The 40,844-nt window shown below is 63.3% G+C and carries 34 protein-coding genes, 1 tRNA gene and 1 other RNA gene; 27 read left to right on the top strand and 9 right to left on the bottom strand.

What is annotated here, in order from left to right:
* The first annotated feature begins 191 nt into the window (after nt 1-191).
* The 4 genes from jag to AB1384_14580 all read left to right on the top strand — a co-directional run bounded on the left by jag (nt 192) and on the right by AB1384_14580 (nt 4,349).
* The gene (gene jag, locus AB1384_14595; GenBank protein ID MEW6555501.1) at nt 192-647 is read left to right on the top strand and encodes an RNA-binding cell elongation regulator Jag/EloR; all 456 of its coding nucleotides are present in this window, start codon (nt 192-194) and stop codon (nt 645-647) included.
* A gap of 1,153 nt (nt 648-1,800) precedes the next feature.
* Nucleotides 1,801-2,496 carry a 16S rRNA (guanine(527)-N(7))-methyltransferase RsmG gene (gene rsmG / locus AB1384_14590; GenBank protein ID MEW6555500.1) on the top strand — a complete coding sequence of 232 codons (696 nt, stop codon included), beginning with the start codon at nt 1,801-1,803 and terminating at the stop codon, nt 2,494-2,496.
* A gap of 64 nt (nt 2,497-2,560) precedes the next feature.
* A complete protein-coding gene (locus AB1384_14585) occupies nt 2,561-3,496 on the top strand; it encodes an AAA family ATPase (GenBank protein MEW6555499.1) in 936 nt (311 codons plus the stop codon).
* Complete coding sequence (locus tag AB1384_14580; protein MEW6555498.1) at nt 3,489-4,349, top strand: ParB/RepB/Spo0J family partition protein; 861 nt, start codon at nt 3,489-3,491, stop codon at nt 4,347-4,349. The genes AB1384_14585 and AB1384_14580 overlap by 8 nt, the downstream gene beginning before the upstream one ends.
* Nucleotides 4,350-4,353: 4 nt before the next feature.
* On the opposite strand, the gene AB1384_14575 is transcribed toward AB1384_14580, so the two are convergent.
* Nucleotides 4,354-5,304 (bottom strand): D-alanine--D-alanine ligase, encoded by a 951-nt coding sequence (locus AB1384_14575; protein MEW6555497.1) that lies wholly within the window; start codon nt 5,302-5,304, stop codon nt 4,354-4,356.
* A gap of 12 nt (nt 5,305-5,316) precedes the next feature.
* The gene (locus tag AB1384_14570; protein ID MEW6555496.1) at nt 5,317-6,600 is read right to left on the bottom strand and encodes a PLP-dependent aminotransferase family protein; all 1,284 of its coding nucleotides are present in this window, start codon (nt 6,598-6,600) and stop codon (nt 5,317-5,319) included.
* Nucleotides 6,601-6,906: 306 nt separating this feature from the next.
* Here AB1384_14570 and AB1384_14565 point away from each other — a divergent pair, with 306 nt between their 5' ends.
* The 10 genes from AB1384_14565 to AB1384_14520 all read left to right on the top strand — a co-directional run bounded on the left by AB1384_14565 (nt 6,907) and on the right by AB1384_14520 (nt 16,615).
* Nucleotides 6,907-7,803: a protein-glutamate O-methyltransferase CheR gene (locus AB1384_14565; protein ID MEW6555495.1), complete on the top strand. Its 897-nt coding sequence runs from the start codon at nt 6,907-6,909 to the stop codon at nt 7,801-7,803.
* A 286-nt stretch (nt 7,804-8,089) separates the two neighbouring features.
* Nucleotides 8,090-9,472, top strand: a complete 1,383-nt coding sequence (locus AB1384_14560; protein ID MEW6555494.1) for a HAMP domain-containing methyl-accepting chemotaxis protein — start codon at nt 8,090-8,092, stop codon at nt 9,470-9,472.
* A gap of 13 nt (nt 9,473-9,485) precedes the next feature.
* Nucleotides 9,486-10,772 (top strand): methyl-accepting chemotaxis protein, encoded by a 1,287-nt coding sequence (locus AB1384_14555; GenBank protein MEW6555493.1) that lies wholly within the window; start codon nt 9,486-9,488, stop codon nt 10,770-10,772.
* Nucleotides 10,773-10,862: 90 nt separating this feature from the next.
* Entirely contained in the window at nt 10,863-11,330 is a 468-nt protein-coding gene (locus AB1384_14550) for a chemotaxis protein CheW (protein MEW6555492.1), read from the top strand.
* A gap of 46 nt (nt 11,331-11,376) precedes the next feature.
* On the top strand, nt 11,377-11,742 hold the full coding sequence (locus AB1384_14545) for a response regulator (GenBank protein ID MEW6555491.1): 366 nt from the start codon (nt 11,377-11,379) through the stop codon (nt 11,740-11,742).
* Nucleotides 11,743-11,767: 25 nt separating this feature from the next.
* Complete coding sequence (locus AB1384_14540) at nt 11,768-12,820, top strand: chemotaxis response regulator protein-glutamate methylesterase (GenBank protein ID MEW6555490.1); 1,053 nt, start codon at nt 11,768-11,770, stop codon at nt 12,818-12,820.
* A gap of 41 nt (nt 12,821-12,861) precedes the next feature.
* Nucleotides 12,862-14,970 (top strand): chemotaxis protein CheA, encoded by a 2,109-nt coding sequence (locus AB1384_14535; protein MEW6555489.1) that lies wholly within the window; start codon nt 12,862-12,864, stop codon nt 14,968-14,970.
* Nucleotides 14,971-15,009: 39 nt separating this feature from the next.
* On the top strand, nt 15,010-15,621 hold the full coding sequence (locus AB1384_14530) for a chemotaxis protein CheC (GenBank protein MEW6555488.1): 612 nt from the start codon (nt 15,010-15,012) through the stop codon (nt 15,619-15,621).
* A 134-nt stretch (nt 15,622-15,755) separates the two neighbouring features.
* Nucleotides 15,756-16,271 carry a chemotaxis protein CheD gene (locus AB1384_14525; GenBank protein MEW6555487.1) on the top strand — a complete coding sequence of 172 codons (516 nt, stop codon included), beginning with the start codon at nt 15,756-15,758 and terminating at the stop codon, nt 16,269-16,271.
* Nucleotides 16,268-16,615, top strand: coding sequence for an Asp23/Gls24 family envelope stress response protein (locus AB1384_14520; protein MEW6555486.1), 348 nt, complete (start codon nt 16,268-16,270; stop codon nt 16,613-16,615). The genes AB1384_14525 and AB1384_14520 overlap by 4 nt, the downstream gene beginning before the upstream one ends.
* Before the next feature lie 257 nt (nt 16,616-16,872).
* Here the strand turns inward: AB1384_14520 and AB1384_14515 are convergent, their stop codons facing one another.
* Genes AB1384_14515 through AB1384_14490 form a run of 6 tightly spaced genes read right to left on the bottom strand, consistent with a single transcriptional unit; the run spans nt 16,873 to nt 21,877 of the window.
* Nucleotides 16,873-17,859 (bottom strand): peptidoglycan-binding protein, encoded by a 987-nt coding sequence (locus AB1384_14515; GenBank protein MEW6555485.1) that lies wholly within the window; start codon nt 17,857-17,859, stop codon nt 16,873-16,875.
* A gap of 2 nt (nt 17,860-17,861) precedes the next feature.
* Nucleotides 17,862-19,961, bottom strand: a complete 2,100-nt coding sequence (locus tag AB1384_14510; protein MEW6555484.1) for a PAS domain-containing protein — start codon at nt 19,959-19,961, stop codon at nt 17,862-17,864.
* The gene (locus tag AB1384_14505) at nt 19,951-20,322 is read right to left on the bottom strand and encodes a hypothetical protein (GenBank protein ID MEW6555483.1); all 372 of its coding nucleotides are present in this window, start codon (nt 20,320-20,322) and stop codon (nt 19,951-19,953) included. Before AB1384_14505 ends, AB1384_14510 begins: the two co-directional genes overlap by 11 nt.
* Nucleotides 20,319-20,624: a hypothetical protein gene (locus AB1384_14500; protein ID MEW6555482.1), complete on the bottom strand. Its 306-nt coding sequence runs from the start codon at nt 20,622-20,624 to the stop codon at nt 20,319-20,321. The genes AB1384_14505 and AB1384_14500 overlap by 4 nt, the downstream gene beginning before the upstream one ends.
* A 47-nt stretch (nt 20,625-20,671) precedes the next feature.
* Nucleotides 20,672-21,067 carry a response regulator gene (locus AB1384_14495; GenBank protein ID MEW6555481.1) on the bottom strand — a complete coding sequence of 132 codons (396 nt, stop codon included), beginning with the start codon at nt 21,065-21,067 and terminating at the stop codon, nt 20,672-20,674.
* Nucleotides 21,068-21,877, bottom strand: a complete 810-nt coding sequence (locus tag AB1384_14490; GenBank protein ID MEW6555480.1) for an ATPase domain-containing protein — start codon at nt 21,875-21,877, stop codon at nt 21,068-21,070.
* 131 nt (nt 21,878-22,008) lie between these two features.
* On the opposite strand from AB1384_14490, the gene ffs reads away from it, so the two are divergent.
* The 12 genes from ffs to AB1384_14430 all read left to right on the top strand — a co-directional run bounded on the left by ffs (nt 22,009) and on the right by AB1384_14430 (nt 37,163).
* Nucleotides 22,009-22,274, top strand: an RNA gene (gene ffs, locus AB1384_14485) — signal recognition particle sRNA large type.
* A gap of 56 nt (nt 22,275-22,330) precedes the next feature.
* A complete protein-coding gene (dnaX, locus tag AB1384_14480; protein MEW6555479.1) occupies nt 22,331-24,283 on the top strand; it encodes a DNA polymerase III subunit gamma/tau in 1,953 nt (650 codons plus the stop codon).
* A 43-nt stretch (nt 24,284-24,326) separates the two neighbouring features.
* Nucleotides 24,327-24,638, top strand: a complete 312-nt coding sequence (locus tag AB1384_14475) for a YbaB/EbfC family nucleoid-associated protein (protein ID MEW6555478.1) — start codon at nt 24,327-24,329, stop codon at nt 24,636-24,638.
* Nucleotides 24,639-24,650: 12 nt separating this feature from the next.
* Entirely contained in the window at nt 24,651-25,247 is a 597-nt protein-coding gene (recR, locus tag AB1384_14470) for a recombination mediator RecR (protein ID MEW6555477.1), read from the top strand.
* A 469-nt stretch (nt 25,248-25,716) separates the two neighbouring features.
* Nucleotides 25,717-26,949 carry an aspartate kinase gene (locus tag AB1384_14465; GenBank protein ID MEW6555476.1) on the top strand — a complete coding sequence of 411 codons (1,233 nt, stop codon included), beginning with the start codon at nt 25,717-25,719 and terminating at the stop codon, nt 26,947-26,949.
* A 7-nt stretch (nt 26,950-26,956) separates the two neighbouring features.
* On the top strand, nt 26,957-27,964 hold the full coding sequence (locus AB1384_14460) for an aspartate-semialdehyde dehydrogenase (protein ID MEW6555475.1): 1,008 nt from the start codon (nt 26,957-26,959) through the stop codon (nt 27,962-27,964).
* The gene (locus AB1384_14455) at nt 27,965-28,963 is read left to right on the top strand and encodes a CPBP family glutamic-type intramembrane protease (GenBank protein MEW6555474.1); all 999 of its coding nucleotides are present in this window, start codon (nt 27,965-27,967) and stop codon (nt 28,961-28,963) included. It begins immediately after the preceding gene.
* A gap of 49 nt (nt 28,964-29,012) precedes the next feature.
* Nucleotides 29,013-30,164: a CPBP family glutamic-type intramembrane protease gene (locus AB1384_14450; protein ID MEW6555473.1), complete on the top strand. Its 1,152-nt coding sequence runs from the start codon at nt 29,013-29,015 to the stop codon at nt 30,162-30,164.
* A gap of 195 nt (nt 30,165-30,359) precedes the next feature.
* Complete coding sequence (locus AB1384_14445; protein MEW6555472.1) at nt 30,360-32,258, top strand: zinc-ribbon domain-containing protein; 1,899 nt, start codon at nt 30,360-30,362, stop codon at nt 32,256-32,258.
* Nucleotides 32,259-32,386: 128 nt separating this feature from the next.
* Entirely contained in the window at nt 32,387-33,769 is a 1,383-nt protein-coding gene (locus AB1384_14440; protein MEW6555471.1) for an efflux RND transporter periplasmic adaptor subunit, read from the top strand.
* Nucleotides 33,770-34,061: 292 nt separating this feature from the next.
* Complete coding sequence (locus AB1384_14435; protein ID MEW6555470.1) at nt 34,062-36,365, top strand: DEAD/DEAH box helicase; 2,304 nt, start codon at nt 34,062-34,064, stop codon at nt 36,363-36,365.
* 709 nt (nt 36,366-37,074) lie between these two features.
* Nucleotides 37,075-37,163 (top strand) — tRNA-Cys (locus tag AB1384_14430).
* 62 nt (nt 37,164-37,225) lie between these two features.
* Here AB1384_14430 and AB1384_14425 read toward each other — a convergent pair.
* Complete coding sequence (locus AB1384_14425; protein MEW6555469.1) at nt 37,226-38,155, bottom strand: LysR family transcriptional regulator; 930 nt, start codon at nt 38,153-38,155, stop codon at nt 37,226-37,228.
* 510 nt (nt 38,156-38,665) lie between these two features.
* Here AB1384_14425 and AB1384_14420 point away from each other — a divergent pair.
* Nucleotides 38,666-40,844 (top strand): molybdopterin-dependent oxidoreductase (locus AB1384_14420; protein MEW6555468.1); only part of this gene is annotated, 2,179 nt, incomplete at its 3' end.

Raw genomic sequence — 40,844 nt, 5'->3', positions numbered from 1 at the left:
AGAGACCGGCCGGACAGAAACCAAAGCAGGGAGGAGCTGCCGGCAAGGGCGCGACTCCGGCCAAAGGGAAGTCGTCGTCCCAGGTGAGGAGGCCCAAGGGGCCGCCACCGCAGCAGAAAAAGCCGCCCCAGAAGGGCCCCTCTGGGGGCAAGGGCGGCTCAAAGAAACGATAGCAGAAGGAGAATGTCGCCATGGAAACGGTCGAGCGGGAGTTGACGCCGAAGAGCGTCGTCGTGGATATCGTGAACCTAATGGACCTTCGCACCAGGGTGACAAGCTGGGAGGACGAAGAGGAGATCCACGTTGACGTGTGGGGAGACGATCTGGGTATCCTCATCGGCAGAGGGGGGTCCACCCTGCAGGCGCTTCAGGATATCGTTACAACCATCGTGCGGCGTTCATGCCCCGAGGTGCGGAGGATCGTCATAGACGTGGAGAGGTACAAGGAAAGGCGGCGCCAGAAGCTGAGGGAATATGCGGAAAGGATGGCCGACAAAGCCATAACGACCAGGAAACCGGTGAAACTGGAGCCCATGACGCCGCGAGAGAGAAAGATCATTCACGATGCCTTAAAGGATTTCGCCGGCGTGGAAAGCAAGAGCGAGGGCGAGGATCCCCAGAGGAGGATCATAATATCGCCGGCCTGAACCCCCGCACAACCCCAGCCTGCGTTTCACGTGAAACGCAGGCGATTTTTATAAAAAACCTGCTTATGAGCCCGCTAAATGATAACGACGGCACGATTTACGCTGAAATAAGGGCACATGGTGTAGGTGATTGCACATGCGGACATGGCGAGCAGCATGTCGATCATGGGCAAGGCACCGGAGTGGCTGTGCAGATATGCGCAATGGGAGGTCCGCAGCGGGGACAGACGAGAGACACCAGCGCCGCGCCGCAAGCACGAGCCCCTTTCACCCCAATCCCCTCGGCGCGACGCAGGGTTACGAGCTAAAAACCACCACGAGATAAACCGTTTCTCGCTGCCAGAAAGAAAAACGCGTTGTTTTACTGCTTTTTCGGCTCCGAACTATATGTTTTTAAGCCGGTTTCATCCCTGTATGGCGGGTTAAGAAGGACGGCCATACCCGTAGAGCGGCGTTTATCCTCTCTGGGAAGCGGGAGCGAAGAAACAAGAAAACCCGGACCTTAAAGGGAAAAAGGGCAGAGCACAGGTGAAAGTATCAACCGTTACCTCAGGTAGAGCCTTGCCATAAGTATCCTGACGGGCTCATCCGGCAAAATTGCATGAATAGATATATGGCAAAAGGGCCCTCGGGGGATTGAATGTCGGACCACGAACCAGGGCCGCATCCCCAAGAGCGCACAAAAGCGCATTTCCGGGAATGTCGCGGCATAAAAGCCCACATTTATTAAAGGAAGCAAAAAGGTACCTGGGAAGAGCCTATCAAGATAAAGGGGGTGGTATGCAGGATATATAGGGACAGAAAGACGAAGAACAGGGTCAAACCGGGCGAAATCGCACGGGAGACCTGGAAAACAGGGTCGAGATATGCGCGTTTCACGTGAAACAAAAAACAGGCGATTGTAGTGGCAGGACTTTTATGGAGTGCTATAATGAAACGCATCAACAAAGAAAACGCCTAAAACGCAAGAGCAGGGCATGAGCGGGCACAAGGCGAGAGCATTGTTTCACGTGAAACAATGCTAGATAGCCCTGGAGGAAGGGACGCTCGACCAATAGACCCCAGAATAAAAAAGGAAAGCAAAGACAAACAAAGAAACTTAAATAAAAAGGCGAACGGCGAAAGAAAAACGAAAGAACAAGAAAGAACGGGCATGATGGTGGTCGAGAGAGACGAGCTTTCCGAAAAACTGATGGAGGCGGTGCTCAAGACTGCAGACAGAATAGGTTGCGAGATCAGCGAAGAAAACGCAAAAAAGATGATTACGTACGCCAACGAGCTGCGAAAATGGAATAAAGCATACAATCTCGTCGGAAGAAAAGTGGGGGTAGAGGGGCTGATAGAGCTGATAAAGGATGCCCTGACCCCCTTGAGTGTACGGGGGCTGCTAGAGGGAGGAAAGGAGGTGTTGGATATAGGCAGCGGAGCAGGACTGCCAGGAATCCCGTTGTACCTGGCAGTCGGGGGATTTCCGCTGGCCCTGATGGAAGCCCAGAGGAAAAAGGTAACGTTTATGAGGCATATCTGCCGCATACTCGAACTGGATGACGTGAGGGTGTATGCGGCTCGCATGGAGGAGATGGTCAAGGAAGAAGACCAGCTCAATGCCTATGAGATAGGGATAGCCCGCGCCGTGATGGACCCATCGCGCATGTACAGGATGGCGCGGCCGCTATTGTGCGAGGGCGGCAGGCTGGTGCTCTTCGTGGGGAAAACAGAGGCTGAAAGGATAAGAAGAGAATCGTTGGCACTGGAAGATAAGGGATATGGACTGCAGACCATTAAATCAACGCAGCGCTTGGTGGGAAGGGATAACTACCTGGTGGTTTTGGAAAAGACAGGCCGCTGAGTACGCGGCAAAAACCCAGCTGGTGATGGTGCCACGGGAGATTCCAGTCGCGAGGTGAGGACCTATGGAGATGGAAGAGACCGGAATGGCGGCGGTGACGGGGGAAACGTCAACGGCGGGCGAGCCGGGGGAAGAGATGGCGGAGAAAGTCGGAGAGACCACGCGGGAAGCGGCCGCGGAGATGGTGCCCGGCGCCGAGAGCGGGGCGGAAGAGGCCGAGAATGAGGGCGTACCGGATCATGCAAGGATAGTGGCTATAGCCAACCAGAAGGGCGGGGTGGGGAAGAGCACGACTGCGATAAACCTGGGGGCCTATCTTGCCATGGAGGGGCAGCGCGTCCTGGTGGTGGACCTCGACCCGCAGAGCAATGCCACCAGCGGCCTCGGAGCGAGCACCCTCTCGAGCGACGGACAGATCTACGATGTGCTGGTCAACGAGATCCCTTTGGAGGACATCATAGTCCAGACCTCTACTGAGGGTTTAGACTTGGCCCCGTCCTCGCTCCGCCTAGCGGGCGCCGAGGTGGAGCTGGTATCGGTATACTCTCGCGAGGGGCGCCTGAAGAAGGGCCTGGAACCAGTACGGAAAAACTACGATATCATACTCATCGACTGCCCGCCGTCACTCGGACTCCTCACCGTGAATGCCCTGGCGGCAGCGGACGAAGTGATGATCCCCATCCAGTGCGAATATTATGCCCTGGAGGGACTGGTGCTGCTGCTGCGCACCATAGAGAAGATAAGGGTTTACCTCAATCCCGACCTGCGTATCGGTGGGATCCTGCTGACCATGCACGACGCGCGCACCAACATATCCAAGCAGGTCATGGAGGAAGTGAGAAAACAGTACCCGAACGAGACGTTTATAACCGTAATACCTCGCAATGTACGCCTCAGCGAGGCCCCCAGCTACGGACAGCCCATTTCGCAGTACGATCCGCTGTCCCGAGGGGCGCTGGCATATCAGGACTTGGCAAAGGAAGTGATATCCCATGGCTAAGAAAGGTTTGGGCAAAGGTCTTGGAGCCCTCATCACCACGAGCACCGCCGCGGAGCAGCCCCGGCACGAGATGATCCCGATAGACAGCATCTCCCCCAATCCGGCGCAGCCGCGAAGGAGGTTCAACGAGGAGAGCCTCGAGGAGCTCGCCGCTTCCCTCAAGGAGCACGGCCTGGTGCAGCCGATCATCGTCAGGCCCGCTGGGACGGGATACGAGATCCTGGTGGGCGAGAGGAGGTGGAGGGCCGCCAAGCTTGCCGGCGCAAAATCCATCCCGGCGGTGATAAGGGATGCGGAAACGCCCGAGTGCCTGCAGCTGGCGCTGGTCGAGAACCTCCATCGCGACGACCTCAACGGCATCGAGGAGGCCACGGCCTACCGCCAGCTCATGGAGGAATTCGGGATGTCCCAGGACGAGGTCGCGCAGAAAGTCGGCAAGAGCCGGTCCACGGTGGCCAACGCCCTGCGCCTCCTTCAACTTCCAGTTGAGGTTCAAGCCACCGTGGTCGCGGAGGAGATAACCCCCGGCCATGCAAGGACGCTCCTTGCCCTGCAGGGCGATCCATACCAGGCGGTGCTGCTGCAGCGCATCATCGAGGAGGACCTCTCGGTGAGACAGACGGAAGAGATAGCGCGCAAGCGCCTGGGCGGGGGAGAGGAACAGCCCCCGAGGGAGAGGCCCCAGTCTTTGGTCGAGTATGCGGAGCTGATATCCGCGAGCCTGAAGGCAAAGGTCCGGGTCATGCAGGGAAAACGCAAAGGAAAGATAATCATAGAGTTCAAGGGGGAGAAGGACTTGCAGCGCCTCCTGGCGGAGATAGGGATCGCGGCCGGGGAGCCGGAACAGCTGTAATATACTACCAGTCGACCTGCTCGTACTTCTCCATCGCGAGCCGCACCAGCTCCCGCACCAGCTCGTTGAAGTCGAGCCCGGCGCTCTCGGCGGCCATGGGCAGCAGGCTGGTCTCGGTCATCCCCGGGCTGATGTTGAGCTCAAGCACCTGGGGCGTCCCCGCCTCGTCGATGATGATGTCCACGCGTGAGACGTTGAGGCACCCAAGTGCGCGGTGGGTGAGGAGCGCCATCTCCACGGCCCTCTCCGCGACGGCTTCGTCGAGGCGGGCGGGGCAGTAGTATTCCGTCATGCCCGGTGTGTAGCGGGAATCGAAATCGAAGAAGCTGCCGTGGGGCACCGTCTCGACCGGGGGAAGCGCTCGCAGCTCGTCATTGCCCAGGATGCTGACGGCGACCTCGGTCCCCTTAACATATTTTTCCAACAATACACGCTCGTCGTAATGCAGTGCCGTGCGCACGGCTTCCGGGAGGTCCTCCCGCGAGGCCGCTATCCTGATCCCCAGGGCGGACCCCTGGGCGGCGGGCTTGACCACTAGCGGAAACCCCAGCTTGTCGCCCACGGAGGAGAGGGCGTGCACGGCCCCCATCTCCTGGAAGGTGGCCTCGCTCAGCACGAAGAAGGGAGGAGTAGGGATGCCCTCGCGCATGAATATCTCCTTGGAGAGCGCCTTGTTGAAGCCGATGGCGCTGGAGAACACCCCGGGACCCGTATAGGGGATATCGAGTATCTCCAGCAGCTCCTGCACGGTGCCGTCCTCGCCGAACTTGCCGTGGAGCGCGATATACACAAGGTCCAGGCGCTCCCTCTGCAGAATGGGTACGAGGTTCTCGTCGACGTCCAGGTCGAGGACCTCATGGCCCAATGCGGCAAGGGCGTTGGATACCCTGCGCCCAGTCCGCAACGAGACGTCGCGCTCCAGAGATCTGCCACCCATGAGAACGCATATGCGCATGATACTGACCCCCTAACGGTCACCGCGAGACGGTTCCTCCGGGAAGCCCCGCACTTCGTGGCCCAGGGCCCTGGCGAGGGAGATCTCCCGCCTGGTAACTTTTGCCAGTCGCTTGATACCCTCGTGGATCGTCTCTTCATCCGAATAACTGAAGTTGAGCCTCATGCAGTTTTCTCCGCCCCCGTAGGGGAAGAAACCGCCACCCGGGACGTACGCGACCTTGGCATCGATTGCCGCCGCGAGCATCTCGGAGGTCTTGATGAAACCGGGTAAGGTGACCCATACGAACAGGCCCCCCTCCGGACGCGTCCACCCGGCGATACCGGAGAGGTGCTCCCGCAAGGCTCCCAGCATGGCGTCGCGCCGGCTGCGGTAGATCTCGTTGAGCTGGTGCACCTGGCCCTTCCAGTCCTCGCCGGTGAAATAGCTGTGCGCCACCATCTGGGTGAAGGAGGAGCTGCAGAGGTCGGCCGACTGCTTGGCCAGCAACAGTTTGTCCAGGATGGGGTGGGGCGCGGCCGCCCAGCCGATGCGCATGCCGGCGGAGAAGATCTTCGACAGCGTCCCCAGGTAGATCACCCTGCTCTCGTCAAGGCTGCGCAGGGTAGGGCACCGGGTGCCCTCGAAACGCAACATGCCGTAGGGATTGTCCTCGACCACCAGGCAATCGTACTCGTGGGCCAGCTCCAGCAGCCCGAAGCGGCGCTCGGCGCTCATGGTGATTCCTGCCGGATTCTGGAAATTCGGTATGGTGTAGATGAACTTAACCGCCTCCCCCGCTGCGGCCAGCTCCCGCAGCACGTCGCGGAGGGCACCCAGGACCATTCCCTCCCCGTCCATGGGCACGGCATGGATCCTGGGCTGGTAGCTGAGGAAACTGTTGAGAGCGCCCACGTAACTGGGGGCCTCTGTGATTATATGGTCACCTGGGTTGACGAAGATCTTGGCGATCATCTCCAGCGCCTGCTGGGCGCCGTTGGTGATGATGATGTCCTCGGGAAAGCAGGGCGTGCCCTCCTCGCGCATCACCTCGACGAGGCAGTGCTTGAGGGGAGCGAAGCCGTCGGTAGGGCCGTATTGCAGGGCCGTGGCGTGGTCCTCCGCGAGCACCCTGCGCACCGACCTCGCGATGGTCTCGGGGTCCATGGCCTGGGTGTACGGGAGCCCGCCGGCCAGGGAGATGATGTCGGGGCGCGCGGTGACCGCGAGCATGTCCCGTATCTCCGAGGTGTACATGCTCTGGGTGCGGTGTGCATATATGTCGCTGAAGGGATCGAGGGTAAACCTCTGGGACATGTCTATACACCTCTTCAGTACGGAAAACCCCGGCAAGCTCCGTCTTTATGAGAAGTAGTATAAAGCATTCCCCGGGGGCTTGACAGCGAACCGCCGGGATATCGCTGCACTTCCAGAGCTTTCCGTGGCGGTTAAGAAAGGGGCTGGCTGGGTCGATAACTGCATTGCAGGAAGCGGGTTGTCCTGTGCTGAGCCTGGGCTTGCCCTTGCCGGGTCACGATATACGGGGGATGCTGCGATGGGCCGTGTTGCCCACCCGGGAAGACCCGCGGGCGATTCATGTCGTTGGTGGAACATGGAGAAGAGATGAACGGGTCTGATCTCGAGGATGCGAGAGAGAAGGCGAGGGAAAGCGAAGCTGGGCTGGACATGCTCCTTCGCCAACTACAGGAGGACATGGGCCTCAACCTGAGGCAGTACAAGCCGAACTACCTGAAACGGCGCATAGGCGTGCGCATGAGGGCCACCGGGTGCAGCGATTACCTGCAATACCGCCAGTACGTGAAGAAGGACCGCGACGAATGCAAGCGCCTTATCAACGACCTGACCATAAACGTGACCGAGTTCTTCCGCGACCCGGACGTATACGCGGTGATAAGGAAGCAGGTCATCCCGGAACTGTTGCATTATAAAAGAGAGAACCGCGCGTTCAGCCTGCGCGCCTGGAGCGCGGGCTGCGCCACCGGCGAAGAGCCGTATTCCATGTCCATCCTCTTCCGGGAGGCCCTGGCCAGGGAGAAGGGGCCAGAGTCCTGGATGCTGCGCATAACGGCTACCGATCTCGACGACAAAGCGCTGGAGAAGGCCCGGGCGGGCAGCTACGAGGAGGCCAAACTGCTTCCCGGCATGGTCCTGGACGACTACTTCGAAAGGGATGGGGAGCGGTACGTAATCAAAGAGGAGATAAAACGGCCTGTACGGTTTCTGCTCCTGGACATCATGCAACACCCGCCCCTGCGCCACCTCGACCTCATTCTCTGCCGCAACGTGCTCATATATTTCGAGAGGGAGAAGCAGCACCACATCCTGGAGACGTTCCACAAGTGCCTGCGCCCTGGCGGCTTTCTGGTGCTGGGCAAGAGCGAGGCCATCCTGGGCATGACCGAGAGCGGACTGACCCCCTTCAGCAGGAGGGAGAGGGTCTACCGCAAGGATGGCGCGACCTTCAAGGCCGAGCCCGAGCGGCGGTCAGCGGCACGGTGAGGCAAGGCCTTCCTGGAGGCCCAGGGAGCCGGGCACGGAAACCATTCAGCAGAAAGGCATGGAAGTCGAAACAATAGGGAGAGTGTTGCGGAAGACAAGAAACCTCGGACCATGAGAGAAAGAAAAACGGCAGCACGAACCCCGGAGAAGGGAGAACGGGCAGCCAGGGAAAAACTATTAGGTAGTGGTGCCGGAGAGAGCGGCGGCGTTTCACGCCCTGGAGACAACGGGGACCGGACCGGAGGGCCGCCAGCGGAACGGTTTAAAGATAGTGGAGGTATGGTCCATGAAAAAGAGTGACGAAGCGGTCGAGAGGGACCCCGGGGCCAAGCTGAGCATCCGTACCCTGGCCCTGGCGGCGGCGGCTTTCTTTCTGGTCCTAGTTCTTGCTTCTGGCGTGGTGGGCATAGCCCTGCTGGCTACGGGGGCATCCAGGGCTGGAGATGCCGCCGTAGCGAGGGACAGCGGGGAGCAGCAGGAGCTGATCGAATCCACGGACGGACTCTTGAGTGGCGCCCTTGTCGCGGCCATCATCCTCTTCGCCCTGGAACTGGTCCTTGCGGCCTTGGCGGCCCTGCTCTTCTTCCGCTGGCTTTCAGGCTCGATGAAGGAGATGACGTGGCAGGTCCAGCAGGTCGCAGCCGGAGACGGAGACCTTACCCGCCAGATAGTGGTCAAAGACCGCCAGACCTTCGGGGGGCTGGCGGATTCCATCAACGTCATGATCAGCGCCCTGCGGGGATCGGTGGCCGAGATCGGCAAAATAGCCAGCGAGCTCAACAGCAGCGCGGAGCAGATGTCGGCCGTCATCCAGCAGATGAACGCCTCCAGCCAGGACATCTCGAGCACCATCTCGCATATCGCCAAGGGTGGAGAAGAACAGGCCCGACGCGTGCTGGACACCTCGCACACCATGGAGATGATGAGTTCCTCCATGCAGGAGATGGCCGAGAAGGCCGACCTGTCCAACCAGGCGGCGATGGAGGCGATAGAGACCGCCCAGAGGGGGGCAGAGGCTGCCGTGGACACGGCGAGCGCCATGGACGTGATCCGCGGCGCGGCCGAGGCGGTGGTGGAAGCGAGCACCGGCCTGGAGGAGCGCTTCATGCAGATCGGGATCATCGTCGACGTCATCACCAGCGTGGCCGACCAGACCAACCTGCTGGCCCTCAACGCCGCCATCGAAGCGGCGCGCGCGGGCGAGCAGGGCAGAGGCTTCGCCGTGGTGGCGGAGGAGGTCAGGAGCCTGGCGGAGAACTCACGCAAGTCCGCGGAGCAGATATCCAACCTCATCCGCGAGATACAGGCCGGGGTCAACAAGATGCGGGGGAGCATCGATTCGGCCATAGACCAGGTCAAGGGGGGCACCGAGGTAGTGGAGAAGGCCGGGAGGGCCCTGCAGGAGATCGCCGTCTCCATCCAGAGCACCTCGCGCTATGCCAGCGAGATCGCCGAGACCACGCGGGAGCAGGTGCTGGGCAACGACGAGGCGCTGAAGGCCATCACCGAGATCGCCAGCATCGCCGACGAGACCGCCGCTTCCTCCGAGGAGGCTTCGGCGACGGTACAGGAGCAGACGGCGTCCATGCAGGAGATGGCCGCCGCGGCGGCGGAGCTGGCGGCCATGGCGGAAAAGCTGAACCAGCTGGTACGAGGGTTCCGGGTATAGGCGGGGGGTGGGGATGGAAGACGAGGAGGCGAAGTTCCGCAGGGAGGCCATGAAGATATTCCTGCTGGCCGCGGCGATCGCGTTCCCGCTGGGAGTGGGCGGGATCATCGGCATATGCTATGCGGCGGTGGAGTTGTCCTGGAGCCCGGCCCTGACGGGACTGCTGTTCGGCGCGGTCCTGGTTGCGCTGATCGTCGCGTCCGCCGTCTTTTACCTGACGCGCGTATATGTCCGGCCCCTGGGTGGCATGGAGATGACCATCAGAAGGATGAACCAGAGGGACTTCACGGCCCACGTGGAGACGCCGTTCAAGGAAGGCATGTTCAGGGACCTCTTCGACGGCCTGAACGATCTCGCGGAGTCCATGCGAAGCATGCTCAGGAAGCAGGCAGAAACTGCCGACCACCTCACCGCGGCCAGCGAGATGATGTCGAGCGTCTCCCGCGAGACCACCGAGACGGCGCAGGACACGGCCAACACCATCTCTCAGCTGGCCCGCGGTTCCGAGGAGCAGGTGCACGCCATCATGCAGGCCCAGGGAACGGTGACCGAGATCGTGGAAGAGATACAGAACGCCTCCGACCGCAGCCAGGAGGCCAGCCAGTTCAGCGCCCAGGCCAGGGAGACGGTGGAGAAGGGCGTAATAGCCGTGCAGAGGGCGACCAAGAAGATGCAGCAGATAAAGGACACCGTGGACTCATCCGCAAACGCCGTCAGGGAACTGGGCGAACACTCCGCTCAGATCGGACTGATAGTGGACGTCATCACCTCCATCGCCGACCAGACCAACCTGCTGGCGCTCAACGCGGCCATCGAGGCGGCGCGTGCGGGCGAACAGGGCAGGGGTTTCGCGGTGGTCGCCGGCGAGGTGAGGACGCTGGCGGAGGGCTCGGCCAAGGCGGCGTCGCAGATCGCCAACCTGGTGCGGGAGATACAGCGCGGCATCGATCATACCATCGAAGGCATGGAGGGCGGAACGCTGGAGGCCGAGGAGGGGAACCTCGTGGTCGCGGAAGCCCAGTTCATGCTGCGGGAGATCGACGACGCCTCTCAGAGCATCGCCGAGAGGGTCTCGGCCATATTCGAGGCGACGCAGCAGATAGCCGAGAAGAGCGGTAAGGTGGTCGAGGTGATGAACTCCATCGCCGGCATCTCGCAAGAGTCGGCCGCCTCCACCGAGGAGGTCTCGGCTTCCATCGAGGAGCAGACGGCGGCCATGCAGGAGGTCACGGCCGCGGCGCAGGAGCTGGACGAGATAGCCAACCGCCTGCGCGAGATACAGCGGGAATACAGGGTGTGACCCCGGCCGGCCGTTCGTTGTGAGCGGCTGGGAGTTGGGATATATTGAGCTTATGGCGAGGCGGCGCGCATAGCGCGGGAGGAGATGATCATGGCGGACGATGCCAGGGCGGCGGACGAGCTCCAGCTGGTCGTTTTCAGCCTGGGGCGGGAGGAATTCGCCGTAGAGGTGACCCAGGTGCGCGAGATCATGCGCATGGAGGAGATAACGCGCATGCCGAAGAGCCCCCATTTCGTGGAGGGCATCATCAACCTGCGCGGACAGATCATCGCCGTGGTGGAGCTGTCGAAGCGCCTCAACCTGGAGGTTGGGGAGAGGGACAGCGACACCCGCATCATCGTGGTAGAGGCTGAAGACATCAAGGTGGGCATGATCGTGGATGCGGTGTCCGAGGTGCTGCGCATCAGCGCCGATGAGGTGGAGCCGAGCCCGACCCTGGCCACGGACATCTCAGCCGCTTACCTGCAGGGAGTGGTGAAGCAGGACAACCGCCTGATAATCCTGCTCGACCTGACCAAGGTGCTCTCGCTGCAGGAGATGGCGGGACTCGGGTTTTAACCACAAGAAGCGTGGAATAGCGAAGGGTAGATGAAAGGAGGAAAGGATGGCGCCGACCGTGCTGATCGTCGATGATGCCCTCTTTATGCGCATGATGATCAGGGACATCCTGTCCAAAGACGGCTTCGATGTGGTTGGCGAGGCCGAGAACGGCGTTGAAGCGGTGGAGCGCTTCAAGGAGATGAGGCCGGACCTGGTGACCATGGACATCGTCATGCCGGAGATGGACGGCATCGAGGCGGTCAAGCAGATAATGAAGATAGACCCCGATGCTAAGATCCTGATGTGCAGCGCCATGGGGCAGCAACCTCTGGTGGTGGAAGCCTTGGAGGCAGGGGCTAAGGACTTTATCATCAAGCCTTTTCAACCGTCTAAGGTCATAGAGGCTGTGGAGAAAGCCCTCAAGGAATGATCTGCTCTCCCCGTGCGGGGAGGAGGTGAATCTTTTGCCCCAGAAAATCCGGGTACTTGTCGTTGACGATTCCGCCCTGGTACGCAAGCTCCTGATGGACGTCATCAACGGGGACTCCGAGACGGAAGTGATCGGCACCGCATCCAATGGCGTAGAAGCCATCCGCGCCGTGGCCGAGCTCGAGCCCGATGTGGTGACCATGGACATACACATGCCGGAGATGGACGGCATCACCGCGCTGGAGTACATCATGCGCAAGCACCCCCTGCCGGTGGTGATGCTCAGCGCGCTGGCCCAGAAAGGAGCCACGGCCACCCTGAAGGCCCTGGAGCTGGGGGCCGTGGATTTCATCACCAAGCCCTCGCACTACCCCTCCGCGGTCAAGGAGGTGCGGGAGGAGGTCTTGCTCAAAGTAAAGACCGCGGCACAGGCGCGCGACTACATCATGGGGAGGCAGGCGCGCCGCAGGGCGGGCAAGAAACCCGCCGTCTCCAGGGCTGTGGCGGGAGGAGAGAAGGTCGTGGTCATAGGCGCCTCGGCGGGCGGGCCGAAAGCCCTGGCGGAGATAATGCCTCGGTTCCCCGCGGACACCCCAGCCTCCATCATCATCGTGCAGCACATGCCGGGTGTTTTCACGCGTTCCTTTGCCGGCAGGCTCAACAACATCTGCGCGCTGCAGGTGAAAGAGGCCGAGGAGAACGAGGAGCTGGTCCCCGGACGCGTCCTGGTGGCGCCGGGGGGAAAGGACCTAATGGTGGTGTCGGACACATCGCGGTCGGGCAGGGTCGAACTGATGGACTCGAAGTACCGTGTGGGCGCCTCGCCCCATATCGATACGACCATGGTCACCGCCTCCGAAGTATACGGCGGTGCGGCGGTGGGCGTGATCATGACCGGCATGGGCTCGGACGGCGCCAAGGGCATGGAAAAGATAAAGAACGGCAAAGGGTCAACGGTGGCCCAGGACGAAGAGACGTGCCTGGTGTTCGGGATGCCCAAGGTGGCCATAGAGAAGGGCTGTGTCGACTGGGTCGTTGCCCTGGAGATGATACCGGACAAGGTGATGGAGCTGTTGTAACAGCAACTGTGATGATCTCAGCCTGAAAGGGATGCCGCCGCATGGATATGGACATCTCTCAATATAAAGAGCTCTTCATCAACGAAGCCCAGGAACACCTGGAAACCCTCAACCAGTCCATGGTGGACCTGGAAAAGGACCCGGGAAACCCGGACGTCCTCACCGAGATATTCCGCTCCGCCCACACCCTGAAGGGCATGTCCGCGACCATGGGTTTCGACCAGCTCACGGAACTGTCGCACGAGATGGAGAACGTACTGGACGGCCTGCGCAGTGGGGATATCGAGGTGGACACGGACATCGTCGACCTGCTCTTCGGGTGCTTCGACATGCTGGGCGCGATGGTCGCGAACATCGCCCAGGAGGGCGGCAAGGCGCTGGACACCAGGGCGCTGATAGAGGCCCTGCGGGCTGTTTATGCGGGGGAGAAAGGCAGCCTTACGGGGCTGGAGAAACCCCCGGAACCCGCCAAGAAGAAGCCCGGCCGGAAGGCCAAGGCCGCGGCCGCGCAGCGGGAGGAAGAGGAGGGGGCGCAGGTCGAGCCGGCGGAAGAAGAAGCGGTGGCGGCGCAAGAGGCGGGAGTGGCCGCGGAGGAGGGGCCGGAGGCCATAGCCGGGGAAGGGGCGGAGGAAAAGAGCCTTCGCCTGCGCATCACCCTGGACAAGGACTGCGTCCTGAAATCGGTCAGGGTCTTCATGATCTTTAAGAAACTCGCTCAGATAGGACGGGTGGCGACCTCGCGCCCCTCCGTCGAGGACCTGGAGGACGAAAAATTCGACCGCTCCTTCGAGGTGCTTTTCGTGACCGAGGAGGGAACGGAGGCGGTGCGCAGGGCGTTGTTGACCATAGCGGAGGTGCAAGAGGTAGAGTTGCTGCCCCCGGACGGCATGGAGCAACCCATCAAGGAGGAAGAAGAAGCGGGAGAGGCGTACGAGGAAGAGGCCGAAAGGGCAGAGGCCGTCGAGACCAGGCCGTTTGACAGCGCCGCCACGGCGCCGCCGGTGCGCACCCAGAGCGTGCGCGTGAACATCTCGCGCCTGGACAACCTGATGAACCTCATCGGCGAGCTGGTCATAAACCGCACCAGGCTGCAGGAGATCGCCTCCTCGCTCAACAGCCCGGAGCTGAAGGAAGCGCTGGCCCAGATGGCTCGCCTGACGGCGGACCTCCAGGACGAGGTGATGAAGACCCGCATGGTGCCGGTGGAACACATATTCAACCGCTTCCCCCGCATGGTCAGGGACCTGGCCAAGAGCCGGGGCAAGGACGTGGACTTCGTGGTCGAAGGCAAGGACATCGAGCTGGACCGCACCATCCTCGACGAGATCAGCGACCCCCTCATGCACCTGTTGCGCAACGCCGTCGACCACGGCATAGACTCCCCGGACGAGCGCGAGGCGAGAGGCAAGCCGCGTCGGGGGAGCATAAAGCTGGTGGCGAGGCGCGACCGCAACTACGTCTCCATCGAGGTCTCCGACGACGGCCAGGGGGTCGATACGCAGAAGATCTTCGATATCGCCGAGAAGATGGGATTGATAGCGCAGGAGGACAGGAAAGCCCTCGGGCCCGAAGACGTCCTCCGCTTTCTGGCCATGCCCGGTTTCTCCTCGGCGGAGGAGGTAAGCGGCGTGTCCGGAAGGGGAGTGGGGCTGGACGTGGTCAAGAACCGGGTGGAGTCCCTGGGCGGCATGCTGATCATGCAGAGCGTCAGGGGCGAGGGCACCAGCTTCGCCTTGAAACTGCCCCTGACCCTGGCCATAATCCAGGCACTTCTTGTGAAGGTGTCGGGGGAGATATACGCCATTCCCCTCGGGGTCGTGGCCGAGACGGCCGTGATCTCGTCCCACGAGGTGAAATACGTGTCCAGCCAGGAAGTCATCTTCCTGCGGGACGAGACCATCCCCATGATGCGCCTGGGCCGTTACCTGGGCCTGCATGACGAGGACGGACAGGGGAGTTTCCCCGTGGTCGTGGTAGAAGTAGCCCTCAAGAGCGTGGCCATCGCGGTTGACGAGTTATTGGGCCAGCAGGAGATCGTCATTACCAGCCTGGACCGCTACCTGAAGCGGATACGCGGCTTCGGCGGCGCCACTATTTTGGGAACGGGCGATGTAGCGCTTATACTTGATATCCCTACTCTGTTATCCTGATAGGGATCTAAAGCGGTTAAACCCCCGAAAGGAGGAGTTATGGCAGAGAGGAAAGGGCTCACCCCCTTACAGCTCGATGCCCTGCGGGAGGTGGGCAATATCGGCTCCGGGAACGCCGCCGTGGCCTTATCCACCATGGTGGACAAGAAGGTGCTGCTCAGCGTGCCGCGCGCCTCCTTGGTGCCGCTGGTGAGGGTCTCGGATCTCGTCGGAGGGGCGGAAACGCCGGTGGTCGGGATATACCTGCATATCAGCGGCGACGCGTCCGGCAGCATGCTGCTTCTGCTGGCGGAGACCAGCGCCAACGAACTGGCCCACCTCATGGTGGAGGGGGAGGAGCGGCCGGACCTGACCACGGTCGAGCAGTCCGCCCTGCAGGAGACGGGGAGCATCCTGGCGGGGTCCTACCTGAACGCGCTGTCGCAGATGACCGGGATCCTGTTGCGTCCGTCCGTCCCCGGTTTCGCCATGGACATGGCCGGGGCGATCATCGACTTCATCCTGGTGGAGATAAGCCAGTCCGACGACTACGTCCTGGTGATCGAGACGGAATTCGATATCCTTGAGCACGTGATCAAGGGTCATCTCATTCTCTTCCCCGACCTGGGGTCTCTGGATATCATACTGGGGAGGCTGGGGGTGAGCGATTGAGGCGGGCAGGGACCTGGGATTGAGCAGTTGATCGGGGAACGGGTCATATGCAGGTTAAAAAAGGACCGTCTATCATGCTCGGTGGGGCAGACGAAGATCTGGCGGAACAAGGGATTACGCGGGGTGAGGGACCGGTGTCGGAAGAGGTAGTGAACGTAGGGGTAGCGGAATACTTCGTGACCCACAACCCGCACCTGCTGGCCAGCTTCGGGCTTGGCAGCTGCGTGGGGGTTGCGCTCTACGACGAAAAGCGGAAGATCGGCGGTCTGGCCCACATCATGCTCCCCGATTCCCAGTCCATGAGCAAGAAAGGGAACCCCGGCAAGTTCGCCGATACCGCCATCAGCTCCATGGTGGAGGAGATGGAGAGGCTCGGCTCCAGGCGCTCGGACATCAAAGCCAGGATCGCCGGAGGAGCGTGCATGTTCACCATACCTGGCGCCGTGAACCCCCGCAACGTCCCGGGTCCCTGCCTGGGGATGCAAATCGGCGAGCGCAACATCGAGGCGACCAAGGCTGTCCTGAAGGAGCTGAAGATACAGCTGATAGCGGAGGACACGGGCGGGAGTTACGGACGGACGATGCGTTTCGACGTCTCCAACGGCAAGGTGACCATCAGCTCGATAAACCACGGAGCGAAGGAGCTGTGAAAGAGGAACCGAGAAGCGAGAGCATCGAGGTCTCGAACGAGGCCATCGCCACCCTGGCCGCCCAGGCCGCGAACGAGGTGGAGGGGGCGACGGTGTTCCAGCAGAAGTCCTCGGGCGGCCTGACATCCCGGGTGAAGCGGGAGTTCCTGCAGAAGGGGATCAAGGTGGTGCGCGAAGACTCGTCATGCCGCCTCGGGGTCTATCTTAAGGTGGATTACGGCACGAACATCCCGGACCTTGCCGCCGAGGTCAAGCGCAAGGTCAAGGAGTACGTCGAGGGCCTCACCGATATAACCGTCGAGGACATCGAGGTAGTCGTCGAGGACATCGAGCCTCCGGCTTGAGGCCGGGGTCAGCCCTTAGCATTCATCATCTCTTTTCCGGACGTACACGTGCCGGGCATGGAGCGGGTTCTGCGAAGCCTATCCAAACAGACAGCCGCAGGCCCGAACATGTCAAGGCGCCCAGGCACCGTCGCCGGAATGACCTGACCGGGGTCAGGCCGCGACACCTTCGGCGTGGAGACCCTCACCCACAGGGAGACAAAAGCGCTGTCGTTTACGCGATCCAACCCACCGAAGCCTTTGCGCGGACTGGCGGGTTACGGAGCGGGGGTGAAGTAAGCGATGACCGACCTGGCGAGGGCGACGAAGAGGTCGTGGCCGATGCCCGTCTCCCAACCTGTCTCCACGATCACGCACGGCATACGCGTCTCCCGCAGCAGGGGGAAGTTCCTGGCCTCGGGGGGCGGCACCTCCACCCCGGCACCCTGCTCCATCTCGCCGTGGATCAGTTCCGCCAGGCGCTTGCCGCGTGGCGAGGAGTAGTCCCTGCTGCCGAAGAAAAAGACGCGAAACCCTGGCTCGTCCGTCATCCTGAGGCTGAGCACCAGGTCGGCGCCGCGGTCGTTGGCCAGGCGGGCCCGCTGGCTCTCCGGCATGGGGCCGTACACACCGCCGGTAAGCAAGGCCGTAAGGCCGCGCGCCACCAGCTCCGCCGACACCTGGCGCAGCACGTTCTCGGCGCCGCTGTCCCCCTCCGCCGCGTCCAGGACCACGCTCTTTCCCTCCAGCCCCCTGGCCTGCAGGTCCTGCAGCGCTTCGTGTACCTCGGCCACGCTGGTGTCCTTGAGCGCGTGCCTGAGGCGCTGCAGGCACGCGATGGTCGAAGCACCGGCTATGCCGTCCACCGGCAAGGCCATGTTGTGCTGAAAGGCGCGCAGCGCGCGGTCGGTGTCCTGCCCGAAGATGCCGTCCTCGCGGCCGGCGTTGAAGCCCAGGCGGTTGAGGTATCTCTGCACCTCGCGCACGTCGTCGCCGCGGAAGGGCGGGACGCGCAGATAGAGGAACCTGTCCCCCAGCTTGAAGGAGGCTTCTACCAGCTCCTGCCAGGTGGTCTCGTCGACACTGCCCTGGACGCGCAGGCCGCGCTCCTCCTGGAAGAGACGGACGGCCTGTGAAGTAATGTCCCCGAAAAACGATTCACGCATCTCCGCCTCGAAGCCGGGGGGCGCAAAACCGCGGTCGAGCAGCCTTTTCTGCACGTCGCTCACGGCCAGGCCGCGGTCTCCGGGCACGACGGTTTTCACCGCTATGCCTCCCTGCTGACTGGCAGGGTGAACTTGAACGAGGAGCCGAGGCCCGCATCGCTCTCCACCCAGATGCGCCCTCCGTGTCCCTCGACGATGCCCTTGGATATGACCAGGCCCAGGCCCAGGCCGCCCGCGGAGCGCGAGGAGTCCGTCTCTATTTGGTAAAACATAGTAAATAGTTTTTCCTGCTCCTTAGCCGGTATCCCCGGCCCCGTGTCCCTGACCTCTATCTCCACCATGCCCGGCTCGCTGGAGCTGCGCGCCGTAACCTCGATGGACCCCCCCTCCGGGGTGAACTTCATGGCGTTGCCGATAAGGTTCTCCATCACCTGGTGCACGCGCCACACGTCGACGCTCACCGGCGGCAGGTTGTCCTCCACGGTGTAATGCAGCTCCTGCCCGCCCTGGGCGGCCCGGCCCTTGTATTCCGATACGGCGTTTACTATAAGCCCTTCCACGGGAGCGGGCCACTTCTCGCCCACCAGGCGGCCCTCTTCCAGGCGGGTCACGTCCAGGAGGTCGTTGATGATCTTGGTCATCTGGTCCGCGCGGGCGTTTATTATCTTCATCTTGTCCATCTGGAACGTAGAGAGGTCTCCGAGTTCACCGAACTGGAAGGCGTCGGCATAGCCCTTGATGATGGAGAGCGGCGTGCGCAATTCGTGCGAGGCGATGGCTATGAAATCAGACTTCATCTTGTCGAGCACGGATAGCTCCTCGTAGGCCTTCTCCAGGTCCTGGTGGCTGCGCTCGACCATCGCCTCCAGGCGGCGCCGTTCGCTGAGGTCGTGGGCGATGCCCACGATACCGGAGAACTTCCCGGCGCGGAAGAGGGGAGCGGAGCTTATCTGCACCGGCAGCGGGATGTCCCCCCGGGACCTGAGCAGGGTCTCGAAGAAGACCTTCTCGCCGCGCCTGCGCCGCTCCAGCATGCGCTCTATCTTGCGCCGCTCATCGGGCATGACGATCTCCACCGCGTCTTTTCGGAAGAGTTCGTCGGAGTTGCTGATCCCGAGCATATCCAGGAACGCCTGGTTGCAGAAGGAGAACCTGCCCTGGGCGTCCATGGCATAGAACCCGTCGTTGAGGCTCTCGATGAGCAGGTTGAGGTAGTCGGTGGTCTCGGCCAGGCGGCGCTCGAGGCGCACGTATTCGGTCACGTCCTCGTAGAGGAGCAGGGCTTCCCTCACGTTACCGGACTCGTCGGCCAGGGGGTGCAGCCGCACGCGGTGGAAAAAGTCCACACCTTCCACGGACTGGTGCACGCGCGGCTGCTCGAAGGCGCGCCCCTCCACCAGCACGCGCCTGAGGATGCGTTTCCAGTCGGCCCTGAATTCCTGGGGCATGATGTCCAGGGCGGGCAGGCCGACTATCTCGGATTCTGCGAGGCCGCAGGTGTCGTGGATCCAGCGCATCATCAGGCGGTTGCACCTCGCCAGGCGGAAATTGCGGTCCAACACGGCGATCTTCACCGGCACGCCCTCGAAGACGCCCGCCTCACGCTCCGATGCCTCGAGCAGTGACGAGTGCTCCGTTATCTCGGTGGTGATGTCCTGGACCATGACGATGAAGCGTTTCGTCCCGGGTCCGTCCGGTGCCGCCAGCGAGACCCATACCCGGCAGAAGCCGGACCTGCTCTCGAGGAAATACTGCTCGTCTCGGCGCTCCAGCGGCGACTCCTCCGCGGCGACCCTCTCCAGCACCGGTGTCCAGCTGGCGAAATAGGGAGGCAGGAAGGCCTCGTCCAGCCTCGTCCCCAGCAGGGCGGAGGGGTCTCGGCCGGTGGCGGTGACGAACTCGCGCGCCAGATGGTTGACCTCCAGTATCACGCCCTTCTCGTCCACCAGCAAGGTGGGGGAGGGCAGGGAGTCCAGCATGGAATACGCCGCCTGCGGGCGCGCCTCCACGGCGGCGCGAGGGTGGTGCGCATGCATCCGGGCGGCGGCAAGGGCAAGGACGATAGAGAGCAGCGCGAGGGCGGCGAAGACGATGAAAACCACCCGCCAGTCGAACAGGCCCGCCAGCAAGGCCACGCCGCTGAACGCGACAGCGGCCGCGCCCGCGGCGTGGAAGGGGCGCGAGAGGCGCTCAGGTCCCATCCCGGCCTCCGCTCTTATCGCGGGATTGCCGCAGCTCGTCCCATATCCATCCCCAGTACTTGGCCGTGGCGACGAGGGCGAAGGTGATGGCCACGGTCAGAGGGATTGAGGCCACGGCGACCTTGATGATCATCCCCGTGGGCTGGGAGGGTTCTGGCAGGCCCCAGGCCCCGGTGAGAAGTAGCACCCAGGCCACCGGGAGAGGGATGATGAAGAAGAAGACGGACACGTAGTAGAGGCGGTAGTACGGCGGAAGTTCCAGGGCCTGCCCCAGGCGCTTTCCCAGCGCCGAGAGGAGCAGGATGAGGACCGCCACCGCAATGGGGCCTATGATGTACAGGGATGAGGCCAGGTAGTTCATTTCCCCATCATCAGACGGTAGCATCGGAACACGACTATCAGCAGGATGACCCCGGCGATGGCCGGCCACACCGCATACCACAGGTATATGGCCACGATTGAACCGGCCAGGGAGTAGATGAGCGTGCTGGTTCCCATGAGCACGAAGAAGAGCGGCAGGAGGAAGGCGTAGGTCCTGCCCGCGAACCTGCTCTCGGCCAGGCGGCAGATGCCGTAGAAGTAGACCAGGAGCATCGCCGTGGCTGAGGTATTGAAAAACCAGAGAAACAGGGATAAGGTCTTCCACCAGTCGTTGGCCGTCAACTGCCCCCCCTTGTACTAGCGATCGCCGTTTCACGCATCTCGCGGGCTCATTGTCCTCCCGCGCTCCGCTTGCGCTCGTCGATGATGCGCCTGACCTCGGTCAGCAGCTCCTGTTTGCTGAAGGGTTTGGTGATGTATCCCGCCGCTTTCATCACCGACAGCCCGATCATCTTGTCTATGTTCTGGGTACGGGCCGTGATAAAGGCCACCGGAGTGTTCTGCACCTCGGGGTCGTTCTTGATGCGCCGCAACACCTCCCAGCCGTCGATCTTAGGCATCATGATGTCCAGCAGGATAAGGTCGGGCTTCTCCTTGAAGGTCTTCTCCAGCGCCTCTTCCCCCGAAAAAGCGGACAGGGTGAGGAAACCGGCGTTGCTGAGGAAGAGCTCTATGAGCTCGACCATCTCGCGATCGTCGTCGACGACCAGGATCTTCTCGGCCACTCAATCGACCTCCCCTTTTCCGGCAGGCTTCGCTTTCTTCCCGAACACTTCCATGAAGGCGTCTATCTCTTTGCGCCGCGGCAGCCCCGACAGCAGGCCCTCGCGGTCGGCGAAGGGCTCGCCGACTAGTATGCCGCGGTCGGTGACGCGGAATTCGCGTATGGACTTGTCGTGCGAGCTTGCACGCTGCTTCAGGACCAGGATCGCCCGGCTCACCGAGGAGTCAAGCTCCACGTAACGCAGGATTACCACCGCGTCGACCAGGTAGGATATGCCGTATTGCGCCGCGGTGATATCGCCTGTGATATCGGGGTCCTCCTGGGTTACGATGGCCGTCAGGCCGTGTCTGAGCAGGGCGTTTACGAAGGTGAAGGCGACCTCGCGCAGCTTGACCGGGTCGCGCGCCAGGCGCTCCAGGTGGGATATGGAGTCGATCAGGATCCGCCTGGCCCCGAGCTCCTGCACCATGGTGTCCAGGAGGCCGCCGGGGGTCTGGGCCTGCTCGAAGAATATCTCCGGGGACGTGAATAGGATGCGCAGCATGCCGTCTCGCTCCATCTCCTGCAGGTCGAAACCGAGGGCCAAAGCGTCCCTCAAGAGCTTCTTCGGGAAATGCTCGAAAGTGACGATGAGGCCTGGTTCCCCCATGTCCACGCCCTTGGCGATGAACTCCAGCCCCAGGCAGGTCTTGCCGGTTCCGGGGGCTCCGATGACCAAGGTGACCGAACCCCGGAGGGGACCGCCCTCCATCATCTGGTCGAGCTGCTCGTTCCCCGTAGAGGCCCGTTCCGCCAGCTCGGTATCGCCCATGGTCCCTCCCGCTCGTTCAAGCCTGCTGCCTGCCGTCTTATTATTATACACGTTGTCCGCGGACCCCTTGCCCGGAACGCGCGCGAGACGCTCCGTACCGGTCAGTCGCGCGTGATATACTGGTCTCGTGATCGTGCTAAGCGGGGAGCTAGCGGTGCCCTGAACCCGCAATCCGCTACAGCGGGGCCGAATCCCCAACTGAGGCTCTCCGGTCTTGAGTATTGCGCGCGGGAAAGTGGTGTTGAAGGTCGGGTCCTGCGCAACGGGAACTTGTGAACCCCGTCAGGTCCGGAAGGAAGCAGCGGTAAGCAAATCTTCTCGTGTGCCGCAGACTAACCTGTCCGGAGCTAACTACCCGTGTAGCGCTTGGGGTCGGAAGTCGAGGGAGGGTGCACGATCACACCCTTTTGATATCATGGCCGGGAACTCGCGGCCGCGGGGAAGTGATGGACCTTGGCTTACGTCTCTCTGTACAGAAAATGGCGCCCACAGACCTTCGAGGAGGTCATCGGGCAGGAATATGTCACCCGCACCCTGTCCAACTCGCTGCGCAATGGCAACTTCGCCCATGCCTACCTCTTCTCGGGGCCGCGGGGCACGGGAAAGACCAGCACCGCGAGGATCCTGGCCAAGGCCCTCAACTGCGAGCTGGGGCCCACGCCGAACCCGTGCAACCGTTGCGACGCGTGCCGGGAGATAACCGAGGGCACCTCGGTGGACGTCGTCGAGATCGATGCCGCCTCCACGCGCGGCATAGACAGCATCCGCGAGCTGCGGGAGAGAGTCATATTCTCGCCGGCCGCGGCGCGCATCAAGGTATATGTCCTGGACGAGGCGCACATGCTGACCAAGGAAGCCTTCAACGCGTTCCTGAAGACCCTGGAGGAACCGCCCCCGCACGTGGTCTTCGTCCTGGCCACCACGGAACCACACAAGATGCCGCCCACCATCCTGTCGCGCTGCCAGCGCTACGATTTTCGCAGCGTGCCGGTGGCCCTGCTCGTTGACCATTTGGCCAGGGTGGCGGAGGCGGAGGGGATAGAGGCGCGGGAGGGCGCCCTGCGGCTCATCGCCAGGAGAGCCCGGGGTTCGGCCCGCGATGCCCTGGTCATCCTGGAACAGGTGATGAGTTACGGTGACGGGGTGGTGGGCGAAGCGGATGTCGCCGGATTCCTTGGCCTGGTGGAGGACGAGATGCTGGTCGAGCTGGGGGACCACCTGGTGGCTGGAGACGCTTCCTCGGCGGTCGCCCTGGTGGAAAGAGCCTACGAGGAGGGCAGGGACCTGGTGCAGTTCGCGCGGGAGGCCCAGGAGCATTTCCGCCGCGTCTTCCTGCTGCAGCACGCCGCGCTGGGCCCAGAGGACCTGGAGGTGGACGAGACCGCCTTCGAGGCTATCCGCAGGCAGGCTACGGAAGCTTCGCCGGACCGCGTCTTCCACTTCATAATGGCTCTGCGGGAGGCGGTTAGGGAGATGCAGGCGACCACCTCGGCCCGCGTGGTGCTGGAGGGGACGCTCATCGCCATGGCCCGCATCGAGCTGGACTCCTCCGCCGCGGCCCTCGCCGCGCGCCTGGGCAGGCTGGAGGTCGAGATGGAGAGGATGGCGAGGTCACAGGCGGGCAGAGCGCCCACCCCGCCTCCCCCGGTGCGGGACGAGCCGCCGCGGGAGGAGAGGCTCCCGGACCGCGGCCGTGGCGCCGCAAGGAAGAAGGAAACGGGAGCGGAAGATATCGATGCCGTCACGCCCGCGTCCGGGCCCGCCCAGGCGGCCGTCCCGGCGGGCGACGCGGCGCAGCTGGACCTCACCGCGGTCAGAAAGGCGTGGCCGCTGGTTAAGGAGAGGGTAAAGGAGAGGAAGATAACCACCCACGCTTTTCTCCTCGAGGGCAAACCCGTCGAGTTCGCCGGGGGCGAGCTGTGTATCGCCTTTCCCGCGGACCGTTCCTTCCACCGCGGCGAGCTGGAGAAAGGGGACCACCGCAAGGTCCTGGAGGAAGCCCTCGCGGAGGTCCTGGGGGCCGCGGTGAGGGTAAGGACCAGGCTGGAGAAAGAGGAGAAGGGCCTCGAGGCCGAGCCCTCCAGCGGCGGCAAGGGGGAACGTGAGCGGAAGCCGGACGTTGCGGAAGCGAGGGAACCGGAACGGAAGCCGGCCACGGTGGAGGCAGAGGAACCGGGAGCGGCCGCCGCAGAAGAGAGCCGGGCCGCGGCCGGCGATGCGGAGACGGCGGAAAGGGGCCTGGGGCCCGAAATCGTGCATGAAGAGGCGAGCGAGCGCAGGGCGGCCGCGGGGAAGAAGAAAGCGGCGGAGAAGGACAGGGCGGACGCACACGACGCCGGCAAGGTCAAGCTGGTCAAGGACGTTTTCGGGGCGGAGATGATCGAGGAGATCAAGCTGGGCGAATAGGGCGCGACCGCGCCGCCGGGTATCGAGGGACGCGGAGGTGGACATGAACGGGAACATGCAGAAGATGATGAAGCAGGCGCAGAAGCTGCAGCGTCAGATGATGGAGGCGCAGGAAGCCCTGGCCGATGAGCGCGTCGAGGGCAGCTCCGGGGGAGGCATGGTCAAGGTCGTAGCCGACGGCCAGCAGAATATCGTGGAGATCAGTATCGACCCCGCGGCGGTGGACCCCGAGGACGTGGAGATGCTGGAGGACCTGGTCCTTGCCGCGCTCTCGGACGCGATGAGGAAATCGCGGGAGTTGGCCGAGGAGCGCCTGGGTGCCTTCACCAAGGGAATGAAGATCCCCGGGCTGTGATGGGAGAGCCAGTTGCTTTACACTCCCCCCGTCGCGCGCCTGGTCGAGGAGCTGTCGAAGCTGCCCGGCGTCGGGCAGAAGACCGCGCAGCGCCTCGCCTTTCACCTGCTGAGGGTTCCCCCGGAAGAGGCCAGGTCACTGGCCGAAGCCATCGTCGAGGCCAGGGAGAAGGTCACCTTCTGCACCCGCTGCTTCAACTTCGCCTCGGGTGAGATGTGCGAATACTGCATGGATACGAGGAGGGACCCCTCCGTTGTCTGTGTGGTGGAGAGGCCACAGGACATCGTGGCCGTTGAGCGTACGGGAGAGTTCCGGGGCCTCTATCATGTCCTCGGCGGCGCCATCTCCCCCATAGACGGCATCGGTCCCGAGGAGCTCAAGATAAGGGAGCTCCTGGGGCGTATCCGCAAGGACGATATCCACGAGGTCATCCTGGCCACCAACCCCCGCGTGGAAGGGGAGGCCACCGCCATCTACCTGGCAGACCTCCTGAAGCCCCTGGGGATCAGGGCAACGCGCATCGCCAGCGGTCTTCCCGTGGGGGGCGACCTGGAGTACGCGGATGAGGTGACCCTGGGCCGCGCCCTGAAGGGCAGGCTCGACCTATGACCCCGTAAAACAGCCAGCGCGCGCAGCGCCGTGGGCTAGGATTTATCCTGGCCCCAGTCGCCGTTACACAGGCCAGGGGTTGGATTTATCGATGGCCAAACGGTATGGCAAGCCCGAACTTCCAGGGTTGGCGCTCTCTAGTCGTCTGGGGGTCAGGTCTTGTTTCTTGCATTCGTGCGGCCAATGTCGAGGTAGCAGCCTCTGGTGGAACGCAACAAACAAGAAGCCTGACCCGGCACCTCAGGCCAGCGCCGGATCCATGGAGAACCGGGCTCTCCGTTTGGGGGTCATTCCAGGTCTTGTTTGCATTCTTGAAGCCCGGGTCGAGGTAGCAGCCTCTGGTGGAACGCAACAAACAAGAAGCCTGACCCTTGGCTTGACAGCGGTAGGGTGCGAGCGTAAAAGAAGGATAACAAACGGATTAATGCTGCAAAGGAGCCATAAAAGCAGCGCGGGAGAGGCGATAGAGTTGAAGATAACCGTGCAGAAATTCGGTGGGACCTCCGTGGCCGATACCGAGAGGATAAAGAACGTCGCGTTGCGGGTCTCCGAGACCAAGAAAAAGGGCGACCACGTGGTGGTGGTCATCTCCGCGCTGGGCGACACCACCGACCGCCTGGTCAGACTGGCGTACGAGATAAGCGACGTCCCGCGGGAACGGGAGATGGACATGCTGCTCTCCACGGGGGAGCAGGTCTCCGTCGCCCTGCTCTCCATGGCCATGCACGAGCTGGGCTACGAGGCCATATCCTTCACCGGGGCCCAGGTGGGCATCGTCACGGACAGCGCCCACACCAAGGCGAAGATCCTGGACGTCAAGGTTGGGCGCATCCTCGAGGAGCTGGAGAAGGGGAGCGTGGTCATCGTCGCCGGGTTCCAGGGCGTCTCCCTCGACGACCAGATAACCACTCTGGGAAGGGGAGGTTCGGACACGACGGCCGTGGCCCTGGCGGCGGCGCTGGGGGCGGATGCCTGTGAGATATACACCGACGTGGACGGCGTCTTCACGGCCGATCCGCGCCTGGTGCCGGAAGCGCGCAAGCTGGCCCGCATCTCCTACGACGAGATGCTGGAGATGGCGGCGACGGGGGCCAAGGTGCTGCAGTTGCGCAGCGTGGAATTCGCGAGGAACTACGGGGTGGTGATGCATGTGAGGTCCAGTTTTTCCGAGGAAGAGGGCACGTGGATCTCCGAGAGCGACGAGCGCATGGAGAAGGCCATAATCAGCGGCGTTACCCACGAGACCGAGGAGGCCAAGGTAACGGTCTTCGATGTCCCCGACCGCCCCGGAGTGGCGGCGGGGCTGTTCCAGGCGCTGGCGGCGGAGAACATAAACGTGGATATGATCATCCAAAACGTGAGCGAGGACCAGAAAACGGACATCTCGTTCACGGTCGGGCAGAACGACCTGAGGAAGGCCGCCGAGATAAGCGAGCGGGTGGCGAAGGAGCTGGGAGCGGGCGGAGTGGCCGTCGACGAGAGCATCGCCAAGGTGAGCCTGGTGGGGGCGGGGATGCGCACCCACCCGGGGGTCGCGGCGGACATGTTCAGCGCCCTGGCTGAGAACGACATCAATATCGAGATGATCAGCACGTCGACCATCAAGATAAGCTGCGTCATCCAGGCCGACGACGTGAAGAAGGCGGTGAGGGCTATCCACAAGAAGTTCGGCCTGGACAAGGGCGTGGTGATGAGGGCCTAGGAGAGAGATGGACAGGGAATACAGGGTAGCGGTGGTCGGAGCGACCGGCATGGTCGGCCAGGCCATGCGGGAGATCCTCGAGGAGAGGGATTTCCCCGTGGCCGAACTGCGGCTGCTCGCATCCGAACGCTCGCGCGGAAGGCGCCTGCCCTTCCGGGGCGAGGAGATCGAGGTCCAGGTACTGGACGAGGACTCCTTCCAGGGGATCGACCTCGCCCTCTTCTCGGCGGGGGCCGCCATCTCGCTGCGCTTTGCCCCCATCGCGGCGCAGGCGGGCGCGGTGGTGGTGGACAACAGCAGCGCTTTCCGCATGGACGAGGACGTGCCCCTGGTGGTGCCCGAGGTAAACCCGGAGGACGCCTTCGGCCACAGCGGCATCATCGCCAACCCCAACTGCTCCACCATCCAGATGGTGGTGGTGCTCAAGCCCCTGCACGACCGTTCCCCCATTCACAGGGTCATCGTCTCCACCTACCAGTCCGTGTCGGGCACGGGCAAGGACGCGGTGGAGGAACTGGAGATACAGACCAAGCAGATACAGGAAGGAAGTGAGCCGGAGCCACGGGTGTACCCCCACGCCATCGCCTTTAACTGCCTGCCGCACATAGACGTCTTTTTACCCGGCGGGTACACCAAGGAAGAGATGAAGATGGTGAACGAGACCAGGAAGATCATGGGCATCCCCGACCTCCCGCTCTCGGCCACCACCGTGCGCGTGCCCGTCTTCGTCAGCCATTCAGAGGCGGTGAACGTGGAGTTCGAGGAGGCCATCGACCCCGACGAGGCCAGGCGCATCCTCGCCTCCGCCCCCGGGGTGGAGGTGGTGGACGACCCCGAGAACGACCTCTATCCGCTGGCCCTGGACGCCGCCGGCAAGGACCCCTGTTACGTGGGCAGGATCCGCGCCGACCTCTCCTGCCCACGCGCCCTGAACCTGTGGATCGTCAGCGACAACCTGCGCAAGGGGGCGGCGCTGAACGCGGTGCAGATCGCCGAACTGATCTCGGGGACCTAGATGGCCGAGGAAGGGGGCGAAAGCGCGGGAGCGGGCAGGGACCTCCCGCGCTGTTCCTGGCATAATACCGAACCGGCGACGGCCATGTGCGTGTCCTGCGCCCGGCCGGTGTGCCGGGAATGCGACCGCTTCCTCGCGTTCCGCCACTACTGTCCGGAATGCGCCCCCTACGTCCCCGCCCCGTATGCGTATCCATACCCGGTACCGCCGCCCATCCCCTACCAGCCGGCTGCATATCCATACCCGTATCCATACCCGGTACCGCCGCCCGCCCCTTACCAACCGGCGGAGCCGGGCGACGAGAGGGAGAGGCGGTGGTGGCGCGCGGACTGGGGGCTCCTCGAGGTCTTCGTCGCCTTCCTGGTCATCTTCGGCCTCTACAACCTGGTGGGGATAGTCCTCTATGTCTTCACGGAGGACTCGCTCTTCTTCAACTACCTCGCCTATGCCCTCGTCTTCTGTCCTCTCATCGCCGCTAGCATCTGGTTCGTCCTCCGCCGCCACGGCCGCGGGCGGGATGAGCTGGGCCTGCGGTGGGGCAACCCTAAACGCACCCTGGCCTTCGGGACCGTGGGCTCCCTGGTGGCCCTGGCCTCCAGTTACGGGGCCTTCTTCCTCGTCTACTTCATCTTTTACCTCCTGGCGGGGCGCGCCCCGGTCTCCGGGGAGACCGAACGCCTGCAGGACCTGGGTGGCGGCTACCTGGTCCTGGTCATCGTGGTGGTGGTCGTCCTGGCCCCCGTCTTCGAGGAGCTCTTTTTCCGGGGCCTCTTCTACCCCGCCCTGCGCCGCCGCCTTGGCCCCACCGCGGCCATCGTCCTCAACGGCGCCATCTTCGGCGTCATCCACTTCGTGCCCCTGTCCATGCTCTCCCTGATCCTGGTGGGGATAGTGCTGGCCTTCCTCTACGAGAAGACCGATTCGCTGGTGGCGCCCATGATCGCCCATTCTCTCTATAACCTGGTGGTGATCGCCTTGAGTCTGTTAGCAGGATGGTAACGGTTCTGCCGATAATATCCGTGTGGAACCAGACGGAGGGACAAAAGCAATGATGCAGAGGCCGCGTTGCGAAACGCACCCTGAGAGCCCGGCTATGGCCCGTTGCTCGGCCTGCGGCAGGTACCTGTGCCCGCAATGTATCGTCGAGGTGTCCTCGCGCGCCTTCTGCGCGGAGTGCGCGCGGCTGGAGCAGCCCACACCTCCGGCGCAGGACGCCGCGCCCCCCCAGGCGGCGGTCCCCGCAGCGGCGCCTCCACCCATCACGGCCCCCGCCTCGGTCCCGGGCGCGCCGGTCTCGGCCCACCTGGTAGCTACCTGCGCGTTCCATCCCGGCGTGAGGGCGGTCACGAGGTGCAGCGCCTGCGGCGCCCTCATCTGCGCGGGATGCCAGAGGATGGTGGGGAGCAAGCGCGTATGCGAGAGGTGCTTTCACACCGTGTACATACCGGGGAAGGGGGAGCCGAGGCGGGGGGACCCGGCCACCTGGTCCCGGCAGGCGCCGCTGCGGGCCTTCACCCCGTGGAAACTGTGGCCGGCACTGGCGTTCCTGCCTTTTCCCTTCATCCTCAACGGCGTCATGACCTACATGATGCGCCAGGGTGACGAGATATCCGTGGGAGCGGCCCAGCTCCTGGTCTCCCTGCTGCTCTACTCGTCCACGCTGGCCTTCGCCTTCATCGCCGTGTCGCGCTACGGAAACGCCTTAGAGGAGTTGGGCCTGCACTCCCGCAACCTGCCCGCAAGCCTGGGCCTGGGCTTCATCGGGGGTTCCCTGGCCTTCTGGCTCGCCGTCGCCAGCGGCCTGATATCCCAGGGGGTGTTCGGAGGCCTGGCGAGCGTCGAGAGGTGGTTGCAGGGCTTCTTCGACGTCAACGTGAAGGACGTTACCGGGCTGGACATGCTCGTCGCCGGGGTCATCATAGTCATCGCCGCCCCCATATGCGAGGAGCTGTTCTTCCGCGGCTACCTCTATCCCGCCATGCGCGGCCGCATCGGCCTGTGGGGAGCCGTCTTTCTCAACGGCTTCCTCTTCTCGGCCGTCCATTTCAGTGTCTTCGGGCTCATCGGAAGGACCCTGGCGGGAGTCATCTTCTGCCTTCTGTACGAATACAACGACAACCTCTGGTCGCCCATCACCGCCCATGCCATCAATAATTTCGTCGCTTTCTTCCTCCCCCTGGTGGCCATCTGGAGCTCTTGAGGAGCGCGCCCGGCGCGTAAAAACGTTAGAAGCGCGAAAGGATATTTCGCCGCCTGGGGAAAATCATAATTGACGGCGGATATGGCACGGGAGGCGGCCGGCACGCCGCCCCCCGCGGTTAACAACATCCCTGGTAGGGTCTATTATAGACGGTGAACGAAGGCGGACCGGGCACGGAGGAAAGGTCGGTTGGTCATGGAATGCCCAGCTTGCGGAGCCGAGAACAAGCCCGACGCGGTCTTCTGCATGTCGTGCGGAGGACCTCTTCCCGACGTGCCCTTCTCGCAGCTGGAGAAGAAGGAGAGGGTCGGCCCGCAGGCCGGCGGGGCGCCCGCGATGCCCGGTTTCCTGAGGGAGAGCATGGGCACTCAGGCCGCCGCCGAGGCCGGTCCGCCCGAGCCCGCGGCGGCACAGGAAGTTCCGCCCCCCGCGGTGGCGCAGGTGGTTCCGTCCCCCGCGGCGCAGGTGGTTCCGCCCCCGGAGGTGGCGCAGGAAGTTCCGCCCCCGGAGGCGGCGCGCGCTACGGCCACAGAGGACAGCCTGGTGACCTCTCCCGGCGGCTTCGTCTTCAACGCCGCCCCGCCGCCCCCGGCAGAGCAGCAATCCCCGCCGACAGCGCCGCCGCCCCCGGCAGCGGCCCCCGCGGGCGCCCCCGACGGGGCCACCGTCCCGCTTCCTCCCGCGGCGGCACCGGCTCCGCCCCAGGAAGCCCCGGCGGGCCTCACCGCTCCCCTCCCGTCGGCGGCAGCCACGCCCGTGCCGCCCCCGGCAGCGGCAGCGTCCCGGTCCGTGGTGGAGGAGATAGGTGTGGTAACGCCCGCCCCCCCGGCGCCTCAGCCGCCAGCCGCGTCCCGGTCCGTGGTGGAGGAGATAGGCACCGTGCCGCCCCCGGCAGCGGCCCCCGCGGGCGCCCCCGACGGGGCCACCGCCCCCCTTCCTTCCATGGCGGCACCGCCGGTCCCCGAGGTTTCTCCTCCGCCAGCGCCACCGCCCCCAAGGCCCGCGTACTATATTCCGCCCGAGGCGGACCTCGGGACGGCCGCGCCCCGCGTCGCGCCGCCCCCGGATGAACCATCCGCCACGGTCCTGGCCGCGCCGGCCCCAACGCAGAGCCAGGAGAGCACCCAGTCCATGGCCCCGGTGGTCGCGCCTGCGGCAGCGACCGCGCGTGAGAGAAGGTCGGTGTGCCCGGAGTGCTACGCGCCCAACCCCGAGGGGAACATGTACTGCCAGGAATGTGGCAGCGCCCTGCCCCTGACCGGGGCCCGGCCGCCCACGGCACCCCGGCCCGCCGCTGCCCAGCCGGCGCCGCAGCAGACCGCGGTGCTGCCCCCGGCGGCCCAGGCCGGCGCGGCGGTACCCGCCGCCTATACCGCGGGCGCGCAGCCGCGGGCGGGCAGCCTGAGGGGAGAGAAGGCCTTCGGCGCCGCCGACGTCCTCGCGCTCCTGGCCATCGGGGCGGGGGCGGTCTCCGTGGCCCTCTCTTACGTGCTGGATTCCTTCACCTGGAAGAAAGGCCTGGATATCGCGATCTTCTCACACCAGGGGGCCTACACCCCCGGAAGGACCGACCTGCTCGGCGGGCCGGGCATCCTTCCCTACGAGGGGGCGGAGTTCTTCACCGTGGGCCTGGTGGTGTCCATAGCCCTGGCCCTGGCCCTGGTGTTCCTGGCCGTACGGGTGGGCAGGGGCCCCATGTTCATCCTGTCCGGCTGCCTGATGCTGCTGCCCGCGGCGTACATGTTCTTCCAGGCCCTGCTCCCCTTGCGGCAGATGGGGATAGACGTCGATCCCGCGCTGGGGTTGAGCGGGATGTTCTTCGGAAACCCCGCCAATGCCGGGGCCGGGCTCTCCATGTGGATCATAACGGGGGCCGGAGCGTTACTCGTGCTGGCCGGCTTTATCGCACCCCCACGCGGATGGGGCAGGCTGCTGACCTTCCTGATCTGCTTCAGCGCCGTCCTCGGGGTGGCCTTCTTCTGCGCCGCCAGCTACAACTGGAACCTCTTCATCAGCGAGCCCGCCGCGGCGCCCATACCGAGCGGGCGGCTTCCCCTTGGCTGGCTCGCGAGCAGCTTATTCATGCTCGCATGAGCGGGGCTTCCCTCCCGCTCCTGTCGTGACAGGGTTGCATTGACGCACAACAGCGACGGATATATATTTAGGTGCACGGCACACTAGCCGTGCTGTGTTATTACCCATAGACCACGGGTGAGGACGGGATGAAAAAAACGGCAAGGGTGGGAGCGTTTCTCTCGCTGGCCATGGCGGCTATCCTCTGCGCGGGGTGTTTCGGGGGATCGGTGGAGGGCGTACGCGTGGACGAGGTCACCCGGAGCGATGTGAGCAAGGTGGTCTCCGCCATCGGTTCGCTGGAGCCCGCCCAGCCCACGGATGTCGTGCCCCTGGTGGGCGGGACAATCGCGGCGCTCCCCGTGAAGGAGGGCGATTACGTGAACGCCGGCGACGTCCTGGCCACCTTGGACGAAACGGAGTTGCAGGCCCAAGCGGCACAGGCCGAGGCCGACTACCTCACCAGCGCCTCCATAGGTGATATCCTCGCGGGCCAGTGGGCCAACTCCACCGCCCTGTATGAAGGCATAGAAGCCGCCTCCCAGGTGTTCGTGGAGATGCAGGGGCAGATAGACCAGATGGTCCTGGACCTGTACGACATGGTGCCGGCGCTGCTGCCGTTTCTCCCTCCGGAGCAGCAGGAGTTCTTAAAGGCTTTGCTGGCCGAGGAGAGGCAGCAGTTCGTGCAGGCGGCGGAGTCCCGCCCGGGGATACCGAGCATCTCCTACTCCGGGTACCCTTCCAGTGCGGCCGCCGCGGACGCGGCACGCGTGGAGGCCGCCGGATACGATTACCGGCGGGTGATGGAGGGCACCAAGAGCCCCAATATCACCGCGCCGGTGTCCGGATACGTGATCTACGCGGAGCCCGCGGGCCTGATGTCCTCGGACATACTCACCGAGATGCTCGGCGGGCTCGGCTCGCTGACGTCGAGCCTGGGCTCCCTGAGCGGGCTGCTGGGGGGCGACCTGAGCGGCCTGCTCGGCGGGGGAGGCGAAACCGGCGCGGAGCTCAAGGTGGGGTCGAAACTGGCCGCCGGTCAGGCCGCTTTCCAGATCGTCGACCTGCAGGACATGCGGGTGATGGCGGAGGTGGAGGAGGCGGATATCCCCAACGTCCGGGAGGGCCAGACGGTGGAGATCTACCTCGACGCCTATCCGGACGTCACCTTCAGCGGCAAGGTGACCCAGGTGGGGGTGAGGTCGCAGACAGGTTCTTCGGGGACCACGGTCTTCCCGGTGGTGGTGCAGATGGACCGCACGGACATCCCCCTGCGCCTGGGATATAACGCGACCGTGGACATCAAGGTGCTGAGCAAGAGCGACGTGGTCGCCGTTCCCATCACCGCGGTCTTCTCGGAGGACGGCTCGGAATACGTCTTCGTGGTCGAGGGAGGAAAGGCGTACCGCCGGGAGGTCGACGCCGGGGACAGGACGGAGGAATGGGTCGAGATCGTCTCCGGTCTCGATGAGGGCGAACGCGTGGTGGTCGAAGGGGTGTCGAAGGTCAAGGAAGGGCAGAAGGTCGAGTAACGCCGCTGCGGCCCCGCCGAAGATGAAAACGCCATGCAAAGGGGTCAGGCCTTTTTCTGGTGGACGAGAGAGCGTTGGCCCCGGCAGTCCGAGTATGCAATACCGCTTGAGGATCCATAGATCTGACACGACCCCTACGTAATGGCGGCTGGGGCCAGAAAAAATGCTGGCCCACGGCGCTCCGTATCGCTGGTAACGGACTACCCGACCCCAGGCACGGCCATGTCCTCATGGTCCGTTAGAATCAAACCAGTGCGACCGTTGGCAGGCCTGCCGTATGCGGGAGGAAGGCATGTCGAGACCTGGGTTCGAGGAGATACTGAAGGAGATACAGTCGGGTTGGGGCGAGGCGGGCCGCATGGCCCACCTTGAGGTCCTGCCCGCACGCGCGGCCCACTTCGTCGAGCTGCCGGAGCGCCTGCACCCCCGCCTGCGCGAGGCGCTGGAGCGGCTGGGGGTGAAGAGCCTCTACCCGCACCAGGCCAGGGCAATGGAACTGGTGGAGCGGGGGCGCAACGTGATCATGGCCACGGGCACGGCCAGCGGCAAGAGCCTCTGTTACCACCTGCCGGTGTACGAGGAGATACTGGAGAACCCCTCATCGCGCGCCCTCTATCTCTTTCCCACCAAGGCCCTGGCCCAGGACCAGCTGCGCAGCCTCAAGGAGCTGCAGGGGAGCGAGGTGCGCTCGGCCACCTACGACGGGGACACTCCCTCGGACCTGCGGGGCTGGGTCCGCCGCGAAGCGCAGATAGTCCTCTCTAACCCGGACATGCTGCACTACGGCATCCTGCCCAACCACCGCCTGTGGGGCGGCTTCTTCAGCCACCTCTCCTTCGTGGTTGTGGACGAGGCCCACGTCGCCCGCGGTGTCTTCGGCTCCCACGTCGCCCAGGTGCTGCGGCGGCTGCGCCGCGTCGCGGCCCTTTACGGGGCACACCCCCGCTTCTTCTTCACCAGCGCAACCATCGCCAACCCCGCCGAGCACGCCGGGAGGCTGGCCGGCCTGGAGGTGGACGCGGTGGAGGACGACTACTCCCCGCAGGGGAGGAAGGTCTTCGCCCTGTGGAACCCCCCCGACATCCTGAGCATGGCGGGCGGGGAGATACACCGCTCCTGCAACCTGGAGACGGCCGAGCTGCTCTCCCGCCTGATGCGCCTGGGAGTGCGCACCATCGCCTTCTCGCGTTCCCGCAAGGCGGCGGAGCTGATCTACGGTTACGTGCAGCGCATCCTGGACGCGAGCGAAGGGGAACTGGCGGAGAGGCTCGCTTCCTACCGGGGAGGGTACCTGCCGAGCCAGCGCCGGGAGATCGAGCGGCGCCTCTTCAATGGCGAGCTGTTGGCGGTGACCACCACCAACGCCTTGGAGCTGGGGGTGGACATCGGAGAGCTGGAGGCCTGCATCATGAACGGGTACCCGGGCACCATCGCCAGCACCTGGCAGCAGGCGGGGAGGGCCGGGCGCAGGCAGGGCGAGTCGCTGGCGGTGCTGGTGGGGGCCGACGACCCCCTGGACCAGTACCTCATACGCCACCCAGAGTTCCTCTTCGGGGCCCCCTGCGAGGAGGCCTCCATCGACCTCGATAACCGGCGCATCCTCGGCGCGCACCTGGCCTGCGCCGCCCGCGAGCTGCCCCTGCGGGAGGGCGACGAAGAGTACTTCGGCGCTGGCATGTGGCACATTGTCGAGGAGATGGAGGGGGGCGGGGACCTGGGCAGAAAAGGTAAGATATGGTATTACGCGAAGCTGGACTCGCCCGCCCAGGAGATCAACCTGCGGTCCGCCTCCGGCTCGCTGGTGAGCATCGTGGAGGCGGACAGCGGCAGCCTGCTGGGGACGGTGGAGGAGGCCTCCTGTTTCTTCCACGTCCACCCCGGCGCCGTCTACCTCCACCAGGGGGAGTCGTACCTGGTGGAGGAGCTGGACATGGAGCGCATGGTGGCCCTGGTGAGCGGCGAGGAACTCGACTTCTACACCAACCCCATGGACAACACCGACGTCAGCGTGATCGAGGAGGAGATGGCCCGCGAAGCGCCGCCGGGGGCCTGCGGCCTGCACTACGGCGAGGTCGAGGTGTCCACCAAGGTCTACGCATACCAGAGGCGGCGCCTGCTGACCCACGAGATCCTGGAGACCCTGGGACTGGACCTGCCCACCCAGGTCCTGAACACGCGCTCCCTCTGGTATACCCTGCCCGCCCCGCGCCTGGCGGGGCTGGCCCTCGACGAATACAGCCTCGCCGGCGGGCTGCACGCCATGGAGCACGCCGCCATCGCCATCCTGCCCCTCTTCGCCATGTGCGACCGCTGGGACATCGGCGGGATGTCCACCGCCTTCCACCCCGACACCGGCGATGCCACCGTCTTCATCTACGATGCCTACCCCGGGGGAGTGGGCATCGCCGCCCGCGGGTACGAGCTGGCGGCGCTGCACCTCAAGACCGCTCGCGAGCTGGTGAGCGGCTGCCCCTGCCAGGAGGGCTGCCCGTCCTGCATCCACTCGCCCAAGTGCGGCAACGGCAACGAGCCCCTGAGCAAGCAGGCCGCCATACGCCTCTTCGCCCTCATCGAGGAGGACCTGGCACGCGCCTGAGCAGCTCCTTTGACACTGCCGTAAATGCCCGCGCCGCGGGCTTATCACGGCCGCGTATTATGCCGATATAAGTAAATAGAGAGGGAGACCGAGGCGATGGTTAACCTTCCATAAAAGGGTAGTGAGAACAAGGGTTTTACACCACGACTCTCCCTCTCTCTTCTATTGCGCAGAATCGGCCGCCCAGACTGTCTCTCTCCCCTCCATTCCGGCTATCAGGAAATGGGGACGGACTGTAAATCCGTTGGCTCAGCCTACGGAGGTTCAAATCCTCCCTCCCCCACCAGGAATTGATGGGCAGGTCAGAGGATTGTACCTCTGACCTGGTTGTTTGTTTGCGAGCTTATGAAAAGGGGCAACGGACCATCTGTCCGTCCCGTTTTCAACACAGTTGATTTAAAAAAGACCAGTTCAGAGTCGGTGTCTATCTAGATGCAGATAGCCAGACGCGATATGAGACGGATTTCCGGTCCGCTCGCTGGGGATGGGATTGCAACAAGCCGGTATTCGGGGTCGTTGTTTCATCAGCCATTTTAAGGAAGATACCTTTGTTCTTGCAGAGAACATAGGAGTTCCCGATCAACAAATAGTCAACATGGTTGTACGCGGCAGCCCTATGCCCCCCACCAATTAAAATCCGATCTTGAATAGCATCGGCTGCAATATATATATAAGATATTTTAATAATAACATAATGTATAATAATATAGGGAGTACGATACTGGCGTATCCCGCGGGCTGCAAACCCGTTGGCCGGCTCTGAAAAAGCCGGAGTGGGTTCGATCCCCACTACTCCCCTCCAGAACAGCATGGACTTATGTAATAGCGGTTAGGATCGCCCACGGATGAAGACGCGCTTCCTAGGCCGCCGCGATGCTCTTGGCGTGTTTTCTGAGAAAGCCGCGCCTGGAGATTACAAAATCGACAAACGTTTTAACTGAAGCGCTTAAGGCATGCTTCTTCAACCAAAGCAGACTGAACTGCCGGGTTACCTTCAACTGCGGTACGTTCATGGAGCAGATCCTCCCTTCGGCCATGGGGCCCCTTGCTGCCCATGCCGATACGAGCGAGATGCCGGCACCCGCTTCGACTGCGGAAATGACCGCGCTGGTGCTCCCCAGCTCCATCTCCACCCGTAGGCGCCCGATGTCCATCCCCTCCTCGCCTAGCGCCTCGAGCATCTTGTCCCTGGTGCCCGAGCCCTCTTCCCTCAGAAGCCACTTCTCGTCCGCCAATTGTGAGGGTCTGACCGCCCGCTTTTTCGCCAGAGGATGGTCCGGGTGACAGATAACCTTCAGGATGTCGGGGCAGAAAGGCGTGATCTTCAGGTCGTCCGGTTGTGTAGAGCTGCCTATAAATCCTATTTCGAAGCCCCCCGAACGTACCGATTCGATCACCTTTGAGCTGTCCATTACTTCGAGGAGAGGTTCTATACCAGTATGCTCCGCCCTGAAAGCACCCAGTATCAACGGGAGGACGTATTCGCCGGGGATATTGCTGGTAGCGATGGGCAATTTCCCCGTTGCTGTTCCCTTCGCCCGCTCAAGGGAGGAGAAGAGCCTAGCTTCGGCGTCGAGGATCTCTCCCGCGTGTTCCAGCAGGACGCGCCCGGTTTCTGTGGCCACATAACGGTTTCCCGAACGCTTGAAGAGCTTCACGCCGAGATCACCCTCCATCTTCTTGACGGTCAGGCTGATCGCGGGCTGCGTTACCCCCGCGAGAGCGGCAGCCTCGCTGTAGCTTCCCGTCTCGGCCAATGCCTGCAGTTGCCGAAGGCTGTCCGTGTTCAAGTGATCCCATCACCCCTTTGCTGGACGCGCCTATTCCTGGCACCATTATAAGCGATGCTAATAGATATGCCCACCAGGCCAGGCAATCCCCGGAGTCCATGCCCCCACCGCACTATCGCTATTCATGATGGGCATGAACGCTCCAGGCGTATAAGGGAGCGTATATCGAGACACTCCTCATGGCTACCGATGAATGTCCCAGAGGTTAAAGAACGCCAAGCTCGTCGGATCGCCTTCAAAAGAGCTTTACGAACAGGAATAGATATTATAAACTCTTATAGTTTTATGAGTATTATTAATGTAAGGCATATTGCCTGTGGGCATGGGCACTCCAGGTTTGCCTTGCTAGATGGAACAGCGCGGGAATAAGTACCGGTTCCTTGAAAACCACATATGCAGCCGCAGCCTTAGTGAGAAGTTCCGATCTGGCTAGGGATTCAATGTAGATACAGGGAAGGAATATCGGTTCGATCTGTAGGATAAGTCCGACTTAGGAGAGTGGGAGGAAGTATGGAACTTTCGCGAAGAGGTTTCCTCAAGCTGTCTGGCGCCGGTATCGGCGTCGCGGCCCTCGCGCAGCTCGGGTTCTACACTCCCGCCTACGCGTCTGGCTCGGAGCTCCGCATCAGCGAAGCCAAGGAGAGCACCACGGTTTGCCCGTACTGCTCCATCGGGTGCTCCGCCATCGTCAGCGTGATAGACGGGAAGGTGGTGGGTCTCGAGGGCCTGCCCGACAGCCCCATCAGCCGGGCCAGCCTTTGCTCCAAGGGCCAGTCCATCTACCAGGTGGCCAACAACGACCGGCGCCTGACCAAGGTACGCCACCGCGCTCCCGGTGCGAGCGAGTGGGAGGAGAAGACCTGGGAGGAGGCCATCCCGGCCATCGCCCGCCTTATCAAGGACGCCCGGGACGCGACCTTCGTAGAGACGGAGGAGATCGACGTCAACGGTACCAAGAGCGAGGTCGTGGTCAACCGCTGCGAGGGCATCGCCCAGCTGGGCGGAGCGGCCCTGGACAACGAAGAGTGCTACCTGGCGAGCAAATTCGCCCGCGGCCTCGGCCTGGTGTACGTTGAACACCAGGCGCGCATCTGCCATTCCTCATCGGTACCCGGGATTGGCAGTACTTATGGCAGGGGGGCCATGACCAACCACTGGGTGGACCTCAAGAACGCCGATGTCTTTATGGTCTGTGGTTCGAATACGTGTGAGAACCACCCGATTACCTCGAAATGGATGGAGAGAGCAAGGCAGGAGCGGGGCGCCAAGATCATCGTCGTCGATCCGCGCTTCACCCGCTCCGCAGCCAGGGCGGATCATTTCTCCTTCATCCGCCCGGGAACGGACATCGCCTTCTTCGGGGCATTGATCAAGTACGCCATCGACAAGAACTATCTCAACTGGGAGTACATCCAGAACTACACCAATGCCCCCATCCTGGTGAACCCGGAATTCAAGGGCCCGGCGGAGCTTGACGGCCTCTTCAGCGGCTACAACGCTGAGACCCGGAAATACGACAGTTCCACCTGGACGTTCCAGGCCGACTCCGCCGGGGAGCCGGTGCGGTTACAGCTCGTCCCCATCGCGGAGGACGCCTTCTACAAGGGGCGCGGAACGCCCAACGGCCCACAGGACGCCAACGGCAACTTCATCCCCAACGGGGATGAGGCCATCGCCGGTACCGTCTTCGCCAGGCTCAAGGAGCACTACGCGCGCTACACCTACGAGGGCGCGGACAGCATCGTGGCCAAGACCTGTGGCATGGACCCCTCCAAGTTCGCGGAGATCGCGGAGGCCTATTGCGGAGGTACCTGCGGCCGCGATAAGAGCGGGAACCTCATGTACGCCATGGGCCTCACCCAGCATACGGTGGGAGTAGAGAACATCCGAACCTTCAGCATGCTGCAGCTTCTGCTGGGCAACACCGGAATGCCGGGCGGGGGCATCAACGCCATGCGCGGGGAGAGCAACGTGCAAGGGTCCACGGACTTCGGTCTGCTCTCCCATATCCTCACCGGGTACATGCCGGTTCCCAACTCCACCGACCACCCGGACCGCGCCAAGTACCTGGAAAAGACAACGGCGAAGGTCGGCATATGGACCTGGCAGCCCCGGTTCTTCAACAGCTATCTGATGGCCTACTACGGCCCCTACGCCAAGGCGAACGGGCTGGACAAGGCCTACGACCTCCACCCCAAGGTGAAGAAGGGCAAGAACTACACCCACATCGGCCTCTTCGAGGACATGTACGCGGGTGTTCACAAAGGCCTGATCCTCTGGGGACAGAACCCGGCGGTGGGCGGCCCTAACTCCAACCTGGAGTGCGCGGCCATGGACAAACTGGAATGGATGGTGGCGGCCGATCTCTGGGACACCGACACCATGAACTTCTGGCAGCGCCCCGACACCGACCCCAAGGACATCCAGACCGAGGTGTGGGCGCTTCCCGCCGCGTCCTCGGTCGAGAAACCTGGTGCCATTTCGAACTCGGGCCGCCTGGCGCAATACCGCTGGAAGGCGGTTGATCCCCCCGGGGACGCCGAGCCCGACGCTTTCATGATGCACCAGATCATGAAGGCGGTGAAGGAACTCTACGAAACCGAGGGCGGCAAGGGCAAGGAATCGGTGACCGAGCTCTTCTGGGCCTACGACGAGGACGAGCATGGGGAGCCCAACCTGGACCAGGTGA

This window comes from Actinomycetota bacterium, assembly GCA_040757835.1.
Lineage (GTDB): Bacteria > Actinomycetota > Geothermincolia > Geothermincolales > RBG-13-55-18 > SURF-21.
This window is presented reverse-complemented; position numbering and strand designations above follow the sequence as displayed.

Excerpts from the sequence above, each read along its gene's own strand:
- AB1384_14490 (MEW6555480.1), bottom strand. The coding sequence starts at position 21,877 with ATGGGCGATACCGAGCTGGCGGAACGGGCCTCTACGGGGAACGAGCAG.
- AB1384_14440 (MEW6555471.1), top strand. The coding sequence starts at position 32,387 with ATGAAAAAAACGGCAAGGGTGGGAGCGTTTCTCTCGCTGGCCATGGCG.
- AB1384_14530 (MEW6555488.1), top strand. The coding sequence starts at position 15,010 with ATGGCAGAGAGGAAAGGGCTCACCCCCTTACAGCTCGATGCCCTGCGG.
- AB1384_14535 (MEW6555489.1), top strand. The coding sequence starts at position 12,862 with ATGGATATGGACATCTCTCAATATAAAGAGCTCTTCATCAACGAAGCC.
- AB1384_14575 (MEW6555497.1), bottom strand. The coding sequence starts at position 5,304 with ATGCGCATATGCGTTCTCATGGGTGGCAGATCTCTGGAGCGCGACGTC.
- AB1384_14510 (MEW6555484.1), bottom strand. The coding sequence starts at position 19,961 with ATGGGACCTGAGCGCCTCTCGCGCCCCTTCCACGCCGCGGGCGCGGCC.
- AB1384_14455 (MEW6555474.1), top strand. The coding sequence starts at position 27,965 with ATGGCCGAGGAAGGGGGCGAAAGCGCGGGAGCGGGCAGGGACCTCCCG.
- AB1384_14570 (MEW6555496.1), bottom strand. The coding sequence starts at position 6,600 with ATGTCCCAGAGGTTTACCCTCGATCCCTTCAGCGACATATATGCACAC.
- jag (MEW6555501.1), top strand. The coding sequence starts at position 192 with ATGGAAACGGTCGAGCGGGAGTTGACGCCGAAGAGCGTCGTCGTGGAT.
- AB1384_14550 (MEW6555492.1), top strand. The coding sequence starts at position 10,863 with ATGGCGGACGATGCCAGGGCGGCGGACGAGCTCCAGCTGGTCGTTTTC.
- AB1384_14435 (MEW6555470.1), top strand. The coding sequence starts at position 34,062 with ATGTCGAGACCTGGGTTCGAGGAGATACTGAAGGAGATACAGTCGGGT.
- AB1384_14560 (MEW6555494.1), top strand. The coding sequence starts at position 8,090 with ATGAAAAAGAGTGACGAAGCGGTCGAGAGGGACCCCGGGGCCAAGCTG.
- rsmG (MEW6555500.1), top strand. The coding sequence starts at position 1,801 with ATGATGGTGGTCGAGAGAGACGAGCTTTCCGAAAAACTGATGGAGGCG.
- AB1384_14450 (MEW6555473.1), top strand. The coding sequence starts at position 29,013 with ATGATGCAGAGGCCGCGTTGCGAAACGCACCCTGAGAGCCCGGCTATG.
- AB1384_14555 (MEW6555493.1), top strand. The coding sequence starts at position 9,486 with ATGGAAGACGAGGAGGCGAAGTTCCGCAGGGAGGCCATGAAGATATTC.
- AB1384_14580 (MEW6555498.1), top strand. The coding sequence starts at position 3,489 with ATGGCTAAGAAAGGTTTGGGCAAAGGTCTTGGAGCCCTCATCACCACG.
- AB1384_14565 (MEW6555495.1), top strand. The coding sequence starts at position 6,907 with ATGAACGGGTCTGATCTCGAGGATGCGAGAGAGAAGGCGAGGGAAAGC.
- AB1384_14505 (MEW6555483.1), bottom strand. The coding sequence starts at position 20,322 with ATGAACTACCTGGCCTCATCCCTGTACATCATAGGCCCCATTGCGGTG.
- AB1384_14545 (MEW6555491.1), top strand. The coding sequence starts at position 11,377 with ATGGCGCCGACCGTGCTGATCGTCGATGATGCCCTCTTTATGCGCATG.
- AB1384_14445 (MEW6555472.1), top strand. The coding sequence starts at position 30,360 with ATGGAATGCCCAGCTTGCGGAGCCGAGAACAAGCCCGACGCGGTCTTC.
- AB1384_14460 (MEW6555475.1), top strand. The coding sequence starts at position 26,957 with ATGGACAGGGAATACAGGGTAGCGGTGGTCGGAGCGACCGGCATGGTC.
- AB1384_14585 (MEW6555499.1), top strand. The coding sequence starts at position 2,561 with ATGGAGATGGAAGAGACCGGAATGGCGGCGGTGACGGGGGAAACGTCA.
- AB1384_14475 (MEW6555478.1), top strand. The coding sequence starts at position 24,327 with ATGAACGGGAACATGCAGAAGATGATGAAGCAGGCGCAGAAGCTGCAG.